The sequence below is a fragment of the Bradyrhizobium sp. CCBAU 11386 genome (assembly GCF_028128955.1).
Lineage (GTDB): Bacteria > Pseudomonadota > Alphaproteobacteria > Rhizobiales > Xanthobacteraceae > Bradyrhizobium.
On sequence record NZ_LBKA01000256.1, the window covers coordinates 167654 to 223670 of the forward strand.

Annotated in this window: 55 protein-coding genes and 1 pseudogene (2 of these 56 cut by a window edge); 25 read left to right on the forward strand and 31 right to left on the reverse strand. The window is 64.5% G+C overall.

Annotated features, from left to right (window positions below):
- The 12 genes from XI09_RS37830 to lptF all read right to left on the reverse strand — a co-directional run.
- On the reverse strand, positions 1-470 hold the start of the coding sequence (locus XI09_RS37830; protein ID WP_271571433.1) for a hypothetical protein. It extends 757 nt beyond the left edge of the window; 470 of the gene's 1227 nt are visible here — the first part of the coding sequence; it begins with the start codon at positions 468-470; the stop codon falls past the left edge of the window.
- A gap of 1106 nt (positions 471-1576) precedes the next feature.
- Positions 1577-1798 carry a hypothetical protein gene (locus XI09_RS37835; protein WP_271571434.1) on the reverse strand — a complete coding sequence of 74 codons (222 nt, stop codon included), beginning with the start codon at positions 1796-1798 and terminating at the stop codon, positions 1577-1579.
- Positions 1799-1853: 55 nt separating this feature from the next.
- Positions 1854-2030: a hypothetical protein gene (locus XI09_RS37840; RefSeq protein ID WP_271571435.1), complete on the reverse strand. Its 177-nt coding sequence runs from the start codon at positions 2028-2030 to the stop codon at positions 1854-1856.
- A gap of 43 nt (positions 2031-2073) precedes the next feature.
- Complete coding sequence (locus XI09_RS37845) at positions 2074-2265, reverse strand: hypothetical protein (protein WP_271571436.1); 192 nt, start codon at positions 2263-2265, stop codon at positions 2074-2076.
- A gap of 206 nt (positions 2266-2471) precedes the next feature.
- On the reverse strand, positions 2472-2702 hold the full coding sequence (locus XI09_RS37850; protein WP_271571437.1) for a hypothetical protein: 231 nt from the start codon (positions 2700-2702) through the stop codon (positions 2472-2474).
- A gap of 54 nt (positions 2703-2756) precedes the next feature.
- Positions 2757-3815, reverse strand: coding sequence for an alcohol dehydrogenase (locus XI09_RS37855; protein ID WP_271571438.1), 1059 nt, complete (start codon positions 3813-3815; stop codon positions 2757-2759).
- 25 nt (positions 3816-3840) lie between these two features.
- Positions 3841-4695, reverse strand: a complete 855-nt coding sequence (gene rsmA, locus XI09_RS37860) for a 16S rRNA (adenine(1518)-N(6)/adenine(1519)-N(6))-dimethyltransferase RsmA (RefSeq protein WP_271571439.1) — start codon at positions 4693-4695, stop codon at positions 3841-3843.
- Entirely contained in the window at positions 4695-5732 is a 1038-nt protein-coding gene (gene pdxA / locus XI09_RS37865) for a 4-hydroxythreonine-4-phosphate dehydrogenase PdxA (protein ID WP_271571440.1), read from the reverse strand. Before pdxA ends, rsmA begins: the two co-directional genes overlap by 1 nt.
- The gene (locus tag XI09_RS37870) at positions 5732-6658 is read right to left on the reverse strand and encodes a SurA N-terminal domain-containing protein (RefSeq protein WP_271571441.1); all 927 of its coding nucleotides are present in this window, start codon (positions 6656-6658) and stop codon (positions 5732-5734) included. Before XI09_RS37870 ends, pdxA begins: the two co-directional genes overlap by 1 nt.
- Positions 6659-6726: 68 nt before the next feature.
- Positions 6727-9213: an LPS-assembly protein LptD gene (locus XI09_RS37875; RefSeq protein ID WP_442869649.1), complete on the reverse strand. Its 2487-nt coding sequence runs from the start codon at positions 9211-9213 to the stop codon at positions 6727-6729.
- Positions 9213-10310: an LPS export ABC transporter permease LptG gene (lptG, locus tag XI09_RS37880; RefSeq protein ID WP_271571443.1), complete on the reverse strand. Its 1098-nt coding sequence runs from the start codon at positions 10308-10310 to the stop codon at positions 9213-9215. The genes XI09_RS37875 and lptG overlap by 1 nt, the downstream gene beginning before the upstream one ends.
- Positions 10307-11476 carry an LPS export ABC transporter permease LptF gene (gene lptF / locus XI09_RS37885; protein WP_271571444.1) on the reverse strand — a complete coding sequence of 390 codons (1170 nt, stop codon included), beginning with the start codon at positions 11474-11476 and terminating at the stop codon, positions 10307-10309. Before lptF ends, lptG begins: the two co-directional genes overlap by 4 nt.
- A gap of 340 nt (positions 11477-11816) precedes the next feature.
- Here lptF and XI09_RS37890 point away from each other — a divergent pair, with 340 nt between their 5' ends.
- From XI09_RS37890 to XI09_RS37900, 3 genes are all read left to right on the forward strand, one after another.
- Positions 11817-13322, forward strand: coding sequence for a leucyl aminopeptidase (locus XI09_RS37890; RefSeq protein ID WP_271571445.1), 1506 nt, complete (start codon positions 11817-11819; stop codon positions 13320-13322).
- The gene (locus XI09_RS37895) at positions 13319-13771 is read left to right on the forward strand and encodes a DNA polymerase III subunit chi (RefSeq protein ID WP_271571446.1); all 453 of its coding nucleotides are present in this window, start codon (positions 13319-13321) and stop codon (positions 13769-13771) included. Before XI09_RS37890 ends, XI09_RS37895 begins: the two co-directional genes overlap by 4 nt.
- Before the next feature lie 166 nt (positions 13772-13937).
- Positions 13938-14423: a hypothetical protein gene (locus XI09_RS37900; protein ID WP_271571492.1), complete on the forward strand. Its 486-nt coding sequence runs from the start codon at positions 13938-13940 to the stop codon at positions 14421-14423.
- Positions 14424-14552: 129 nt separating this feature from the next.
- On the opposite strand, the gene XI09_RS37905 is transcribed toward XI09_RS37900, so the two are convergent.
- Positions 14553-15341, reverse strand: coding sequence for a class I SAM-dependent methyltransferase (locus XI09_RS37905; protein WP_271571447.1), 789 nt, complete (start codon positions 15339-15341; stop codon positions 14553-14555).
- A gap of 351 nt (positions 15342-15692) precedes the next feature.
- On the opposite strand from XI09_RS37905, the gene XI09_RS37910 reads away from it, so the two are divergent.
- The 5 genes and pseudogenes from XI09_RS37910 to XI09_RS37930 all read left to right on the forward strand — a co-directional run bounded on the left by XI09_RS37910 (position 15693) and on the right by XI09_RS37930 (position 20276).
- Positions 15693-15995, forward strand: a complete 303-nt coding sequence (locus XI09_RS37910; protein WP_130372142.1) for a DUF485 domain-containing protein — start codon at positions 15693-15695, stop codon at positions 15993-15995.
- The gene (locus tag XI09_RS37915) at positions 15992-17683 is read left to right on the forward strand and encodes a cation acetate symporter (protein ID WP_271571448.1); all 1692 of its coding nucleotides are present in this window, start codon (positions 15992-15994) and stop codon (positions 17681-17683) included. The genes XI09_RS37910 and XI09_RS37915 overlap by 4 nt, the downstream gene beginning before the upstream one ends.
- A gap of 117 nt (positions 17684-17800) precedes the next feature.
- Positions 17801-18073: pseudogene (locus tag XI09_RS37920) on the forward strand (cyclic nucleotide-binding domain-containing protein); the annotation flags it as partial.
- 150 nt (positions 18074-18223) lie between these two features.
- Entirely contained in the window at positions 18224-19603 is a 1380-nt protein-coding gene (locus XI09_RS37925) for a putative nucleotidyltransferase substrate binding domain-containing protein (RefSeq protein WP_271571493.1), read from the forward strand.
- A gap of 1 nt (position 19604) precedes the next feature.
- A complete protein-coding gene (locus XI09_RS37930) occupies positions 19605-20276 on the forward strand; it encodes a 3'-5' exonuclease (protein WP_271571449.1) in 672 nt (223 codons plus the stop codon).
- A 72-nt stretch (positions 20277-20348) separates the two neighbouring features.
- Here the strand turns inward: XI09_RS37930 and XI09_RS37935 are convergent, their stop codons facing one another.
- Positions 20349-21269 (reverse strand): LysR family transcriptional regulator, encoded by a 921-nt coding sequence (locus XI09_RS37935; protein WP_271571450.1) that lies wholly within the window; start codon positions 21267-21269, stop codon positions 20349-20351.
- Positions 21270-21390: 121 nt separating this feature from the next.
- Here XI09_RS37935 and leuC point away from each other — a divergent pair, with 121 nt between their 5' ends.
- The 4 genes from leuC (at position 21391) to XI09_RS37955 (ending at position 25888) form a co-directional block, all read left to right on the forward strand.
- On the forward strand, positions 21391-22815 hold the full coding sequence (leuC, locus tag XI09_RS37940; RefSeq protein WP_271571451.1) for a 3-isopropylmalate dehydratase large subunit: 1425 nt from the start codon (positions 21391-21393) through the stop codon (positions 22813-22815).
- Complete coding sequence (gene leuD, locus XI09_RS37945) at positions 22812-23420, forward strand: 3-isopropylmalate dehydratase small subunit (protein WP_271571452.1); 609 nt, start codon at positions 22812-22814, stop codon at positions 23418-23420. Before leuC ends, leuD begins: the two co-directional genes overlap by 4 nt.
- Before the next feature lie 68 nt (positions 23421-23488).
- Positions 23489-24808: a 2-hydroxycarboxylate transporter family protein gene (locus tag XI09_RS37950; RefSeq protein ID WP_271571494.1), complete on the forward strand. Its 1320-nt coding sequence runs from the start codon at positions 23489-23491 to the stop codon at positions 24806-24808.
- Positions 24809-24853: 45 nt separating this feature from the next.
- Positions 24854-25888 carry an alpha/beta fold hydrolase gene (locus XI09_RS37955; RefSeq protein WP_333939172.1) on the forward strand — a complete coding sequence of 345 codons (1035 nt, stop codon included), beginning with the start codon at positions 24854-24856 and terminating at the stop codon, positions 25886-25888.
- Positions 25889-26041: 153 nt separating this feature from the next.
- Here the strand turns inward: XI09_RS37955 and XI09_RS37960 are convergent, their stop codons facing one another.
- The 3 genes from XI09_RS37960 to XI09_RS37970 all read right to left on the reverse strand — a co-directional run bounded on the left by XI09_RS37960 (position 26042) and on the right by XI09_RS37970 (position 28630).
- Positions 26042-27904, reverse strand: coding sequence for an ABC-F family ATP-binding cassette domain-containing protein (locus XI09_RS37960; RefSeq protein ID WP_271571453.1), 1863 nt, complete (start codon positions 27902-27904; stop codon positions 26042-26044).
- Between the two features lie 74 nt (positions 27905-27978).
- Positions 27979-28158 (reverse strand): hypothetical protein, encoded by a 180-nt coding sequence (locus XI09_RS37965; RefSeq protein WP_271571454.1) that lies wholly within the window; start codon positions 28156-28158, stop codon positions 27979-27981.
- A gap of 211 nt (positions 28159-28369) precedes the next feature.
- Positions 28370-28630, reverse strand: a complete 261-nt coding sequence (locus XI09_RS37970; RefSeq protein WP_271571455.1) for a sulfur globule protein precursor — start codon at positions 28628-28630, stop codon at positions 28370-28372.
- Between the two features lie 310 nt (positions 28631-28940).
- Here XI09_RS37970 and ndk point away from each other — a divergent pair, with 310 nt between their 5' ends.
- The 4 genes from ndk (at position 28941) to XI09_RS37990 (ending at position 34133) form a co-directional block, all read left to right on the forward strand.
- Positions 28941-29363 (forward strand): nucleoside-diphosphate kinase, encoded by a 423-nt coding sequence (gene ndk, locus XI09_RS37975; protein WP_011086893.1) that lies wholly within the window; start codon positions 28941-28943, stop codon positions 29361-29363.
- Between the two features lie 44 nt (positions 29364-29407).
- Positions 29408-30268: a TerC family protein gene (locus tag XI09_RS37980; RefSeq protein ID WP_271571456.1), complete on the forward strand. Its 861-nt coding sequence runs from the start codon at positions 29408-29410 to the stop codon at positions 30266-30268.
- Positions 30269-30736: 468 nt separating this feature from the next.
- The gene (locus tag XI09_RS37985) at positions 30737-32944 is read left to right on the forward strand and encodes a TonB-dependent receptor (RefSeq protein WP_442869650.1); all 2208 of its coding nucleotides are present in this window, start codon (positions 30737-30739) and stop codon (positions 32942-32944) included.
- 49 nt (positions 32945-32993) lie between these two features.
- Positions 32994-34133: a PepSY-associated TM helix domain-containing protein gene (locus tag XI09_RS37990; protein WP_271571457.1), complete on the forward strand. Its 1140-nt coding sequence runs from the start codon at positions 32994-32996 to the stop codon at positions 34131-34133.
- 48 nt (positions 34134-34181) lie between these two features.
- Here XI09_RS37990 and ppx read toward each other — a convergent pair whose 3' ends face one another.
- From ppx to XI09_RS38010, 4 genes are all read right to left on the reverse strand, one after another.
- Positions 34182-35684, reverse strand: a complete 1503-nt coding sequence (gene ppx, locus XI09_RS37995) for an exopolyphosphatase (protein ID WP_271571458.1) — start codon at positions 35682-35684, stop codon at positions 34182-34184.
- Positions 35685-35696: 12 nt separating this feature from the next.
- Positions 35697-37886, reverse strand: a complete 2190-nt coding sequence (locus XI09_RS38000) for an RNA degradosome polyphosphate kinase (RefSeq protein WP_271571459.1) — start codon at positions 37884-37886, stop codon at positions 35697-35699.
- 134 nt (positions 37887-38020) lie between these two features.
- Positions 38021-38698, reverse strand: a complete 678-nt coding sequence (locus tag XI09_RS38005; protein ID WP_271571460.1) for a DnaA ATPase domain-containing protein — start codon at positions 38696-38698, stop codon at positions 38021-38023.
- A 90-nt stretch (positions 38699-38788) separates the two neighbouring features.
- Positions 38789-39331: a CDP-alcohol phosphatidyltransferase family protein gene (locus XI09_RS38010; RefSeq protein WP_271571461.1), complete on the reverse strand. Its 543-nt coding sequence runs from the start codon at positions 39329-39331 to the stop codon at positions 38789-38791.
- A 154-nt stretch (positions 39332-39485) separates the two neighbouring features.
- Between XI09_RS38010 and purM the strand changes: the two genes are divergently transcribed.
- Positions 39486-40559, forward strand: coding sequence for a phosphoribosylformylglycinamidine cyclo-ligase (purM, locus tag XI09_RS38015; RefSeq protein ID WP_271571462.1), 1074 nt, complete (start codon positions 39486-39488; stop codon positions 40557-40559).
- Complete coding sequence (purN, locus tag XI09_RS38020; RefSeq protein ID WP_271571463.1) at positions 40559-41212, forward strand: phosphoribosylglycinamide formyltransferase; 654 nt, start codon at positions 40559-40561, stop codon at positions 41210-41212. The genes purM and purN overlap by 1 nt, the downstream gene beginning before the upstream one ends.
- A gap of 47 nt (positions 41213-41259) precedes the next feature.
- Here the strand turns inward: purN and XI09_RS38025 are convergent, their stop codons facing one another.
- The 3 genes from XI09_RS38025 to XI09_RS38035 all read right to left on the reverse strand — a co-directional run bounded on the left by XI09_RS38025 (position 41260) and on the right by XI09_RS38035 (position 42321).
- The gene (locus XI09_RS38025) at positions 41260-41676 is read right to left on the reverse strand and encodes a type II toxin-antitoxin system VapC family toxin (protein WP_271571464.1); all 417 of its coding nucleotides are present in this window, start codon (positions 41674-41676) and stop codon (positions 41260-41262) included.
- Complete coding sequence (locus XI09_RS38030) at positions 41673-41975, reverse strand: hypothetical protein (RefSeq protein WP_271571465.1); 303 nt, start codon at positions 41973-41975, stop codon at positions 41673-41675. The genes XI09_RS38025 and XI09_RS38030 overlap by 4 nt, the downstream gene beginning before the upstream one ends.
- A 139-nt stretch (positions 41976-42114) precedes the next feature.
- On the reverse strand, positions 42115-42321 hold the full coding sequence (locus XI09_RS38035; RefSeq protein WP_008129967.1) for a cold-shock protein: 207 nt from the start codon (positions 42319-42321) through the stop codon (positions 42115-42117).
- Positions 42322-42701: 380 nt separating this feature from the next.
- Here XI09_RS38035 and XI09_RS38040 point away from each other — a divergent pair, with 380 nt between their 5' ends.
- Positions 42702-43853, forward strand: coding sequence for an autotransporter outer membrane beta-barrel domain-containing protein (locus tag XI09_RS38040; RefSeq protein ID WP_271571466.1), 1152 nt, complete (start codon positions 42702-42704; stop codon positions 43851-43853).
- 9 nt (positions 43854-43862) lie between these two features.
- Here XI09_RS38040 and XI09_RS38045 read toward each other — a convergent pair whose 3' ends face one another.
- Entirely contained in the window at positions 43863-44903 is a 1041-nt protein-coding gene (locus tag XI09_RS38045) for a LysR family transcriptional regulator (protein WP_271571467.1), read from the reverse strand.
- A 74-nt stretch (positions 44904-44977) separates the two neighbouring features.
- On the opposite strand from XI09_RS38045, the gene XI09_RS38050 reads away from it, so the two are divergent.
- From XI09_RS38050 to XI09_RS38070, 5 genes are all read left to right on the forward strand, one after another.
- Positions 44978-45589, forward strand: coding sequence for a hypothetical protein (locus XI09_RS38050; RefSeq protein WP_271571468.1), 612 nt, complete (start codon positions 44978-44980; stop codon positions 45587-45589).
- Positions 45576-46196, forward strand: a complete 621-nt coding sequence (locus tag XI09_RS38055; protein WP_092182757.1) for a GNAT family N-acetyltransferase — start codon at positions 45576-45578, stop codon at positions 46194-46196. The genes XI09_RS38050 and XI09_RS38055 overlap by 14 nt, the downstream gene beginning before the upstream one ends.
- Positions 46197-46221: 25 nt before the next feature.
- Complete coding sequence (locus XI09_RS38060; protein ID WP_271571469.1) at positions 46222-46785, forward strand: isochorismatase family protein; 564 nt, start codon at positions 46222-46224, stop codon at positions 46783-46785.
- 34 nt (positions 46786-46819) lie between these two features.
- Complete coding sequence (locus XI09_RS38065; protein ID WP_271571470.1) at positions 46820-46993, forward strand: hypothetical protein; 174 nt, start codon at positions 46820-46822, stop codon at positions 46991-46993.
- A gap of 143 nt (positions 46994-47136) precedes the next feature.
- On the forward strand, positions 47137-48519 hold the full coding sequence (locus tag XI09_RS38070) for an aspartate aminotransferase family protein (protein WP_271571471.1): 1383 nt from the start codon (positions 47137-47139) through the stop codon (positions 48517-48519).
- A 196-nt stretch (positions 48520-48715) separates the two neighbouring features.
- On the opposite strand, the gene rnd is transcribed toward XI09_RS38070, so the two are convergent.
- The 5 genes from rnd to XI09_RS38095 form a co-directional block, all read right to left on the reverse strand.
- The gene (gene rnd / locus XI09_RS38075; RefSeq protein WP_271571472.1) at positions 48716-49864 is read right to left on the reverse strand and encodes a ribonuclease D; all 1149 of its coding nucleotides are present in this window, start codon (positions 49862-49864) and stop codon (positions 48716-48718) included.
- A gap of 410 nt (positions 49865-50274) precedes the next feature.
- Positions 50275-51609, reverse strand: coding sequence for an ABC transporter substrate-binding protein (locus XI09_RS38080; RefSeq protein WP_271571473.1), 1335 nt, complete (start codon positions 51607-51609; stop codon positions 50275-50277).
- 11 nt (positions 51610-51620) lie between these two features.
- A complete protein-coding gene (locus XI09_RS38085; RefSeq protein ID WP_271571474.1) occupies positions 51621-52490 on the reverse strand; it encodes a carbohydrate ABC transporter permease in 870 nt (289 codons plus the stop codon).
- Positions 52487-53437: a carbohydrate ABC transporter permease gene (locus XI09_RS38090; protein ID WP_271571475.1), complete on the reverse strand. Its 951-nt coding sequence runs from the start codon at positions 53435-53437 to the stop codon at positions 52487-52489. Before XI09_RS38090 ends, XI09_RS38085 begins: the two co-directional genes overlap by 4 nt.
- Position 53438: 1 nt before the next feature.
- Entirely contained in the window at positions 53439-54290 is an 852-nt protein-coding gene (locus tag XI09_RS38095; protein ID WP_271571476.1) for a phosphodiesterase, read from the reverse strand.
- A gap of 183 nt (positions 54291-54473) precedes the next feature.
- On the opposite strand from XI09_RS38095, the gene XI09_RS38100 reads away from it, so the two are divergent.
- Positions 54474-55025: an REP-associated tyrosine transposase gene (locus XI09_RS38100; protein WP_442869652.1), complete on the forward strand. Its 552-nt coding sequence runs from the start codon at positions 54474-54476 to the stop codon at positions 55023-55025.
- A gap of 122 nt (positions 55026-55147) precedes the next feature.
- On the opposite strand, the gene XI09_RS38105 is transcribed toward XI09_RS38100, so the two are convergent.
- Positions 55148-56017: the 3' portion of a protein adenylyltransferase SelO gene (locus tag XI09_RS38105; protein ID WP_271571478.1), read on the reverse strand. It continues 606 nt past the right edge of the window; the window shows 870 of its 1476 coding nt (coding positions 607-1476); its start codon lies beyond the right edge, outside the window — the gene reads right to left on this strand; it ends in the stop codon at positions 55148-55150.

Genomic DNA, 56017 nt, shown 5'->3' on the forward strand with positions numbered 1-56017 from the left:
TCGGGCCAGCGCGCGGCGACGGCGGGCTGTTGCGCGTTGTTGTCGGCGATGGCGCCCGGCGGCTGTTGCGTGACCGGCGGTGCATTCGTTGCGGCCGGCGCGGGCGCGGTCATGTTCGGCGAGCCCGGTGCGGCACCGATCTGCGGTGCAATGTATTCCGCGCGGGCGTTCTGCAGCGATGGCGGCGCGGCTGGATCTGCGTTCGGTGTGTCGGCCGTCGCCTGCGCGCTTTGCGTCGCCTTGCCGCCTTCGGCGCGCAGGTACCAGCACTGTCGCTTGGTCGCGCGATCGAGGCGATAGTGCCAGTGCTGTCCCTGCGGCGCGGTGCTCTTCGGCGAGGCGAGGCAGTCGGCGGCCGCATTGGCCGTGCTCGATGCGCTCGGCGCGTTCTGCGACACGGCGGCCAGTGGCGCGCCGGCAATGATGCTGCCGACAAGCGCGGATATGAACTTTGCGGTGCGGTTGCCCATCCTGGTCTCCCGGTTACGCGACGCAACTCTTAAGCTTCCCTTTCTCTTCAAAGAGTTGGGTGGCAATGAGCCGCAAATCCGGAAAGGATGAGGCTTAAATCGGGCCTGCGCGGCGGTCGTTCCGCCACGAAATCAGGCATTTTGCCGGCGCTATTGCCCGGTCGAGCTCCAGGTTCCCGAGCAGCCGTCGCAGCGGCGGAAGGTTTTAGAACCGCCGCACGCGGCGAGGAGGGGCGTCTGGAACGGGCCGTGACCATGGCTCCACAGTCTCGCGACAGGTTCTGCCCGAGCCTTGCTTCAACTCATCGCCCTTCTTGGCCAAAGGGCGCAGGGAAGGCCGGGCGCCGGCGGCACCCGAGATCCGTGCGCTACAAGGAATGCACACGGTTTGGACCACAGGTGATGCCGGTCGCCCGGCCTTCCCTGCGCGGATGGTTTTAACGGTGTCCTTCGTGCTCTCCCCGGGGAGCGATGCACTATTGCCCCCGTCGCCTCGCGGATCGCTGATGCGCGCGCCCGGTCGGGCCGCCACATCACCGCGAGCCTTGACGCACAGACCCCGGGCGTCAGGACCACACGACTTCTCCGTCCGCGGACGGTCCCGCCCGGTCATCAGGGGCTTGCGTGTGCTCACCCAAGACGACCGATGGGCCCGCTGTTGCTGCGCCGTGTCGTACCGCGTCGCGTGGATGCCTCACGGTTGCCCGCCCTGCCATCACGCTGACCGCGCCGACGCTGCCGCGTCCACCGCCACCCGGCCCGCAAATCGTGACGATCGGGAACGCCCCTTTGGCAGGGCCGGGATGAAGGGTGTATGCCATAAATCCGAAATTCGGAAAAACGAAATATTTTCGCGGGAAGGGATTGACGGGGGTGTTTTGCCCGACAGGTCACGGGGGCTGCCCTGACTTCCGCCTGTCATTCCGGGGCGCCCTGAAAGGGCGAACCCGGAATCCATCGCACGGCACGACACGTGGCCCGATGGATTCCGGGCCTGCGTGCTCGCGCACGCATCCCGGAATGACGGGGCGGGAGACGGCTTCCTAATGACGGAGCAGGAGACGGCTTCTTGGCGGGAGCCAAGCGAAGGAGCGAAACTGCGAGGCCTATTTCCAGACGCGCGCCAGCGTCAGCGCCAGCAGCCCCAATGCGGCGCTGATGAGGCCTACCATCACGTAGGACTGCGCGAATACGCCGGTCTGAATGAAGACCTGCGCCGCGATGGCGAAGCAGACGGCCGCGAGCAGCAGGCAGGCGCAACCGACGATGATCGAGAGGAAGCGTATCGCGGCTGCGACGGGCCTTGCGGGTGATGCGGGATCGGTCATGCAGGTACCAACGGTGCGATCGACGGCTTGTTCCTCCCACGGCTGCGTGCCAGCATCAGCCGCGTGCGCAGCAATCGACGAGCGCGCGCCAGATACGCCGGATTTCGACCGTCCTCTGAAGCTCCAGGACGTGGTTCTCGCTCGTTGAGGAGGATGCAGCCTCCAGGCGGGGTTCGCGCGGTGCGATCCAGCGTTCGGATATGGGATCGTACCACTTGCCGAGATTGACCACGTTCGTTTCTCCTCGTTTCAATCCCCCGCCGACGTCTGATCGCTTATCCCATCCGCCTGTTGCTTGTGTTCTGGGTCAGGTTGCCATGCGCCGCCTGCTCGCGAATATTCTGCTTCTCGTCGTCACGGTGGCCCTTGGTGGTGTCGACCGGGACCGACGGCGCGCTGCCGGCGCCCTTGTGGCTCTGGTTTTCTTCAGGAACAGGTTGCACTGTCTTTGCCAGCGGCTTTGTCATCACTGACTCCGTCGTTGCCTTCACGGGAGACAAACACGTCGCAGGCGCGACGTTCCAATGTCAGACCGAAATGATCGGCTGGCGATCGCGATGATGGTGTGGCGAAGCGGGACCTGGTTGCATTCGTCGAAGGGGTAGGCATTGGGCCGCGGTGGCGGTGGCGCATTTGCCGGAACGGGGGGGCCGAGGGTATCGCCCGCCGTCCGTCACCCGACGTGGGCTTCCTGCGACGGCCGGCGCTTCGCCGCGTGGGCACGGAAGACGTCGATCGCCCTGTTCGCGAGCATCAACTGCCGGCGTTCGCCGGTTTTGATCTGCGCTTCGATGGCGTCGAGAATGACGTTCGCAGTCTCGTCCGGAGGACCGAGCTCTCCGCTCTGCTCCAGGAAGCTCCAGGCGATGAAGAATGCGCTCTCGACCGTGCAGCGAATGGACATGCGCTACCAACGCAGCGCGGCCGCCGGCGTTCCGCGCGGGCGCTGATACGTGCTCTAGTTCTTCAGCACGATGCGGCCGACGACCTTGCCGGCGCGCAATTCGTCGATCCATTTCTGGACGTCGCCCATCGGCTCCTCGCGCATCGGCGTCGGCTTGATCTTGCCGGCGCGGGCCAGCGCCATCAGCTCCTGGGCCTCCGCAAGCGTGCCGACCATGAAGCCTTCGATGGTCATGCGCTTGTAGACCCACTGCACCATCGGCAGCGTGAACTGGCCGCCCATCAGGCCGGAGACCACGATCTTGCCGCCGCGCGCGGCGACCGCGACCGCAAACGCCATCGACTTCTCGTTGCCGGCGAAATCGACGATCTCGTCAAACCCGCCGTCGGTCTCCTTGAGGATGCGCTTGATCACGTCAGGCTCGGCCGGATCGTAGGCGACGGCGGCGCCGTTGTTCAGTGCGGTGTCGCGCGCGGCCGGCGAGAGGTCGGCGACCGTGATCGGCTGCTTGAACATCGCCTGCGCGAACGACAGGCCCATCATGCCGACGCCGCCGAGACCGATCAGCAGCAGGTTGCGCTGGCGCGGACGGTCGACCAGACGCTTGAGCGCGCCGTAGGCGGTGACGCCGGAGCACATCAGGGTCGCGGCCTGGTTGACGGGCAGGGGATCGTAGTCGAGCAGATATTTCGCGTCGGGTACCAGCACGTGGGTGGCGAAGCCGCCGTCGATGGAGACGCCGAGGAAGCGCTGCTTGACGCAGAGGTTCTCGTCGCCGTTCTTGCAGTCGCGGCACTGGCCGCAGCCGATCCACGGAAACACCGCCTTCTTGCTGCCGACGAGGGCGGCCGGAACGTCGGGGCCGACTTCATCGACGACGCCGGCGATCTCGTGGCCGAGCGTGAAGGGCAGCGTCATGCCGCGCGTGGTGTCGAGCTTCTTGCCGCCGCCGAGATCGGCATAGCCGTCCTGGATGTGCAGGTCGGAATGGCAGAGGCCGCAGCGCTCGATGCGCACGAGGACTTCGCGGCCTTGCGGCTTGGGCGTGTCGACGATGGTCTCGCACAGCGGCGCATCGAACTTGACCAGGGACTGCCGACGCATCAACGCCATTTTCTTTCCTCCGGAATTTCCATTCTTACGTTTCGGCTCGTATATCCGCCAATTCACGCGCCATGGCAACAAAGCCCGATATCGGAATGGTCTCGGCGCGCCGCGTCGCATCGACGCCGGCGGCCTGCGCAAGCCGCGCCGGATCGACGCCCAGCGATTTCAGGCTCTGCCGCAGCATCTTGCGGCGCTGGCCGAAGGCGGCGGCTGCGACCTGTTCGAGCAGCCTGCGATCGCAAGCGAGCGGCTCGGTGCGCGGCACCAGGCGCACGACGGAGGAGGTCACCTTCGGCGGCGGCACGAAGGCGGACGGCGCAATGTCGAACAGGATCTTGGTCTCGCAGCGCCAGTTGGCGAGCACGCCGAGGCGGCCATAGGCCTCCTCGTCCTCGCGCGCCACGATGCGCTCGCCGACCTCGCGCTGGAACATCAGGACCATCATGTCGTACCAGGGTGGCCACGGTTCGGCGGTGAGCCAGTCGATCAGAAGCTGGGTCGCGATGTTGTAGGGCAGATTGGCGACGATTTTTGCGCTTTCGCCATTGAGCAGTGGTCGCGGGTCGAAGGTCATGGCATCGCCGTGGACGATCTCGAGCCGGCCGGGATAGCGTTCGGAAATATCCTGCAAGGCGGGGATTGCGCGCTCGTCATGCTCGATGGCGATGACGCGCCTGGCGCCGAGCGCAAGCAGCGCACGCGTCAGCCCGCCCGGGCCCGGGCCGATCTCGACGATGGTGGAGTCATCCAGCGGCGCCGCCGCGCGCGCGATGCGCGCGGTGAGGTTGAGATCGAGCAGGAAATTCTGGCCGAGCGACTTGCGGGCCGACAGCGCGTGCCGGCGAATGACCTCGCGCAGCGGCGGGAGGTCGTCGATCGCGCTCATCAGGTTTTGGCAGCCGCCATGCGGCTGGCGAGCTGAAGCGCCGCGATCAGGCTCGCCGGATTGGCTTTGCCGGTGCCGGCGATGTCGAAGGCGGTGCCGTGATCGGGCGAGGTGCGGATGAAGGGCAGGCCGAGCGTGACGTTGACGGCGTCGTCGAAGGCGACCGTCTTGATCGGGATCAGCGCCTGGTCGTGATACATGCAGACCGCGCAGTCATAGCTGTTGCGCGCAGCCTCGTGGAACATGGTGTCGGCGGGCAGCGGGCCTCTTGCGTCGATGCCGTCATTGCGCAACGTCTTGAGCGCCGGCGCAATCACCGTCTGCTCCTCGTGGCCGAGCGAGCCGTCCTCGCCGGCGTGCGGGTTGAGGCCGGAGATCGCGATGCGCGGCCTCGTGATGCCGAAGCGGGATTTCAGTTCGGTCGCGACGATGCGCACGGTCGACACGATCAATTCGCTCGTCAGCTGGGACAGCGCGTCGCGCAAGGAGACGTGGATTGTCACGGGCACCACGGCGAGCCGCGGCGACCACAGCATCATCACCGGCTGCGGCACGCGGCCGTCCTCTGCGGCGAGCTCGGCGAGGAATTCGGTGTGGCCGGGATGGCGGAAGCCCGCGCGGTAGAGCACGCTCTTGGCGATCGGGTTGGTGACGACGGCGCCGGCGCGGCCGGCGCGGACATCGGCCACCGCCTGGCGGATCGAGGCGAGCGCGGCCGGCGCGCTGGAGGCGTCGGGCTGGCCGGGTTCGGCCGTTGCGCGCTCGCCGGTCGCAACCACGGGCAGGGCCTCGGTGAAGGCGGCCGCGGCCTCGTGCGCGCTCACGGAGGCGATCCGGATCTCGGCGCCGTGCGCCTTACCCAGTGTCTTGCCCAGTGTCTTGGCGCGCCGCGCGATCAGCGCCTCGTCGCCGAGCAGGTAGAAGGCGGGCAGGTTCAGCTCGCGGCGCCGGAGCCAGGCCGCAATCGTGATGTCGGGGCCGATGCCGGCAGGCTCTCCCAGCGTCAGCGCGAGGGGCTTTGCTGCGTGGTTGGCCATCAGCGGTTGCGATATTCGATCATCGCCGCCTTGCGGAGCTCGTCGAGATAGGCCTTCTGGGTCTTCTCGTACTTCTCGGTGTACATCTTCTCGCGGATCTCGCGCTTCTTCGGCGTGTCGATCATGGTCGGCTTGCGCGAGCACAGCACGACCATCTCGATGCCGGCCCTGGTCACCTCGGGCGCGGTGAGATGGCCGATCGGCGTGTCGTCGAGCACCTTGCGCAGTGCCTCGGGCAGTTCTGCGGTCGTCTTGGTGACGCTGTCGCGGATGGTGGCGTTCGGCGTCGAGCGGAACAGCGAATTGGCCTCCTCGCAGCTCGCAACGCGCGAGCGGTAGGTCTCGGCCTCCTTCTTCCGCGTCTCCAGGAAGGTCGGGGAGGAGCCGCGCGGCACGATCAGCACGATCGGCTGCATCTTGTATTCGGTGCCCTCGATCTGGAGCTTGTCGCCGGTCTGGGCCTGCACCGCCTGCGCGACGTCGCGCTCGCCGACCAGCAGCTTCTCCTTGAAGCGGCCGCGCACGAGGCTGGTCCAGACCATCTCGGACTTCATCCGGGCCTTCAGCGTTTCGGGGCGGACGCCTTTGACCTCGAGCGACTTGGTCAGCTGATCCGTCGAGATGCGCATGCGCTGCGCCATGCCCTCGTAGGACTGGTTGATGTCGGAGACGCCGGGATCGACGCCGTACTTCTTGCCTTCCTTCAGCTTCACCCTGTCGTCGATCAGCTCGTTGATGACCTCCTGCCGGCTCGGGGTCTTCTGCGTCGTCAGCTGGTCGAGCTTGGAGCGCTGGTCGATGTCGAAATCGGTGATCGGATCGCCGTTGACCATGACGACGATGTTCTGCGCGCGCGACGGCGCGGCGGCCAGAAACAGGGCGGCGAGGACGAGGAGGAGGCGGAACATAGGCAAAGCAGTCGTCATTTATATCGCTCGCATGTCAGCCGCGGTGAACCTGCGATTGGGAAAACGCGACCGGCACTTCAAACCGTTTACTGGAGGACGCCGGAGCCGCTGCTCGTCGACGAGGTCGCCAGCGTACGCAGGCCAATCTGGAACATGAACGCGTGGCTCAGGACGGGCGGCGTCGAGCCCGCGGAGTAGCTATACGAAGTTACATAGTTCGCCGCCAGCACGAAGCAATCGTCGACATAGCCGGCGCCGAGCACATACTGGTTGATCTTGTTGGCCTCGAGGTCCCAGCGTGCCGAGCCCGACACCACCCAGTTGGTCGCGACCTTGATCGAGCCCGTGGTCAGGATGCCCTCGCGGCGCGTCAGATAGCCGAGTTCCGGCTGCGGCGCGTAGTTGCCGTACATCATGCTGATCGACCAGCGATCGAAGTTGGCGCGGCCTTCGGCCTCGAAGCGCTGGACGTTCCAGGTCTGCTCGTCCATGCGGGAGCGGACGCTGAACGTGTAGGTGCGGTTGGGCGAGTAGGCGAGGCTCGCCACGTAGTCGGAGCGGGGCTTGTCGAGCCCGGAATCCAGGCCCGTGTTGATGGAGTCCTGGACCGCGTAGGAGTTCATGCCGAACAGCTGGTAGGACTGGCCGAACAGCGCCTTGACGGCGCCGCCCTTGTCGAACTGGGTGGTGGCCTGCACGCCGACATTGGCGCGGCCGCCGCCCTCGACGCGGTCGTAACCGGAGAACTTGTCGACGCTGAACAGATTCGAGGTGTCGAACACCACGCTCTGCGCGTCCTCGTTCGGAAGCTTGCCGGCATAGGTCTCGTTCGGGCGGATGATGATCTGCGCGATCGGCTCGACGGTGGTGGAGCCCCAGGGCTGAACGTTGATGAAGGGATAGCGGTATTCGAGGCCGACGGTCGGCATCAGGCGGAAGGCCTGGGTGTCGCCGACCGGCAGGTAGTTCGACACGCCCGGCTGGTTCGAGACCGAGGAGTTGATCGCATCGGCGCGCAGGCTGGCGAACGGCGTCCAGATCTGGCCGAGCGGGTCGGTGAAGGATTTGCGCCACTGCGCTTCCGCCGTCAGGCGGGTATAGGTGCCGGGGAAGCCGCGCAGCAGGCACTGCGACGGCGTGCGCGCGAGCGGATCGGCCGACGCCGTCGTGCACAGGCTGTTGGTGTTGGCGAGCGTCGTGATCGGATCGAACACGGCGGTATCACGCGACAGGTTCACGAAATTGGTCTTGTAGCTGAACTCGCCGCCGAAGACCGGATAGTTGAGCACGTTCGAGTAGTCGATCACGGGGTAGACGACCGGCACCTGGCTCTGGTTGCCCGAGTAGCTCAGCCAGTACATCGTGCGCGCGTCGAAGAAGCTGCGATTGCCGACGCCGGTCAGGTAGAGCTGCGACAGCGCGTCGGTCGGCAGGATCAGGAACGATCCGAGCGGATCACGGTACTGCGACAGGCGGTAGTCCGAGAAGAAGTAGTAGTCGGACATGACTACGCCGTCCCAGCCCCAGACCCATTTGTCGTTCAGCGCGAACTGCCCCTTGGTGTCGATCGCGCCGCGGAACTCGCGGTCGCCGGGCTGACCGGCGAGCGCGCCCGGGTCGAGCTGGTTGATGCCATAGGCGCGGATCTGGTAGGCGCCGTCCAGCAGGCGCTGGCGGAATTCAGCCTGGAACAACACGCCCTGCCGGGACGTGATGCGCGGGCTGAGGGTCATGTCCATGTCGGGCGCGATCGCCCAGTAGAACGGGACTTCGACGCCGTAGCCGAACGGCGTATTCGACGCGTAAGACGGCATCAGGAAGCCGGTCTTGCGCTTCACGGTCGGGTCGGGCGTCGAGAAATAGGGCATGTAGGCGAGCGGCACGCCGAAGAATTCGAGCTGCGCCGTCTCGAAATACAGCATCTTCTCCTGCTGGTCGTGGATGATGCGCGCACCCTTGACCTGCCACAGCGGCGGCTTCTTCGGATCGTCCTTGCACGGCGCGCAGGCCGTGTAGACGCCGTTCTCGAACACCGTGTAGTTGCCGCTGGAGCGGTCGGCGCGGCTCGCGGCCATGCGGGTCTGGTCGGCGGTGTCGACGCGCAGCGAATCGACGAAACCGTCGCGGTAGTCGTCCGAGAGATCCATGATCTCGGCATAGGTGATCTTGCCGTCGGCATCCGTCATGCGGATGTTGCCTTCGGCATGGAGCCGCTTGGTCTTCTGGTCGTAGATGACCTTGTCGGCCTCGACGCTGGTGCCGTTGTAGAACAGCTGGACGTTACCGACCGCGGAGACGCGCGAATTGTTGTAGTCGTAGTCGACCTCGGTCGCCTGAACCAGCATCTGGTTGTCGTTGGCAGCCTTCGGCGGCTTCGGACGCGGCGGCAGCGGGTTGTAGGTGAAACTCTGGGCGGAGGCCGGCACCACCGCGGCAAGGTCGATCAGCGCGCCGAGCGAGGCCGCAGCGACGACAGCGAGCAGCAGCCTGCGAACGGACAAGCCGCACCCGCTCGCGCGCAACACAGTGCGGCGCGTCAGACGAGACACGGGCCCTCGACGGACGGCAGTCACTAACCGTCCTCCTGATACAACAAGGCCAAGAAGCCGGTGAGGCCGCCCACCACCACGGGCAACCACGCCGCAGCGATCGGATGCATCAACTCAGCCTTGCTCAAGTCTTCAGTCACTTTCGACAGAACGTAGAGCAGAAAGCCTGCGCCCACGCCACTCAAAACCATCTTCTGCACGCCGCCCATCCGGAAGAAACGCAACGACACCGAGGCCGCGAGCATCACCATGGCGGCGAGCAAAAACGGCTGCGCCAACAGCTTGTGATACTGGAGTCGATAGCCGGCTGTCGCGAAGCCTGAGCTTTCGGAGGAGCGGATGTAGCTCGGTAGTTGCCAAAAGGACACAGTCTCGGGTGTGGAAAAGCTGTTGCGGACCTGGGCCTCGGTCAGCGTCGTCGGAATTGCCAGGACGGCCTGCTCGATCGGCGGCGCGTCGAGCGAGAAGCGGCGGACGTTCCTGAATATCCACTGTCCGGCTTCGAGCTCCGCCTCGCGCGCCTCGACGCGCTCCTTGAAGTGCTGCTCTGTGTCAAACCGGAACAACGTGAGCCCCGTGAGCCGGACACCCTGCTGCTCGCTGCGCGCTGCATTGATGATCGTCTGGCCGTCGTTGGTCACCTGGTTGAGCCAGAAGCCGGAGGCGTCCTGGATGCCGCCGCCGGGCGCCGAGCCGAACAGCTCGGCCTCCATCCGCTTGGAGAGCTCGCGCAGATTGGCCGACATCGGATTGTAGGCGACGGTGGCGATCACCCCGATCAGGAGCGCGCTGCCGAGCGCCGGCGAGATGAACTGCCAGGCCGAGATGCCGGCGGCGCGCGCGACCACGAGCTCCAGCCGGCGGGAGAGGGCGAGATAGCAGGTCATGGCGCCGATCAGCATGCAGAACGGCGTCAGCTTCTCCAGCAGCTGGGGCACGCGGAACAGCGAGGTCTCGGCCACCATGATCGCCGAGGCGGATGCAAGGCCCGACGTCTTGCGCACCATCTCGATGTAGTCGACCAGCACCAGGAGCAGGAAAATGCTCGCGAACACGCCAAGCGCCGCGACCACGAAGCGGCCGGCGAAATAGCGCCCGAGTGTATTGGTGAGCATGCTCATGCGGTGGCCGGCCGCCTGAACAGCCGTGCAATGCGCGCGTTCGACCTGTTGATGGCCTCCATGAGGCGGGGCGGCGGCTCCACCACGATGCCGCCGACGATCAGCCACAGCCCGACGCCGATGGCGCCCATGACCATGGCGTATTGGACCAGCACCGCGCCCGGCGACTTCACCGCCATGACCGAGCAGGCGAAGCCGGCCATGCGCAGGCCGAACACCGCGACGATGGACGAGCCGATCGAGAAATTGCGGCTCTGGCGGGTGGTGCGCGGCGCACCGAGGAAGGCGAAGGTCAGCACGGCAAAGGCGAACGGATAGATCGGCGCCAACAGGCTGTCATGCAAGGCCGAGCGGAACTGACCGGGAATCTGCTTGTAGACGGGATCGTCCTCGGACGGCGAGAACAGCTCCCAGAGATAGCGCTCGCGGATGCCGAGAGTGACGTCGCGGCCCTGGCCCGAGAACTTCGACATGTCGAAGCCGTAACGGCCGAACGCCACCAGCGCGGGATCGCGTTTGCCCGCCTCGAAGCGCTGGAGATTGCCCGTCTCCAGCACCAGGAACGAGCCGGTGTCGTTCTTCACGACCTCGCCATGCTCGGCGACGATCGAGACTCGCTCGTTGGGATCGCGGCGGTCGTCGATGAAGATGCCGGCGAGAATGCCGCCGGGCTGGCGTTCGCGAATCCGGATCGTCAGGTTCTTGTCGAGCTGGGCGAAGCGGCCGGGCTGGAGGATGTTGGTGAGCACGTCGGCGGTGATCTCGGCGTCCCACTGCTTGATCCGCCGCATGCCGTCGGGCGCGAGATAGGCCGCGATGAAGGCGACCAGCAGCGCCACCACGCAGGTGGCGTAGAAGAACGGATAGAACAGCCGGAACGGCGAGAAGCCGGCGGCATTCATCACGATGATCTCGGAATCGGTCGCGAGCTTGTTCAGCGTGTGCGAGATCGCGATCATCAGCGCGATCGGCGAGATGATCAGGACCAGCGCGGGCACGACGAGGCTGGTGATGCCGAGGAAGGTGAGGATGGTCTGGCCCTGGCTCGTCATCAGGTCGATGCCGCGCAACGCCTGCGTAATCCAGATCACGCCGGTGAGGCTGACCAGGACCAGCGCAAACGACGCCAGCGTCGTGCGGAAGATATACCTATCGATTGACCCCATGCGCTACCGCACGAATCCCACCAAGTCCCCAATGTCGGCCGGAGCTCTGGCCGCCCAACCAATCCCCGAAAGGGGATCCCCAAGGTCGGACAAACAGCTCTTACGCCAGCTTACTCTCTCACTACCATCCCTTTGATCCGTCAACAAAATGGCTGCCCCATGGCACCCTCAATATATGGTTAATATTTCCCTCGTTGTGGCCTGGCGGCCACGGGCGGTGCTTGGCATCTGCCCCGCCGGTGGCCCATAGTGGCAAAAGTCCAGTGAATCGCCGTTCAGCGCCGGCCCGTGGCCGGAACCGCCGAGCGGCGAAAAGCCCCATGTTTTGGAGGAGTTACCCATGTCCGATGCCATCAAGGTCGGCTTCGTCCAGTTGTCTGCCGCCGCCCGTGGCATCCTGGTCGTGTTCTGCGACGACGGTTTGAAGCTGGGCCCTGCGACCGCCAAGGCGCTGGGCGGCGCTACCGAACTCGTGAAGCGGGCGGCCTCGGCCGCCGCTTTCAAAGGCAAAAGCGGCGCCGCGCTGGACATCCTGGCTCCGGAGGGGGTGAAGGCCACCCGCCTGATCGTGATCGGGGTCGGGGCCGGCAAGGCGACGGGCCTGAAGGCGAACGACTTCTTCAAATTCGGCGGCGTGGCGGCGGGCAAGCTCTCCGCCGGTGCTGCCGCCATGACCATCATGGCGGAACTGCCTGACGGCGCCATGACGAGCGAGCAGGCGGTTGCGATCGCCTCGGGCCTGCGGCTGCGCGCCTACAAGTTCGACCGCTACAAGACCAAGAAGAAGGACGGCGAGGAGGGCGGCTCACGCGCCGACATCTCGCTTGCGGTGGGCGATGTCGCCGCCGCCAAGAAGGCGTTTGCCTCGGCCGGTCACGTCGTCGACGGCGTGATCATCGCGCGCGACCTCGTCAACGAGCCGCCGAACGTGCTTTTCCCCGAGGAATTCGCGCGCCGCGCGAGCCTGCTCCGCAAGCTCGGCGTCAAGGTCGAGGTGCTCGACGTCAAGGCGATGGACAAGCTCGGCATGGGCGCGCTGCTCGGCGTCGGCCAGGGCTCGACGCGGCCGAGCCGCACCGTGATCATGCGCTGGGACGGCGGCAAGAAGGGTGAGGCCCCGGTCGCCTTCGTCGGCAAGGGCGTCTGCTTCGACACCGGCGGCATCTCGATCAAGCCGGCCGGCAGTATGGAGGACATGAAGGGCGACATGGGCGGGGCTGCCTGCGTCGTCGGCCTGATGCACGCGCTTGCGGCGCGCAAGGCCAAGGCCAACGTGGTCGGGGCCATCGGCCTCGTCGAGAACATGCCCGACGGCAATGCGCAGCGGCCGGGCGACATCGTCACCTCGATGTCGGGCCAGACCATCGAGATCATCAACACCGACGCCGAAGGCCGCCTCGTGCTGGCCGACGTGCTCTGGTACGTGGCCAAGAAGACGAAACCGAAATTCATGGTGGACCTGGCGACGCTCACCGGCGCGATCGTGGTCGCGCTCGGCACCGAACATGCCGGCATGTTCTCCAACAATGACGAGCTGGCCGACCGGCTGCTGACGGCCGGCATCGAGAGCGGCGAGAAGGTCTGGCGCCTGCCGCTCGGCCCCGAATATGACAAGCTGATCGATTCCCAGTTCGCCGACATGAAGAACACCGGCGGCCGCCATGGCGGCTCGATCACCGCGGCGCAGTTCCTCCAGCGCTTCGTCGACGGCACGCCCTGGGCGCATCTCGACATCGCCGGCACCGCCATGGGCGCGCCGAAGACCGACATCAACCAGAGCTGGGGAAGCGGCTATGGCGTCCGCCTGCTGGATCGTCTGGTGGCAGATCATTACGAGCGCAAATGACGGAAGTGCTGTTCTACCATCTGCAAAACATGACGGTGGAGAACGTGTTGCCGCCGCTTCTCGAGAAATCGATCGAGCGCGGCTGGCGCGTCGTGGTGCAGTCGACCTCGGAGGAACGCGCCGATGCGCTGGATGCGCATCTGTGGACCTATCGCGACGATTCCTTCCTGCCGCATGCGACATGGCGCGTGAACGATGCCGCCGACCAGCCGATCGTGCTGGCGATCGAGGAGGGCAATCCCAACGGCGCCCATGTCCGCTTCCTGATCGACAACGCCGCGCTGCCGCAGGACGCCCAGGGCTATGAACGCATGGTGCTGCTGTTCAACGGCGACGATCCGGACGCGCTGGCGTTCGCCCGCAGCGCCTGGACGGATTGCAAGGCGCGGGGATTTGATGTCACCTATTGGCAGGCCGACGAACGGGGCCGGTGGCAGCGGCGGAATTAGCGGTCGTCGGCAATTAATGATAATTTGTACTTTTAGGGTAAGGCTGGTCTTGGTCACCTTCGTGCCGCAAAGTGATGTTGGGACAATCGTTTAGGGCTGGTCCTTCACGCGGGGAATTTAGTTTATCGTGCGACATCAAAAGCTTCCCGGCTCGCTCATAGTTGCGTTGGCTGCCGTAGCACCGCTGGTCGCGGGCTGCTCTGGCGCGAGCGATCTGCTGTCCAAGGATGCCCAGTGGTTCAACACGCCCAGCCGCCTGTTCATCAAGAGCATCTCGATTGAATCGCCGCCGCTGACCCCCGACAAGCCCGTGACGGCGGAAGATCTGGTTAGCGCCGACGGGGCCTGTCCCGGCATGGCGCCGCCTCCTGGACCTGCTGATGCCAATGCGTCGACGACGGCGCCCACGGGCGGCACGGTCGCGCTCGGCCACACCGAATGCGACGTGGTGCGCGGCATCGGCGCGCCCTCGAATGTCAACCTCTCCAATGATGCCATCGGCCGGCGCGTCGCCGTGGTGACCTGGACCACCGGTCCGCGCGCCGGCATCTACACGTTCACGTCCGGCCGCCTGTCCTCGATCGAGGGCACGCCGGAGGCGCCTGTCATGCCGAAGGCGACCAAGCCGAAGGCGAAGAAGAAGTCGGCGTAAGGCGAGCTTGCGGGACGGCTGTGGCCGTCCCTTCATTGCATCTTCGGAGCGACAGGATCTGACCGCTCGGTCTCGGAAATGCGGTGATCGCCGAAATGCGGTGATCGCCGTTCGCGACCGTCCGGATCATCAAGCGGCTTTGCGTCCCTTGATCGCGGTGGCCGAGGCATGAACCTTGATCTCACCGCTCGCGCTCGCCGGCAGTCTTGCCCGCAGCCGGCGCATGAGCTCCGCGCTCTCCGTCTCCGACAGCTTTGCCAACACGCCGGCCGGGCTGCTGACGACCATCGACAGCCAGTAGTCATCGAAATTCGCAAACGTTCGTTCAACAACCAGTTCGCGAGTTTCGACCTCGCGGAGGCCGAGCTCCGCCCAAAGCGGCTTCAGCGCCTCGAACCGCGATACATCCGCACTCGGCGGGCGCTGTGCGGGTTTGCCGAGAGCGTCCATTTCCTCCCACAGGGGCTGCGTAGGCGAGCCGCCCCGGACGATGTCCCAGGTGTAGGACGCGACCATGCCGCCGGGCCTGGTGACGCGGACCATCTCCGCGGCACCTTTGTACGCGTCGGGGACGAAGAACAGCGCCAGCGCCATCACCGCAACGTCGAAACGATTGGCGTCGTAGGGAAGGGCCATGGCATCGCCAATCGAAAGCTCGACCTGCTTTGCTGACAGTTTCGCGCGCGCCGTCGCGATCTGCGCGTCGGAGGGATCGATCGCGCAAACGGACGACGGGGCGGACGCCGCAAGGATGAGCTCGGTAAACGCGCCATTGCCGCAACCGACATCGACCCAGGCCAATCCGGAGCCTGGCGCCAGCCAGTCCAGGAAGAGTGCGCCGGCCGATCGGCTCCAGGGGGCCATGAAGCGCTCGTAAGCCACGCCGTCGGTGAACTTGATCGGTTCGGGTGTAGGCATTTGAGGATCCCTTGATCATTCCTTGTTTGCAGATCGCTTGGGCTAGAAATCGTTTGGGCTGAAAATGCCGATCGTTGTCGACCGTAGAGCCGGATCATCCGCGATGCGCTGACGCAAAATCGTATCCAACCTAACCTCAAACGTGCGCAAGCGACATGCGCCATTTCGTCGGCAGGCGCGGATATTTCCGATTGACGCGCCGCCTGCAGACACATTCGCACGAGGATCGACCGCGCTTGATCTGGATCATGGAGCCCGGCCGGCCGTCAGTGCAGGCTAGGACAGCTCCCCGAGAGAAGGGGCATCCGTCATGGCAAGAAATTTCAGAGGATCATCCAGGGGATCATTGACGTGAGCAACCTCGCCAAGATTGAACGCGATCCGAACTACCAGGAGCTCGTGCGCCGACGTTCGTCACTCGGCTGGCTGCTGTCGGCGGTCATGCTTGTCATTTATTTCGGCTTCATCCTGCTGGTCGCCTACGCTCCCAAATTTCTGGGAATACCGCTGGGCAGCGGCGTGACGACGATCGGCATCCCCATCGGACTGTCCGTCATCGTGCTCGCCTTCGTGCTGACGGGTATCTATGTCCGCCGGGCGAATTCCAGCTACGACGTACTTATCCGCAAAATTGTCGAGGAGAATCGCTCGTGAAGAAATTCGCCTCGCTATCGGTGATTCTGCTCGCAAGCTTGCCCACCATCGCGCTCGCCGCCGGTGCCGTCGAAGGCGGCTCCAAGCAGGCGACCAACTGGTCGGCGATCGGCATGTTCGTCGGGTTTGTTGGCCTGACGCTCTGCATCACCTATTGGGCCGCCAAACGGACCGCGTCGGCTGCAGATTTCTACTCGGCCGGCGGCGGAATCACGGGATTCCAGAACGGACTTGCGATCGCAGGCGACTACATGTCGGCGGCGTCCTTCCTCGGCATATCCGGCCTCGTCTATACCTCGGGCTACGACGGCTTGATCTACTCCGTCGGCTGGCTGGTGGGATGGCCGATCGTCACCTTTCTGATCGCCGAACAATTGCGCAACCTCGGAAAGTTCACCTTTGCCGACGTGACCTCGTTTCGGCTCGGACAGACCGAAATCCGTATCCTGGCGGCGTGCGGCTCGCTGGTGACGGTTGCGTTCTATCTCATCGCGCAGATGGTCGGCGCCGGTAAGCTGATCCAGCTGTTGTTCGGTCTCGACTACTGGATCGCGGTCGTCCTGGTTGGCGGCCTGATGATGATCTACGTGACGTTCGGCGGGATGAAGGCGACGACCTGGGTGCAGATCATCAAGGCGGTGCTGTTGCTCTCAGGCGCAACGTTCATGGCCGCCGCGGTCCTCTACAAGTTCGGGTTCAGCCCGGAAGCGCTGTTCACCAAGGCGACCGAGGTGCATCCCAAGAAACTCGCGATCATGGAGCCCGGCAGCCTGATTTCCAATCCGCTCTCCGCCATCTCGCTCGGTCTGGCGCTGATGTTCGGAACGGCGGGCCTGCCTCACATCCTGATGCGCTTCTTCACCGTGAAGGACGCTCAGGCGGCCCGCAAGTCCGTGTTCTACGCCACGGGTTTCATCGGCTATTTCTATATCCTGACCTTCATCATCGGCTTTGGCGCGATCACGCTGGTTTCGACCGACGCGATGTTTCTGGATGGGAGCATTCTCGAGAAGACCAAGAGCGGAATCGCGGCGATCAAGGGCGGCTCCAACATGGCAGCGATTCATCTCGCGAACGCCGTCGGCGGCAATCTGTTCCTTGGCTTCATTTCGGCCGTTGCCTTTGCCACGATCCTGGCCGTCGTGTCAGGCTTGGCTCTGGCCGGGGCATCGTCCATCAGCCACGATCTCTACGGCATGGTGATCAAGGGCGGGAACGCAAACGAGCAGGACGAGATCCGGGTCTCGAAGATTGCGACACTGGTGCTCGGCGTGCTTGCGATCTTCCTGGGCATCGTGTTCGAGAACCAGAACGTCGCCTTCATGGTAGGCCTTGCTTTCGCCATCGCGGCGTCCTGCAACTTCCCCGTGCTGGTGATGTCGATCTTCTGGAGAGGCCTGACGACACGGGGAGCCGTGTTCGGCGGCTTCCTTGGCCTGGTCAGCGCGGTTGTGGGCGTGGTCCTCTCGCCGGCAGTCTGGGAGGCGACGCTTGGCTTCGCCAAGGGGTCGGCTCCCATCAAGTTGGACAATCCGGCGCTGTTCTCGATGGCGCTCGCCTTTGCGGGGATCTGGCTGGTCTCGACCCTGGACCGCAGCAAGCGTGCCGCGGCCGATCGCGATGGCTTTGACGCGCAATATGTCCGATCTCAGACCGGTATCGGTGCTGCTTCGGCCACGGCTCACTAGGCGAGGATCTGCGAGACGTCGCTTCGGTACCGACCGGTTCACATGGACCGGCCGGTGCTGCGCCTTCGATGGTCAGCCGTCGGATCCTCGGATGGTCCGCATCTTCGAAAGGCCGCAATGCCCAAGGCGTTCGATATCACCAACCCGCCGTTCGATCGTCTGACGCCGAGCGAGGCCGAGACGTTGCGGACCGCGCTGGACATCGGGTACTTCAGTCCGGGCGAAGCGATCATCAGGCGGGACGCCCCGGCGGAGGCGCTCTATGTCGTGATCAAGGGCATCGTCGAGGAGCGGAACGAGGCCGACCTGCTGGCATTGCTCGGTCCCAAGGACACGTTCGACAGCCGCGCGCTCGTTCACGACCATAGCGGGCACCAGTTTCTCGCTCGCGACGAGACGCTTTGCTACGTGATCCCCAGGAAGGTCGCGCTCGATCTGATCAAGGCGAACCCGCGCTTTGCGGCTTTTTTCTACCGTGAGATATCCCAGAAGCTGGACGAACTCGCCAACGACGAGGAGACGGGACGCTACGGCTCGTTGATGCACGCCAAGGTCGGCGAACTGTTCCTGCATCCGCCGGTGTTTCTGGCTGCCAGTGATACGATCGAGGCCGCCGGGCATCTGATGCGCGAGATCAACAGCAATGCGCTGTTTGTCCGGGACGGCGAGCGGATCGGCATCGTGACCGGCATGAATCTGTCCAAGGCGGTGGTGCTGCGGCGCCAGTCCATCCAGACGCCGGTCGGCGAGCTCGCGAATTTCGATATCGTGTCGCTGCGCCGTGATGATTTCGTCTCCTCGGCTCTCCTGCTCATGACCAAGCACAACAAGCGGCGGCTTGCCGTGCGCGACGGCGAAGAGCTCGTCGGAATTTTGGAGGAGATCGATCTGCTGGGGTTCTTGGCGGGAAGCGCTCAAGTCACTGCCGGCCGCATCGATCGAGCCTCGAGTCAGCAGGACCTCGCTACCGCGGCGCGGGAGATCGAGACGCAAACGCGCGTGCTGCGACGGCAAGGGGTCAAGGTGGAGGTCATTGCGGAGATTGTCTCCGACCTCAACCGACGCCTGCTGTCGCGATTGTTCGAAATGGTCGCGCCGGCCGAGCTGCGCACCAGCAGCTGCTTGATCGTGATGGGAAGCGAAGGGCGGGGCGAGCAGACCATCCGTACCGACCAGGACAACGGCCTTATCCTCGCAGGTCCGATGCAGGGCGAAATCCTGGAGGCGTTCCGTCAGGAATTCTTCGTCGCTCTACAGAGCTTCGACTTTCCGCCCTGTCCGGGCGATATCATGGTGCGCAATCCGCTGTGGTCCCGGCCGCTTTCGGACTATCTCGCAGATTTGCGCCGCTGGATCGTGCTTCCCGATCAGGCCGGGCACATGAATGTGGCCATCGTCTACGATGCGCAGGCGATCGCGGGCAATGAGCAACTCCTGAACGACGCCAAGACGGCGCTGATCGACATGACCCGGGGCGAGCAGGCGTTCATGGCCCACTTCGCGCGCGCCGTTGACGCGTTTGAAACGCCGATCGGCCTCTTCAACAACCTGATCACGTCCGAGGGCACCGGCGATGCGCTGGATCTCAAGAAGGGCGGCATCTTTCCCATCGTGCACGGCGTTCGCAGTCTGGCGCTCGAACAGGGCCTGCGCGAGACCGCCACCGACAAGCGGATTTCTCGGCTCTGTGATCTCGGCGTGCTGCAACTGGACTTTGGACGCGACCTGAAACAAGCCTTCCGATTCCTGCTGATGCTTCGGCTCGACGGGCAGCTGGCCGCATCCGCGGGCGCATCGGGTACTCTGGTGAGACCGGCGCACTTGTCCAGCATGGAACGTCATCTATTGCGTGACGCGCTCCAGGTGGTGAAGAAGTTTCGGGAAATTGTCGGTCATCATTTCAAGCTCGGCATGTTCTAGAATGCTGCCGCGTGCGATCAAGCGACTGTTGCACCAGGCGACCCTGAGCGATCAATCGTATCGATTCATGTTCGATCGCGCTCCGGACGACGAGTTTGTCGTCATCGATTGCGAGACCACCGGTCTGAATGTGCGAACGGACGACGTTGTCGCCATTGCCGCAATCAAGATCCGCGGCAACCGGATTTTGACCAGCGCGCGTTTCGAAGCCATCGTCCATCCCGATAGCGAACTGGAGGCGGAGGCGATCAAGATTCACCGCTTGCGCCGGTCCGACGTCGAGGCGTCGCCGATCGTCTGGAAGGTGCTGCCAGGCTTTCTGCATTTCATCGGGCCGCGTCCGCTGATCGGCTATTATGTCGACTTCGACATCGCCATGCTCGACAAGTACATCCTGCCGCTGGTGGGAATCGAACTGCCCAACGAACGCATCGAAGTGTCGCGGCTTTACTACGAACGCAAATACGGCAACGCGCCTCCAAACACCCCGGTCGATCTGTCGTTCGCCGCGATCCTCCACGACCTCTGCATTCCGTCTCTTGGGCAGCACGATGCTTTCAACGACGCATTGATGACTGCGATGATGTTCCTGCAGTTGCGCGACCTGACCAGGCGCGGCGTGCGCATCCCGCGCCAGCGGACCAGCGCGGTGTTCAATCCGATCGGGGCATGACCGGGGCCTATGGTGCTGCAGGTTGTTGTTTGCGCATAATCTCTCCGGAAAACCGCTTCGCACTTTTCCGGATCATGCTTTGGCGCTGTTCTTCTCGATATGCCGCCAGAACGCCTCTGCGGCGTGCGCGAGGCGGAGCTTCGGTCGGAACACGTGGATTTCGATCGGAACGTACCATTCCGGCCCGCCGGCCGGGACGATCTGGCCGGAGGCGAGTTGATCGCTGATCAGGCTTTCCGGCAGCCACGCCATGCCGCGGCCGGCCTGGACCATCGTCACCAGCAGCTTGGCCAGATGAGAGGTGAAGGTTGTGCGAAGACGCGCGTCCAACGGCGACGTCGCGCGCACCGCGTCGAGAATCCGCCCCATGCCCGATTCAGGACGGAAGCTCAGGAACGGCACCGCTGCGGCTTGCGTGCCTGGGAGCTTGAATCGCGGCTTGCGGCTCCGGCTTGACGTCGGCACCGATGCCGGAATGAGCCTGTCATCTCCGACATGGAGCGAGCGGAAATGCGAGGGCGCCAAAGCCGTGGCCGCAGCGGGGTGGTAGTGGCAGAGCAGGAAGTGCGCATCGCCTGCGAGCAGTATCCGTTCACAGGCTTCCATGTGGTTGGCGACGAGCTGCACGTTCGGAACGAATGACAGCTCGGTCTCGATTCCGCGCAGCCAATCGGGAAAGAAGGTCAGCGACAGCGCGTTGGTCGAAGCGAACTTCAGCACGTCGGAGGCGCCGCGAGCCCGTTCCTGGGCGTCGAGCCGGCCGGCTGCGAGCCGCCGCAGAACGTCCTCGGCCGTCTCTCGAAAGCCTTCGCCTGCCGCCGTGAGATTGACGCTGTGCGTCGTGCGATCCAGCAGCGGCGCGCCGGTCCACACTTCCAGCGCCTGGATCCTGCGGCTCAGCGCAGGCTGCGAGCAATTCCGCTGCTCCGCAGCGCGCGAGAAGCTGCGCGTGGTCGCCACAGCGATAAAATCGTGCAGCCAGTTGATCTCCATCGCAGGTCTCCTGAATGTGCCACGTTTATGCATAACTTGCATAACGATATCAGAACACGACATTGGATTTCCAGTATCGCCGGCGTCACGGTGCAGCAAGACTTCTGTAGGAGAAAGCGCGATGGCTGCGCGCACGCTGTATGACAAGCTGATCGACGCGCACGTCGTCCGCAACCTCGACGATGCCGGCCTCGTGCTGCTCTATGTCGACCGCACCGTGCTTAACGAATATACCAGCCCGCAGGCCTTCGCCGGGCTGCGCGCTGCCGGGCGCAAGGTCTGGAACCCACGCGCCGCGCTGATGGTGGTCGATCACGTCAATCCGACCAGCGCGCACCGCACCCGGTCGATGCCAGACAGCGGCGCAGCGCGGCAGGTCGACTATTTCGCCGAAAATGCCAGGGATTTCGGCATCGAATATTTCGACATCCTCGATCCCCGCCAAGGCATCGAACATGTGGTTGCGCCCGAGCAGGGGCTGGTCATGCCGGGCATGGTCATCGCGGCCGGTGACAGCCACAGCACGGCTTACGGCGCCTTCGGTGCGGTCGGCTACGGCATCGGAACCTCCGATATCGAGCACTACCTCGCGACCTCGACCGTTCGCTACCGCCGCCTCAAGACCATGCGCGTGCAACTCACCGGCCGCCTGTCGCTCGGCGTCACCGCCAAGGACGTCGTCATGGAGGTGATCCGACGCATCGGCGCCGATGGCGCCACCGGCTACGCCGTGGAGTTCAGCGGCCCGGTGGTCTCGGATATGAGCGTCGAGGGCCGGATCGTCATGTCGATCATGATCGTCGAGGCTGGTGCGCGCGGCGTGGTCATCGCGCCGGACCAGAAGGTGCTGGACTATCTCAACGGACGTCCTCGCGCGCCGAAGGGTGAGATGTGGGCGCCGGCTGCCGCGCACTGGCTGACGCTGGCCTCCGATCCCGATGCGCGTTTCGACCGCGAGGTCGCGCTGGACGTGTCGGAAGTCGCTCCGCTGGTGACCTGGGGGATCAGCCCGGACCAGGCGATCGCCGTGACCGACCGCGTTCCCGATCCCACCGGGCAAGCCGCGCCCGATCGCCGGGCGGCAGCCCTGCGCGCGCTCGACTATATGGGCTTGAAGTCCGGCATTCCCATTCAGTCCGTCTCAATCGACTTCGCCTTTATCGGCTCCTGCACGAATGCGCGGATCGAGGATCTGCGCGATGCAGCCGAGATCTTTCGCGGCCGCCGGGTTGCCGAGGGCGTCCGTGCGATCGTCGTGCCGGGCTCGACCCAGGTCAGGATTCAGGCGGAGGCGGAAGGTCTTGCCGAGGTGTTCACCGACGCCGGCGTCGAATGGCGGCAATCCGGTTGCTCGATGTGCCTTGCGATGAACGATGACGTGCTGAGACCCGGTGAACGCTGCGCGTCATCGACCAACCGCAACTTCGAAGGCCGCCAGGGACCGGGCGCGCGCACGCACCTAATGAGCCCGGCAATGGTGGCCGCGGCAGCCGTCACCGGACGCATCACGGATGTGCGTTCCCTGTTGCGAAGAGCGCGCCGATGATTCCGTTTAGCCAAGTTGCGGGCGTGGCTGCGCCCATGATGGCGCCGAATGTCGACACCGACGTCATCATGCCGAAAATGTTCCTCAAGGGCGTGGACCGCAGCGGGCTGGGCGAGGGGGCTTTCAACCTTCTGCGCTTCAGCGGCGGCAAGCCCAATCCGGACTTCATCCTGAACCAGGACGGCTACCGCGACGCATGCTTTCTGGTGGTCGGCCCGAACTTCGGCTGCGGGTCGAGCCGTGAGCACGCCGTTTGGGGACTGCAGCAGCTCGGCATTCGCGCGCTGATTGGCACCAGCTTCGCCGGCATCTTCAACGACAATTGCGCCAACAACGGTCTGCTGACGATTTCACTCGATCCCGGCGTGGTGGCGGAGCTCGCTCAGGTCGTAGCCGATAGCTCGCGCAATGACGTCAAGATCGACCTCGCCGCGCAGACGATCCGCTTCGATTGCGGTGGCCGCTCGATCGGGTTCGACATCGAGGCAGATAGAAAAGAGGCCTTTCTGACTGGGCGCGATTTCATCGCATCCACGCTCGTCTTCGCCGACGACATACGCGCCTTCGAGGCGCGGCATCGGGCGGAGAACCCCTGGATCGTCTGAACTGCACGAACGTGGCGCGGCTCGAATCCGCTCGCCACGAGAAACCATAAACAGCGGAGGGACCCTTGGTGGACACGACATATCGCGCGGCTGAGGCGCCGCAGACCGCGGCCGCGACGAAGCTCGCCCGTCTCAAGATTGGCCCGTTGCCGATCGGAATTTACGGCGCCGCGGCGCTAGTCTGCGGCGCGGCGGTTTATTCCGGAAGGTTGCCGAACGACGTGATCGGCGGCCTTTCGGTCCTGATGCTGCTCGGCTTCCTGCTGGGCAAGCTCGGCCAGAACATCCCCGTTGTGAATCAGATCGGAGGTACGGCGATCCTCTGCCTGTTCGTGCCGTCGGCCCTGGTGAGCTACGGCCTGATGCCGGATGCGGCTCTGAAGGCGATCACGACCACGTTCCGAACCGCCAACTTTCAGTATTTCTTCATCGCCTGCCTCGTCGCAGGCTCGATCCTCGGCATGCCCTACCGGGTCCTGGTTCAGGGCTTCATTCGCATGTTCGTTCCGCTCCTGATCGGCACGATCGCGGCCGTCATGGCAGGCATCGCCGTCGGGCTTCTGTTCGGCCATAGCCCGAAGGACACGTTCTTCTTCGTCATCATTCCCATCGTCGGCGGCGGTCTTGCGGAAGGTGTCCTGCCGCTGTCCATCGCCTATTCTGAGATGTTGCATCGGCCGCAAGCCGAGCTCGTTGCGCAGATGGTGCCGGCGGCGCTGCTCGGCAACGTGGTTGCGATCGTCAGTGCAGGCCTGCTGGCCCGCCTTGGCGAGAGGCGGACCGACCTCAATGGCAAAGGGATGCTGGTCAAGACCGGAGACGACGACATTCTCGGCGAATCGCGGCCGGACCAGCCGATCGATCTCGGACTGCTCGGTGCCGGCATGGTGCTGTCGTGCGGCTTGTTCGTGCTCGGCGTGATTCTGGCGCCGCTCACCGGGATCCCGGGGCCGATCATGATGATCATCGCCGCGGTCGCATTGAAGCTGACGAGGCTGCTACCAGCCGAGATGGAACTCGGCGCGTATCAGATCAACAAGTTCATGTCGACCAACCTTACTTTCGCGATCCTGGTGGCAATGGGGACATTGCTGGTCTCATGGCAGCAACTCGTCGCCTCCTTCAATCCAGGCTACATCATGATCTGCACGACCACGGTGCTGGCGATGATCCTGTCGGGATTCTTCGTCGGCAAGTGGCTGAACATGTATCCGGTCGAGGCGGCGATCGTGACCGCCTGTCACTCGGGCCTCGGGGGCACCGGTGACGTCGCCATTCTTGGCGCCGCGGATCGCATGGGCCTGATGGCGTTTGCCCAGATCGCCACCCGCGTCGGCGGCGCGATCATGATCGTGATTGCAACGCTCTTGATGAGGTCGCTGACTTGATACGCGCCCTCCGCGCAGCAACGAATGTTCCAGGGGAGAATTGCAATGCTCGAATTCGAACGGGTTGAAACGTGTTCCGATCAATCCGCGACCAGGTTGACGCGCCGCGATCTGATGTCGATCGCGCTAACAACCGGAGCCCTTGGTTCGGCCATGTTGCCGCCGGGTGCCTTCGCCCAGGAGAATGCCGTGACAAGCAGCGCGCTGCAAAACTTGCTGCCAGGGTTTCAGCAAAAGCGCCTCAAGACCAGCGGGGCCGAAATCAACGCGCTCGTGAAGGGCGAGGGGCCGCCGCTGCTGTTGCTGCACGGACACCCGCAGACATTGGCGTGCTGGCACAAGATCGCCCCTAAGCTCGCGGAGCGCTTCACAGTGGTGCTGACCGATCTGCGCGGCTACGGCGACTCGAGCAAGCCCGACGGCGGCAAGGACAGTATCGCGTATTCCAAGCGGGAGATGGCGCAGGATCAGGTCGAGGTGATGCGCGCGCTCGGTTTTGAGCGCTTCCAGGCTGCCGGCCACGATCGCGGCGGGCGCGTTCTGCATCGTCTGTTGCTGGATTATCCGGACGCCGTCTCCAGGGCGGTCCTGCTCGACATTGCGCCGACCGCGACGATGTACGCCAAGGTGAACAAGGAGTTCGCCACGCGATATATGTGGTGGTTCTTTCTGATTCAGCCGGCGCCGCTTCCGGAAACCTTGATCGGCAACAATCTCGAATTCTACCTTCAGACCCATATCAAGAAGCAGAACAAGACGCCGGGCGCCATCGACCCGGTTGCGTTCGAGGAGTACCGCCGGTGCTACACCCGCGAGACGTTGCACGCCGTGTGCGAAGATTATCGCGCCGCCGCCGGGATCGACCTGATCCATGATGAAGCGGATTCCGACAAGAAGATAGCTTGCCCGCTCCTCGTGCTGTGGGGCGAAAAGGGAGTCGTTGGGTCGAGCTACGACGTACTCGACACTTGGCGCGCCAAGGCGAAGGACGTGCGAGGCGGGAGCCTGCCCTGCGGCCATTATCTGCCGGAAGAAGCACCGGAGCTGCTCCTCGAGCGGCTCAATGCGTTCTGGGCGTGATAAGCGGTAGCGGGCCGAAGCCTGCCGGCAATTGCGCCGGCATGGCCGCGTCAGGCTCGCCGACCGTCTCGCAAAAGACCCCTCCGTTCAATCGCTAAGGGAAGGGTGTGAAAATACCTGTACTGTGCATGGGTTGTTTTCGAGGTTTTGAATCTACCCCGCCGCCTCGTCGAACTGCGCGCTCGCCTCGAGCCATTGCTCTTCCGCGCGCGCCAGCGCGTCCGCGGCATTCGCGCGCGCCTTCGACAGCTGCGCGGCCTGCTTGGGGTCGCGGGTGAAGATGTCGGGGAGCGACAGCGCGGTATCGATCTTGGCGATGATGTCGCTGACGCGGGCGATCTCGGATTCGGCTTCCGCAATGCGCTTCTTCAGCGAGCCGCGATTGTCCGACTTCGGGCGCGGGGGCTTCTCGCTTGCGGCACTGCGCTCGCGCGGGGCGGGCTCGCTGCTGCGCGCCGACAGCACCAGGCGGCGGTATTCGTCGAGGTCGCCGTCGTAATTGGTGACGGTGCGGTCGGCGACGATCCAGAGCCGGTCGGCGCAGGCCTCGATCAGATAGCGATCGTGCGAGACCATGATGACGGCGCCGGGGAATTCGTTGATGGCTTCCGCAAGTGCGGCGCGGCTGTCGATGTCGAGATGGTTGGTCGGCTCGTCCAGGATGATCATGTTGGGGCCGAAGAAGGTCGCAAGTCCCAAGAGCAGCCGCGCCTTCTCGCCGCCCGACAGTTTTTCCACCTTGGTGTCGGCCGCCTTGCCGGAAAAGCCGATCGCACCGGCGCGTGCACGCACTTTCGCTTCCGGCGCATCGCCCATCAGCTTGCGGACGTGGTCGTAGGCGGAGGCGTCCTCGTTCAATTCGTCGAGCTGATGCTGCGCGAAATAGGCGATCGACAGCTTGTCGGCGCGCGTGACCTTGCCCGAGAACGGCGCGAGGCGGCCGGCGAGCAGCTTCACCAGCGTCGACTTGCCGTTGCCGTTGGCGCCGAGAAGCGCGATGCGGTCGTCATTGTCGATGCGCAAGGTGACGCGGCCGAGCACCGGCATCGCCGGATCGTAGCCGACCGAGGCGTTGTCGACGGCGATGATCGGCGGCGACAGGATTTTTTCCGGCGCGGGGAAGCTGATCTCGCGCACGTCCTCGGTGACCAGCGCGGTGATCGGCTTCAGCCGCTCCAGCATCTTCACGCGTGACTGCGCCTGGCGCGCTTTCGAGGCCTTGGCCTTGAAGCGGTCGACGAAGGCTTGCAGGCGCGCGCGTTCGGCCTCCTGGCGCTTGACCTGCTTCGCATCGAGCAGCTCGCGCGCGGCGCGCTGCTCCTCGAAGGAGGAGTAGGTGCCTTTGTAGAGCGTGAGCTTGCCGCGCTCCAGATGCAGGATCTGGTCGACCGAGCTTTCCAGGAGGTCGCGGTCGTGGCTGATCACGATCACCGTGCGCGGATAATGCGCGAGGTGATCTTCGAGCCACAGCGTGCCTTCGAGATCGAGATAATTGGTGGGCTCGTCGAGCAGCAACAGGTCGGGGGCCGCGAACAGCGTCGCGGCGAGCGCGACGCGCATGCGCCAGCCGCCGGAAAATTCGGCGCAGGGACGGAGCTGATCGGCGGCGGAAAAGCCGAGGCCGGAGAGGATCGCGGCGGCACGGCTCGGCGCCGAATGCGCGTCGATGTCGACCAGCCGGGTCTGGATCTCGGCGATCCGGTGCGGGTCGGTGGCGCTCTCGGCTTCGTGAAGCAGCGCGTCGCGTTCGAGATCGGCCTTGAGCACGACCGAGATCAGGCTCTCGGGGCCGTTCGGGGCTTCCTGCGCGAGGCTGCCGACGCGCCAGCGTGGGGGCAGGGTCACCGCGCCGTGCTCGGCCGCGAGCTCGCCGCGGATCACCTTGAACAGCGTCGATTTGCCGGTGCCGTTGCGCCCGACCATGCCGACGCGCGATCCGGGCGTGATCTGCACGGAACTCTGGTCAATCAGAAGGCGTCCGGCGAGGCGGATGGAGAGGTCGGTGATGGACAGCATGCGGCCTTGTCACCGCAGCCGGGATCAAACGCAACCCGTTTTTGCGCAGCCCGTTCTATGTCTATGCCCGCCTGTCAGTGCGCGCCACCTTCGCGGTCGCGCTTCTTCAGCTCGTCGAGGAGCTGTTCGAGATGCGTGGGCAGCCGGGGGTCGGGGCGGAGTCTCTGCTGAAGCCGTTCCCCCACGGCATCGCGAATCGAGCGGCTGGTACGCCGGTCGATCTGTTCGCTGTCATTGGCGAAAGGGCCCGTCATCACGAGGTTCCATGTTGCAGAGTAACGACACGGTACCAAGTCGTTGGCCTCCAAATGGTTTCGCCGGTCGTGGGGAATGCCGGACATTCTGGTAAGAATTGTATGAATCTGTCGCCCCTGCTCAAAGGCAAGGCCCCGGCGGGGGGATCGCCGGGGCCTCTCTTGGAAGGTGCCGTAGGGGGGCGGCACCTGACTTAAGGTGCTGTCGGGCTCAGTAGCAGCGGTTGATCAGCCGCCAGCGGGGTCCCCAGGGGGTCGGGACCAGCCGGCGCACATAGCAGCCGCCATAACCGTAGGAGGGGCCGCCGACATAGAAGCGCGGTCCACCCCAGCCGTGGTGGTGGTGCCAGCCACCTCCGCCGCCGTGCCAGCCCCAGCCGCCGCCATGCCAGTGAGCAGAGGCCGAGGTCGGTGCCAGCGCGGCACCCAGCGCGACCGCGGCGACTGCGGCAAGCGAAAGTTTCCTCAACATGGTGATCTCCTCAAAACTGCCGGCGCGAGGTATCGCGTCGATGGAAAGGCCGCCGAAACGGTCTGCCCGATGATCAGGCTTTGGTTTCGATAGGCCCGACCTTACGCCGGCGAAGCTGAACCAAGGCCTGAATGGGGGCTTCAGATTGGGTTCATCTGGATGAAATCTCGGTAATCCATGTCTGGATCCGCCGGGGCTGCCTGCGGCGAAGCGCCCGGGAGGCGGCTTGGGCGGTCGCTTGCCGTCCGGCAAAGGCGCCGATATAAGCCCCGCAACTCCCAACCACTGCTTTCTTCTCAAGGACAAGATCATGGCCATCGAACGCACTTTCTCGATCATCAAGCCCGATGCGACCGCGCGTAACCTGACCGGTGCGGTTAACGCCGTGATCGAAAAGGCGGGCCTGCGCATCGTCGCGCAGAAGCGCATCCGCATGACCAAGGAACAGGCCGAGACCTTCTATGCCGTTCACAAGGCGCGCCCGTTCTTCGGCGAGCTCGTCGAGTTCATGACCTCGGGCCCGGTGGTCGTCCAGGTGCTCGAAGGCGAGAACGCCGTCGCCAAGTACCGCGACGCGATGGGCGCGACCGATCCGTCCAAGGCGGCCGAAGGCACCATCCGCAAGCTCTACGCAAAGTCGATCGGCGAGAACTCCGCACACGGTTCGGATGCGCCGGAGACCGCCGCGATCGAGATCGCACAGTTCTTCTCGGGCAACGAGATCGTCGGCTGATCATTCAGCCGATACGTTAAAGCGACGGCGCGAAAGGATTCATTGTGAACTGGCTCTGGCAGATCTTCGATCCCGCTACGATCGGGGCATTCTTCACCCAGTTCCGCAACGAGATGGCTGAACCGACCTTCTGGATCGCGGTCGGCAAGATCATCTGGATCAACATCCTGCTCTCCGGCGACAACGCGCTGGTGATCGCGCTCGCCTGCCGCGGCCTGAAGCCGCGGCACCGGCTGTGGGGCATGATTCTGGGCGCCGGCGCCGCGGTGCTGCTGCGGATCATCTTCACCGGCATCGTCGCGAGCCTGATGGCGCTGCCGTACCTCAAGCTCGTCGGCGGTCTCGCGCTGATCGTGATCGCAGCCAAGCTCTTGGTGCCGGAGAACGAGGACGAGGACGGCGTCGAGTCCGCCTCGCATCTGTGGCAGGCGGTGCAGATCGTCGTCGTCGCCGACATCGTCATGAGCCTGGACAACGTCATTGCGGTCGCCGCCGCCGCCAATGGCAGCGTGCCCTTGCTGGTGCTGGGTCTTGCCATCAGCGTGCCGCTGATCGTCGCCGGTGCTGCGCTGATCATGGCGCTGCTGGCAAAGCTGCCTGTCCTGGTCTGGGCCGGCGCCGCGCTGCTCGGCTGGATCGCGGGCGAGGTGATCGCGACCGATCCCGGCGTCGCACCGAAGCTCCACTCGCTGTTCGACAGCCCGTTCGGGGCGTCGCTGGATTCGATGCTCGCCGCGTTGCGCATCCCGCCGCAATTTACCCATGGCGGTGGAGGCGGCGAATATTTCTGCGCGGCGCTCGGCGTCGTCGTCGTGCTGGTCGTCGGCGCCATCTGGCGCCGGCGCAGCCTGAGCGCGGCCGCGCTCGAATCCTCCGAGCGGCACGCCAAGGCCTCGGCGGAGTGACGTCGACGTTCTGATCGGTCGTGCTTTTCTCTCCAGCGATGAGAGGCGGGCACGCCACCGGGATACTCGCCGCGTTGGCAATGGTACGCGAGCGATCCTCGGCCTCGGGCTCAGCCTGAGAGCCGAAGTCTCCCATCATCGAGATCGTACAAGCGACGCGCATTGTGCTTCACCGCAGACCTTGCGTTGCGCGGCGAGTCCTCCTTCGCAACCACCACGCGATTTAGACCTTGTCTTATTATAAACTACTGAGATTCAAGGGTACTTTCGTTGACTCGACGAAGGTCCCCAGGCCACGTCGCTCCGACGTTCATGTTCATGAAATCGGAAGCTGGTGCGATGTCGTCGAAAGTGATTTGCCGTCCTGTTGCTGTTCTTGCCGCTCGCATCAAAACACTTCTGACGTGCGCCAGTCCGAGAGCCTTCGCGGTCTCCGTGGTCTCCATTGCCTTGGTCGGTGACGGCCTCATGCACGGCACCAGTGCGCAAAGCGCTGCGCCGGAGACGGAGCGGGGCAGCACGTTGCCGGCGGTGACCGTCACCGCAGACGCGCCGAAGCCGCGCGCACGCCCACGCTCCAATCCAGGCCGCAGGGCGAGCCGTAGCGCGCCCGCGAATGAGCGGGCCAAGTTGCAGGCGGAAGCGGCCCCCACGGCTGCGAGGCCCGGCGCACTGCCGCCGAGCTACGCAGGCGGGCAGGTCGCCCGGGGAGGCCAGGTCGGCTTGCTCGGCAACAAGGATTTCATGGATACGCCGTTCAACATCACGAGTTACACGGCGAAGAAGATCGAAGATCAACAGGCCGTCACGGTCGCCGACGTGGTCAGCAACGACCCTTCGGTCCGTTTCACGGGCCAGACCGGCGGCATTCTCGACTCTTTCTTCATCCGCGGTTTTCCGATCGGCGAGGGCAATGTCGGAGAAATCGCCTTCAACGGCGTCTATGGCATTGCACCGAACTATCGTGTGTTTACCGATTACGTCGAACGCATCGAAATCATCAAAGGCCCGACGGCGCTGCTTTACGGCATGGCCCCGAACAGCAGCGTCGGCGGCACCATCAACATCGTGCCAAAGCGTGCTGGGGATATCGATCTCACACGGGTCACGACCGACTACGCAACGAGTTCGCAGTTCGGTACCCACCTCGACGTGAGCCGACGGTTCGGCGAGAACCGCGAATTCGGCATTCGCGTCAATGGCAGCTATCACAACGGCGATACACCGCTGGACAGCCAGACCCGGGAGGCGCATGTCGGCGCCGCAGCGTTCGACTATCGCGGCGAGAAGTTCAGAGCTTCGCTCGACTTCATCGATCAGGAGGAAAAGTTCGACGCGCCCACAAGGCCTTTTCTGGTCGCAACCGGCGTAGCCGTCCCGACCGCGCCGGTCGGGCGGCGCAACGTCACGCAGGCCTGGGAATGGGCCAAGGTTCACGACAACTCGCTGCTGGCGCGCGCCGAATACGATGTGACTGAGTCCGTGACGGTGTTCGCCGACGGCGGTGGCGGCAGGACCCAGGTCGATCGCCTGTTCGGGACGCCGACGATCCTAAACGCGGCGGGCAACACCACGTCGACGCCGGGGCATTTCAAATTCGACATCGACAGGAACGTGGCCGACGCCGGTGTGCGCGCCCGGCTCGAAACCGCCGCGATCAGTCACGCCGTGACCATCCAGGGGAGCTACTACACAGATCAGATCGCGCGAGGCTCCGTGTCCGGCACGCCGGTGTTGTCCAACATCTATGCGCCGATCGCCCGGCCCGAGCAGCTCGTTCCGGCTCCCGCGACCGTTCCGAAGCTGTCGGATACCGAGCTGACCGGCCTTGCACTGGCCGACACCATGTCCGTTTTCCAGGAGCGCCTTCAGCTGACCGTGGGCGTCAGGCAACAGGGCGTCAAGTCGAACAACTACAACACCACCACGGGAGCTGTTACCTCCGCCTACGACCAGACGGCGTTCACGCCGATGGTCGGTGTGGTCGTCAAGCCCTGGAGCAACGTTTCGCTCTACGCCAATTACATCGAAGGACTCAGCAAAGGCGACATCGCACCGACGACGGCGAGCAATCAAGGAGAGGTCCTGGCGCCGTATTTCAGCAAGCAGAAGGAAGTGGGCGTCAAGGTCGACCTTGGAATGCTGGCCACCACGATCAGTCTGTTCGAGATCACCAAGCCGTCGGGACAGCTGGGTGCCGACAAGGTCTTCCGGGCCGACGCCGAACAGCGCAATCGCGGCGTCGAGTTCACCGTGTTTGGAGAAGTGCAGCCGGGCATTCGCGTCCTCGGCGGCGTGACGTTGATCGACGCGGAGCTGACAAAGACGAGCACGCTGGCCAATCTCGGCAAGACGCCGATCGGCGTGCCTCAGGTGCAGGCCAATCTGTCCGCCGAATGGGACACGCCGTTCGCACCCGGACTGACGCTGGTCGCAAACACCATCTATACCGGGCATCAATATCTGGACGGGGCGAACACGCAGGTCGTTCCGGCCTGGACCCGGCTCGACCTTGGTGCCCGCTACACCACGCGCATCAACAACCGGCCCGTCACGCTCCGGGCCCTGGTTCAGAACGTGTTCGATACCAACTACTGGGCTGGCGTGGCGAGCTTCTCCGCACTGGCACAAGGCACGCCACGAACCCTGCTATTGTCGATGTCGACCGATTTCTGAGCCGGGCCGGCTGCGGAGCTAGATCAGGCGCAGACGACGGGTGCTCTGAATGGACAAAGCGATCAGGGCGCCGCGACAACACGGCACCGTGCCCGCCCGATCCAGAATGATGCCCGGACGCGCGCGGCACGCGCTGCTGTGGGCGCACCGATGGTTCGGATTGATCGGCGGCATCGTCGTGGTGTTGATAGGTCTGACCGGAAGCTTCATCGTCTTCTACCGGGAGATCGATGTCGCCCTGAATCCGGCGCTCTATGCTCCCGCTGGTCCGGAGCAAAGGGTCACATTATCGGAAGTGATGCGCGCCGCCGCTGCAGCGGACCCAGCGCCGATTGCCACGATCCTGGCGCCGGAGCGGACCTGGCCCGTCTGGATCGTGATCCATACGCACGAAACCGCAGCAGGCAGCTACCCGAATCGTTGGACGACCATGGTCGATCCTTCGAACGGAAAAGTGCTCGGGCGGCGCGACTACGTCAACGCGTTCGCGCTCAAGGTCTATCGTCTCCACTACACGCTGTTGCTCTATGAGTTCTGGGGCAGGGAGCTGGTCGGCGTGGCCGGCTTCGTGCTGCTCGGATTGGCCATATCGGGCCTCTTCCTGTGGTGGCCGAGGCCTAGCCTTTTCTGGCGATCGGTCTCGGTGCGCAAGAACGTCTCGCTGCTTCGATTTGTTCTGGACGTTCATAGTGCGGCAGGCTTTTGGGCGCTGTTCGTGCTCCTGGGGATCTCAATCACCGGCGTCGGCATCGTTTTTCCCGACGTGGTGCGTCCCATCGTTGGTCTTCTGTCGCAACCGACGCCTGATCGCTCGCCGCGGGTCGAAATGCCGCCCCCGGCAGGGACGCCGCTGCTCCCAGCCGATGCGATCGCGCAAATGGCGCAGGCGGCCAAGCCTGGCGTGGCGATCGCCATGTTCAATCCGCCGACCGCAACGCGCAGCACCTGGCGCGTGCAGTTTCGTCCTGATGGTGCTGATCCCGCCGTACGGGCACGAGGGGCGATCTGGCTCGATCCATGGAGCGGCGCGGTGGTGCACGACCGCACGCCGGGCACCCTATCGATGGGGGACCGCTATATAGCCGAACAGCTCTGGCTCCACAACGGCGCGACGTTCGGACTCGCGGGGCGCCTGCTTGTGTTCGCAGCCGGCGCTTCGCACCGCTCGCCCTGTTCGTCAGCGGCTTGATGATGTGGCTCAAGAGACGTCCTGGGAAGGTGAGGGCCGGCGAACGGGTCACCGCCGCACGATCGAGCCGGCCCGGTTGACTAGGCGCGCAAGCTGCTTGAAGCGACTGCCGACCCGGTCGGCGACGATGTCGCCGAGACGGTGCTCGAACACCAGCATCAATTTGCGGCCCTGGCTGCGGAAATGGGTGGCGGGCAGCACGCCCGGCCGTGCCGCCGAGATCAGATGCGCGACGCGGAATGCCGCGCCGAGCAGGCGGGCGCGGTCGAGCTGGGCCGGCGTCAGCAACTCCTGCGTGGTGGCCGGCGGCTGGTTTTCCTCGCTGAGGCCCGCATAGCGATAGAACACGGACAGGCCGACAAAGGCGCGCTCGGTGTGGGTGATCGCGCCGAAATTGCCGTTGACGACGAGGCTGAGCGTCTGCTCGCCGCGGTGATCGGGATGCACGCGCCAGCCGATGTCGGAGAGCAGGCAGGCGGTGTGGCGCAAGCGGCGGTCTTCTTCCGTCTCGCGCAGCTTCACCACGCGCACCAGGCGATCGGTCCAGGCGATCAGCTCGCGGGCGTGCTTGGCCGAGCGCGACAGCAGCTGATTGAGCTCTTCGGCCGCGCAGATCAGCCCGTCCTTGTTGCGCTCGGTCTCCGGCAGCTTCTCGTGCAGCAGGCCCTCGCGCACGCCGAAGGTCGAGAACACGATGGTCTTGGGCTTCGCCACGCGGATGATGTGCTCGAGCACCAGCGCCGCATAGGTGAGGAGCGGGCGCCGCGCATCGGCGACGATCTCGATGTCGGCGAGCATGTTGGCGGCCGCGAGACGGCGGAGGCGACGCGAAAAGTCGAGCGCCTCGGCCGCGGAGATGGAATAGCCGTGCATCACCTGGAGCGGATAGCCGCTCTGGATGATGTGGATGCGCGCGAGCGCGCGCCAGGTGCCGCCGACGGCGTAGAATGTGCGGCCGCTACCTGCCTTGAGCTGCGGGATCTCGTCGAGCTCCTCGCGCACGATACGGTCGGCGCGCTTGAGCGATTTGTGCGCGAGGTCCTGGAGCGCGAGCCCGCCGAGCGGCAGGGTCACGCCGCTGCGCACGCTGTTCCTGCGCACGTCGATCAGCTCGAGCGAGCCGCCGCCGAGATCGCCGACGATGCCGTCGGGGTGGTGGATGCCGGAGATCACGCCGAGCGCCGACAGCCGCGCCTCGCGCGGGCCCGATAGGATCTCGATCTTGACGGCGCAGATGCGCTCGGCCTTGGCGATGAAGTCGGGGCCGTTGGAGGCGTCGCGGCAGGCGGCGGTCGCGATCGCGAACACGCGTCCGACCTGCATCACGCGGCACAGCGCGCGGAACCGCTTCAGCGAGGTCAACGCCTTGTCGACGGCGTCGGGCGCGAGCAGGCCCGTGCTCTGCACCTCACGCCCGAGGCCGCACAGCGTCTTCTCGTTGAAGATCGGAATGAGGCTCCGCGTCAGTCCCTCGTAGACGACGAGACGGACCGAGTTGGACCCGATGTCGATGACCGCGACGCTCGAGCCGCGCTTACGCGGACGAGTCACGTCGTCGCCCGATCAGGATTGATGGCGTTCGTTCCGGCGCGTGAGACGGCGCGGCGAGGATTCCTTGAGCGACTTTCCACGGCCAGACAGACTCGGATTTGTCATGAAGTAGTTGTGCACGTTGAAAGGCTCCTCGCCCTTCGCGGCCTTCATACGCGTTGAGGACCCATCCGGCAACAATTGCCAGCTTTGCTCATTGTCCTTGAGATTCGCGACCATGATCTGTTCGAGAACCTGCTGATGCACCGTGGGATTTTGCAGCGGACACAGCACCTCGACGCGGCGGTCGAGGTTGCGCGGCATCATGTCGGCCGAGGAGATATACACAGCCGCTTTCGCGCTCGGCAGCCCCTGTCCCATGCCGAAGCAGTAGATTCGGCCGTGTTCCAGGAAGCGCCCGATGATCGACTTGACGCGGATGTTCTCCGACAGGCCGGGAATGCCGGGCCTGAGGCAACAGATGCCGCGCACCACGAGCTCGACCTGGACGCCGGCCTGCGAGGCCTCGTAGAGCGCGTCGATGATGTCGGGGTCGACCAGCGCGTTCATCTTCATCCAGACCGCGCCGGGGCGGCCATGCCGCGCATGCGCGGTCTCGCCCTGGATGTGCTCGATGATGCGCTTGCGCAAGGTCAGCGGCGACACCGCCATCTTTTCCAGATCGCTCGGCGCGGCATAGCCGGTGATGAAGTTGAAGACGCGCGCGGCGTCGCGGCCGATGGTCGGCTCCGAGGTGAAGTAGGAGAGGTCGGTGTAGATGCGCGCGGTCACGGGGTGATAATTGCCGGTGCCGGTGTGGACGTAGGTCGTGAGGCTGCCGCCCTCGCGGCGCACCACCATCGAGAGTTTTGCGTGCGTCTTCAGTTCGAGGAAGCCGTAGACCACCTGCACGCCGGCGCGTTCGAGGTCGCGCGCCCAGCGGATGTTGGCCTCCTCGTCGAAGCGCGCCTTCAGCTCGATCAGCGCGGTGACGGATTTGCCGGCCTCGGCGGCTTCGGCGAGCGCGCGCACGATCGGCGAGTTGTTGGAGGTGCGGTAGAGCGTCTGCTTGATCGCGACGACATCGGGGTCGCGCGTCGCCTGCTGGAGGAACTGCACCACCACGTCGAAGGATTCGTAGGGGTGATGGACGATGAGGTCCTTCTGCCGGATCGCGGCAAAGATGTCGCCGCCGTGCTCGCGCACGCGCTCGGGATGGCGTGGCACGTAAGGGGTGAATTCGAGGTCGGGCCGGTCGAGGCGGGTGAGCTGCGACAGCTCGTTCATGGCGAGCACGCCGTCGACCAGGAATACTTCGTCGTCGGCGGCGGAGAGGGCATGCTGCACGAAGCTGCGCAGCTGCTCCGGCATCTTGGCGTCGATCTCGAGCCGGATCACCGATCCGCGGCGGCGGCGCTTCAGCGCGGTCTCGAACAGGCGGACGAGGTCCTCGGCCTCTTCCTCGATTTCGAGCTCGGAGTCGCGGATGATCCGGAAGGCGCCCTGGCCGTGCAGATTGTAGCCGGGGAACAGGCGGTTGATGAACAGGGCGGTCGCCTGTTCCAGCGAGATCAGCCGCACGGTGCCCTCCGCCGGCAGGCGAATGAAGCGGTCGATCTTGCCGGGCATGCGGATCAGCGCGTTCATCTGCTTGCCGTCGGCGGCGCGCGTGAGCTGGAGCGCGATGGTGAAGCCGAGGCTCGGGATGAACGGGAAGGGGTGGGCCGGGTCGATCGCGAGCGGCGTCAGCAGCGGGAACACGTTGTTGAGGAAGTAGTCCTCGATCCAGGTCCGCTCCGCCTTGGTGACCTCCTTGCCGTCCACCAGCACGATGCCGACATCGGCCAGCGCGGCGCGCAGGTCGCGCCAGATCGCCTGCTGGTCCGAGGCAAGCGGGGAGACGGTGCGGTTGATCAGCGCGAGCTGCTCGGACGGCGTCAGGCCGTCGGGGCTGCGCTCGGCAATGCCCTCGCGCACCTGGGCCTTGATGCCGGCGACGCGGACCATGAAGAATTCGTCGAGGTTATTTGCGGAAATCGACAGGAATCGCACCCGCTCCAGCACGGGATGGCTGGGATTGACCGATTCCTCCAGGACGCGGCGGTTGAAATGCAGCCAGGAGAGCTCGCGGTTGATGAATCGCTCGGGGCTCGAGGCGATCGCCGGCAGGCTCTCGGCTTCCGCGTCTTTTTCTTTTGTTTCAACAACTTGAGCGGAGTCCATGAGAAGTCGGTCCATCCAGTTTGCCCCAATTTGCGACTTACGCGCAAAACCGGCGGGAGCATGTGTTAGGGCGATGACGTTTCGATGACATTGATGTTCCGCCGTTCCGCGCCGTCAAGCGGCGTTGGGCGGGGTCACGCATCCCGCAACAGTTCGGCGGCCAGCGCCCGGGTCACGGGGCGGCCGAGCCGCAGGGCCTCGCTGTCGAGCAGTCCCACGGCATGCCGGGCGGCGGCCGAGGATCGCTCCAGGCGCGTGGCGAGGTAGCTCACCACGCTCTCGTCCACGGTGAGCTGGCGGTCGGCGCAGAATTTGACGATCAGGCCACGGAAGAGCTGGTCGTCGGGGGGCAGCAGCGTGACCACCGGGACGGCGCGCAGCCGCGAGCGCAGGTCGCGGAGCTCGATGTCCAGCGAAGCCGGCACATCGCGCCCCGTGAACAGGACATAGGCGCCGTCCTCACGGGCGAGGTTCATCAGGTGGAAGAGGGCACGCTCGTCAAAGTCCTTGGCCTTGAGATCCTCGACCACCAGCGCGCCGGTGGCGAGCGCACCGGGAACGCCTGCGGCGGTCAACGCATTGGCCGTGGTCGAGCGGGCGCCGGCCTCCTCGGCCCAGATCGCGGCGAGATGGCTCTTGCCGCTGCCTTCGGGGCCGGCCAGCCACATGATCCGGTTCGGCCATTCCGGCCAGCCGTCGATCAAGCCAAGGCCAGCCGCGTTGGCGGGGCCTTCGAGGAAATTGTCCCGGCTGAGGCTCTCCGCGTGCGGAAGCGAGAACGCCAATTGTCGGGGGTGAACGCGGCCTGCCACGCTTGCTTTGCTCCATGCCGGATGGCCGGCCTCGGTTGAAAGATTCGACCTATCGGGCGTGAGTTGGCCTTTTGCGGGGCCGGTTCGCGCTCATTTGGCCTCGATCGTGCTCATGTGCCGCACCCACTCGACGAGATAGAGCGACACGGAGGAAAGCGTGAAGATCGTGACGAGACCCATCAGGATAATATCATAGGGCGCCGGCTTGAAACCGAAGGCAAGCGCGGCCAGCACCAGCGCTGCGAATGCCACCTGGACGACCGTGTTGAGCTTCGACACTTTCGACGGCTTCATCTCGACGGGCCGGTCGAACAGCCAGGACACGATCACGGCGGCGACGATCATGATGTCGCGGGATACCACCAGGATCACGATCCAGCGCGGAATCGCGCCCCAGATGCCGAGCGACATATAGATCGAGACCAGCAGCGCCTTGTCCGCGAGCGGATCGAGCAAGGCGCCGAGCTCGCTTGTCATGTTGAAGCGCTTGGCGAGGAAGCCGTCCACGGCATCGCTGATCCCGGCAATCAGGAAGACGGCGAACGCCACCTCCATTTGGCTCGACACGATGGCCCAGACGATGATCGGGACCAGCATGATGCGGCCCAAGGTAATAATGTTCGGAATACTCACGCGGCGCTTCCCGGCACCCGGCCTGACCTCGAATCCGGCCTCTTTGAAGGCCGAACCCGTTGATATCTACATAGTATGGCGCCGAGCGCCATGCGAGCCATTGCGCGTCCCCGGAATTCGACGTAACCAGCCGCAAACCCACTGGAAATCGGGCATGACCGACCGCAAAAACGGCCTCACTTACGCCGATTCAGGCGTCGATATCGACGCGGGCAACCGCCTGGTCGATCTGATCAAGCCGATGGTGCGCGCCACAGCGCGGCCCGGCGCCGACGCCGAGATCGGCGGCTTTGGCGGCCTGTTCGACCTCAAGGCGGCCGGTTTCAGGGATCCCGTCCTGGTCGCCGCCACCGACGGCGTCGGAACCAAGGTCAAGATCGCGATCGAGACCGGCCTGCATGGCGGGATCGGCATCGACCTCGTCGCCATGAGCGTCAACGACCTCGTGGTGCAGGGCGCCGAGCCACTGTTCTTTCTCGACTATTTCGCCTGCGGCAAGCTCGACCCGGAGGCCACGGCTGCGATCGTCGCGGGTGTCGCCGAAGGCTGCCGGGAATCCGGCTGCGCCCTGATCGGCGGCGAGACCGCCGAGATGCCAGGCCTCTACAAGGACGGCGACTATGACCTCGGCGGCTTTGCCGTCGGCGCCGCCGAGCGCGGTACGCTGTTGCCGCGCAAGGACATCGCCGCCGGAGACGCCGTGATCGGTCTCGCCTCGTCGGGCGTGCACTCCAACGGCTTCTCGCTGGTGCGCAAGATCGTCGAGCAGTCCGGCTTCGGCTTCGAGGCGCCGGCGCCGTTCGCGCCCGTCATGACGCTCGGCGGCGCGCTGCTGACGCCGACGCGGCTCTACGTCAAATCCTGCCTGCGCGCGATCCGCGAGACCGGCGCGGTGAAGGGGCTCGCCCACATCACCGGCGGCGGCTTCACCGACAACATTCCGCGCGTGCTGCCGAAGAATCTTGGCGTCGGCATCGATCTGGCGCGTCTGCCGGTGCTGCCGGTGTTCAAATGGCTGGCCGCGCAGGCCGGCATCGCCGAGCTCGAAATGCTGCGCACCTTTAACTGCGGCATCGGCATGATCGCGATCGTCGAGCCGGACAAGGTCGACAAGGTGATCGAGGTCTTCACCGACGCCGGCGAGACTGTGGCGCAGCTCGGCACCCTGATCCCGGCCGAGGGCGAGCACCGTGTCGTCTATAACGGCCACCTCGACCTGGCGCTGTGATGAAGCGCCGCGTCGCCATCCTGATCTCCGGCCGCGGCTCCAACATGTCGGCCCTGATCAGGGCTGCCGCCCCGCCAGATTTTCCGGCGGAGATTTCGCTCGTCATCTCGAACAAGGCAGATGCGCTCGGGCTCGAACGGGCCAGGGCGGGCGGCGTAAAGACCCTCGTGATCGAGAGCAAGCCGTTCGGCAAGGATCGCGCCGGCTTCGAGGCGGTGCTGCAGGCCGCGCTCGATCAGCACGGCATCGAGCTGATCTGTCTCGGCGGCTTCATGCGCCTGTTTACGGCCGAATTCACCAAGTCCTGGTACGGGCGGATGCTCAACATCCATCCCTCGCTGCTGCCGTCGTTTCCCGGCCTCGACCCGCACGGCCAAGCCCTGCGCGCCGGCGTCAAACTGTCTGGCGCGACGGTGCACTTCGTCATCCCCGAGACCGACGCCGGCCCGATCGTGATGCAGGGCGCGGTTCCCGTCAGCGACCACGATACCGCGGACACGCTGTCGGAGCGCATCCTCGAAGTCGAGCACCGCATCTATCCGGAAGCGCTACGGCTGCTGGCGACCGGCAAGGTCCAGATCGAGGGCGATGTCTGCAAGACGGCGGGCAGCGGGCCGTCGGAGAATTTCCTGATTGCGCCGGTGGTGAAGTAGGGCAACTGCCCAGCTATTCGATTTAGTTTGCCGACTCGCCGTTGCGCTCACGGCGCTGCAAACGGATCGAGCAGCGTGACGCCGGCCGATTCAATATCGGCAATGTTGCGCGTCACCAGTGTCAGGCCGTGAACCTTGGCAGTGGCGGCAAGAAGGCTGTCAATGAGCGGCAGCGGATTGGGAATTCCAAGGAGGGCCCAGGTCTCGGCGACGGTCTCATCGATTGGAAGAACCCGATCGGCGAGTCGGATCCTCATCTGCGAAAACCATCGGTCGAGAGATGTCGCCTGGAGCGGATCGTTTCGCCTTTTCAGTTCGATGCCTCGGCGAATTTCGGCCAGAACCAAGACACTCGTTCCGATATCCTCCGCTGGGGTCTGATTGACCCACCGAATGACGTTTGGGTCGGCGCGCTCGCGCTTGCGTATTTCGGAAATGACGTTGGTGTCGACCAGAAACCTCACAAGTCGACCTCCCGCCAGCCGTCACGCCGGGGCTGATCGAATACACCGTCGAACGCTTCATCGGGAAGTTCGGAGCCAAAGACGTCGAAGGCGGTCCTGACGTCAGCATTGAGGAGAGCACTTGCGAGCGTCGATCGAAGCGCAGCAGCTCTTTCCGGTTTGTCGCGCAGGGTTTCGGCTAGGGCGCGGATGAGACTTGCGTCCTTCTTCGCAGCTTGGACTTCAACCCGTACCAGACCACGCGCTGCGGCGCGGCGCCGATGGGTCCGGGTTGCCTTTCGCTGGGATTTTGTTGCCACAGGCCACCTCGCGTTCAATTTCCGGTAATATAACCGGAAATCTGCGCGGCGTCCAATCAGAACGGACAGGGGGCTAATAACAAAATCCCCCGGCAGAGCCGGGGGCAACGTCGTGATGTCTCGCGTGTGAGACGAGAGATCAGGAGACCTTGAGGTTCTCCGCGGATGATTTTCCGCGGTTCTCCACGAGGTCGTATTCAACCACCTGGTTTTCGTTGAGGGTGGAGAGTCCTGCACGCTCGACGGCGGAGATATGGACGAACACGTCCTTGTCGCTGCCGTTCGGCTTGATGAACCCATAGCCCTTGGTGGGGTTGAACCATTTGACGGTGCCCTTTTGCGGCATCGCTAGTCTCCTCCGCTAGATAAAAAAAAGACGCGGCCGCTTTTCGCGTGCCACGCCACAAACGGGCTTCCGGAAGTCTGTTCGAGTCTTGAGTCTCAATGTCGCGAAACGCACAGTCGAGCGGCCAATTCCGATTGTGTCCGATATTGCAACACGAAAATGGCCCGTTAGCAAGCCGCGCGCAAATTTCAAGACCCCACCCGGAAGTGCCCGTCTGCAATTTCCGACCTGTGGCCGCGGAACCACAATCGGGAGCAATCACCCCTGTCTGGAGGCGCCAGCCGGTTGACCCTCAGTAACAGTTCGGCGCAAATCGCAGCATGCGTGCGCCGCTCGTGTTGCATTTTTGCGCGCCGCCATTTGCTTCGGGATTTGTCGTCATGTGCTGCACATCGCAGCCCCCAGGGACACGGCAGACGATCGGGCTGAACCGCGTCCGCCGGGGCGCGGCAGCGATCGCGATGGCGCTTGCGCTCGTCGTGGCGATGTCGGCGGCGACGCCCGGCTACGCGCAGACCCCGACGCCAACGCCGACCCCAACGCCCACGCCGACGCCAATTCCGATGCCGACCTCGACCAATTACGACCAGTCGGTCGGTAACAGCACGCTCGATCTCGGGTCGGGGTTTCTGGAGCGGCTCGGCAACCAGGCGTCGGGTGGTTTCAACCGGGCGTTCCGGACCAATCCGGGCGGCGGCGGCGCGTCCGCAAGCACGGAAGATCCCCGTTACCGCACCTGGTTCGAGGGCTACGGTATTTCGGTCCGCACCGATGCGCAGGGGGATTTCGTCGGCGACAAGCGCAAGACGTTTGGCGGCGTCGCCGGCTTCGGCGCGCGGCTCGCGCCTGGCGTCAATCTCGGCTTCTCCGTCGATCAGAGCCACACCGATATCGACGTGCCGCTCGCGCTCCAGTCGGCGACGCTCGATTTGACCCAGGTCGGCTTCAACGGCTCCATCGACAAAGGCCCGTGGACCTGGGCGTTCGCGGTGGTGCACGGTTTCGGCAAGGTCCGTTCCAGCCGGGATACCGGCTTTGGCCTTGCCACCGCCGGCTATCGTGCCGCGGTCGACGGCGCACTGACGGAGATCAGCTACTACTGGACCAAGGATCAGATGCGCGTCGTGCCCAAGGGTGCGCTCGAATATGTCCGCGCCACCAGTGCGGCGTTCCAGGAGGCCGGCGGCCTCGATCCGCTCAACGTCGGCTCGACGGCGCTCTCGCGCGCGCGTGTCATGATCGGGGCCGAGGTCGGCCGCTACTTCATCTTCGGCCAGAAGATTCTGGATCTCTCGGCCTACGGCAAGTTCGTCGACAATTTTTATCAGAACCTCGGCTCGGTCCAGGTCAGCCTGGGGACCGAGAGCATCGTCGTGCCCGGCATCGGCGAGAGCCGCTACGGCATGGATGCCGGCGCCTCCGGCTCGCTCAGCCTGACCAACACCGCGCGGCTCTACATCAATTACGACGGCAAGTTCCGCAACGAGCTCACCTCGCACCAGGGCACGGTCGGCTTCGAATATCGGTGGTGAGCGCCGCGCTCACGTCGGCGTCGCTGCGATGTAACCGGTGAGCCCAAAGCCTTCGCGCGCGGCCGTCATCATCGGCACCAGCGCGTTCGGATGGATGAACTCGTCGCGGAAGCAGGGATAAGTCCTGGGATCGAAGATCTTCTTCAGCCAGTCGATCACGATCTTGTGGCGCTCGGAGTCGCGAAACTCCTTGTGATAGGTGAGCCATAGGTCGGCGTGGTGGCTCACGCCGAGATCGACGGCAATGAACGGTGCGCCGAGCGCGATCGACACCGTCGGCAGGAAGCCGATGCCGGCGCCGCGCTCAACCGCGTAGAGTACGCCGACCGAGGAGTTGGTCTTGATTCCGACGATGCCCTCGAGCGATTTAAGCCCGAGCACGCGGGCGTAGGCCCCGTCGTCGACCTGCGGAGCACTCTGCTTGATGATGCGGTGGTTCTTCAATTCGGCGAGCGTCGCCGGCAGGCCGTAGAGGCTTTCGTACTCCTTGGAGACGAAGGGGTAGATGTGCAGACGGCCGAGCTTTGCGACGATCAGATCGGGGTTGGTCGGCGGCTCGAGCTGGATCGCGATATCGGACTCGAGCCGCGCGACGTCGGCCTGCTCCATCGCGCAGCGCAGATCGACGGTGATCTTGCGATAGGTTTTCTGGAAATCGATCAGCCGCGGCAGGATCCAGAAATTGCCGGGGCCTTCCGTCACGGCGACGCGCACGGTGCCCGACGTATCGTTCGACGAGCGCGATGCGCGCCGGAAGACGTTGAAGGCGTGACGCTCCATATGCGCGACGTCGGCAATCATCGCTGTGCCTTCGTCGCTGAGCGTGAGCCCGCTCTGGTCGCGCAGGAACAGCTTGCAGCCGATGCTCTCTTCGAGTCGGTCGATCCGGCGCATCAGCGTCGTCGAGGTGAGGCCGAGTTCTTCGGCGGCGTTGCGAAAACTTTTATATTTTGCGCACGCTAGAAATAGTTTCAAATCGTCCCAGGACGCGTCCAGGGCTTCTTCACGGTGCTGCATCATCGCAGCACCCCGGTGCAATAACTGCTGCATACTCTTGATCCCCAGCCGCTAAGCTCGACATAGCGGGGCACGAAAGCCGCAAACGATAGAGGGGCGATCTGGCTATGGAAAGGGGCTCGTTTGCCGCAAGGCATGATTTCGACGCGCTGCCGCTCAGTCCGGATGTCGATGTCCGTTGCGCGCAATTTTCCGAAATTGCGACGCTTTCCGAGATGGCGCGCCGGCTGGTGCCCGGTGTGCAGATCGGAACGGCGGAACTGGCGAAATACTTCACTTTCGATCCTCAGAGCATCCTGACCTTCAGCCGGAACGGCAAGCTGCTCGGTGGCATGGCCTTCCTGTTTCTGAGCGACCGCGGGCACGATGCGTTGTTGCTCGACGAGATCTGCCTCACCGCGCCGGAGACGCACTATCTTGCCTCCGCGAAGGAGGAGGTTGCTGCCATCTACATCTGGGCGATTGCGGCGACGGGCCGCGGCATCGCTGGTCTCGGCAAGGCCGCGGCCCACCTGCGACAGCTAAGATTTCGCGGCGCGGATTGCTATGCGCAGCCGTCAACCGTGGCCGGACGCGACATCATGAGGGCGACCGGCTTCGAGCCGGTTCCGAGCTTCCAACCCGACCTGTGGTGCTACGAGCGCCCATGGCACCGGCGGCCGATGCGCATGCCGGGCGCGATCATCAAAGCAAGGAGTTTTGCAGATGCACGGTACTAGGATTCCCCTCGCGAAGCCCGACTCCCGCGCCGTCACCATCCGCCTTGCGCGCGATCCCAACGATCTCATGCTTGTCACCGCGATCCGCTCGGCGGTCTATCTCGCCGAGCAGGATTGTCCGTTCGAAGAGGAGTTCGACGGCAACGACATGGTGGCCGCGCATTTCATCGGCTATGTCGGCAACGAGCCTGCGGGCTGCCTGCGGGTGCGCTTCTTCGGCGATTTCGCCAAGGTGGAGCGGCTCGCGGTGCGACACCAATATCGGCGCTCGCGCGTCTCGTTCAAGCTGGTGCAGGCGAGCGTCGACTATGTGAAGCGCAAGGGGTTTCGCAAGATCTACGGCCAGGCGCAGGACCGGCTGGTCGATTTCTGGGCCCATTTCGGTGCCAAACCGCTCGGCCACAATCGCAAGATCACCTTCTCGGATTTTTCCTACACGGAAATGCTGCTGGAGATCGAGCCGGGGCCGGACGCCATCACGCTGGACAGCGATCCTTACGTGATCATCCGTCCCGAGGGCGATTGGGACCGGCCGGGCGTGCTCGACGCCTCCGCCGGGCGGGCGGTGACCTCGCCGCTGCGGGACCTCGCGCTCGCCGATCGCTGAAACTGGTGCAGCTCTGCGCAAGATAATGCTGGCTTCCATCAACGATAATCCGCCCATCCTGGTCTGCGCGGATCTCCAGGTCGAATATCTGACCCCCGGGCGTCGCCACGTCATCCTCGACGGCGAGGCCGCCACCGCGCGCTGCCTGGAGCTCCTGACGCTTTGGCGCGACAATCTCTGGCCGGTGATGCATCTGAAGCGCATCGCCCAGGCGGCCTGGTTCAATCCGGCATCCAGGCTGACCGATTGGATCGCGGCGACCAAGCCGCGGCCCGGCGAGATGACGTTCGAGCACCCGCTGCCCTCGGCCTACAGCTCGGCGCGGTTTGTGGACTACATGGCCAATATCCGCAACGTGCGCTGCGTGCTGATCGGCTTTTCCCTGGACGAGACCATCCTCGCCACCGCCGTCGACGGGTTTCACCGCAGCCATCATTATCAGGTGGTGGCGGACGCCGTGGCCTGCCGCCAGCCGGGCGCGGGCGATGCCGCCGCCTACAAGCATGCGGTAGTGAATGTCGTCGCTAACTTTGCTACAATCCAACCCAGCGCCGAACTGATCAGAACCAGCGGCGCCGTCGCGGTGTAGGCGGTCGCGATCGGCGGATGGATGGGGTGGGACATTGTCAAGGGGAGACGAACTCAAGGAGCTGGCAAGCGACCTGTCGCGGGCCGTCGAGGCGGCGCGGCGCGTCGGCTTGCCCACGACGGTCTATCTGCTGTCGATGGCGCTGGTGGAGGTGCGGGAAGCTGCTGCTGCCGCCGCCGACGATGGTGATGACGACAGCGCAGCCTGAGCGCTGTTCCGTCTGCGGCTTTGTGCAACGCTGCTGAGCGCTTGCTGCCGACGAATTGGCGTTGCAAGTTCTGCGTTGTCGCAATAGCCAAGTGATGACGCTGGCCGTGCCGGCGATGTGACGACCTTGAGGATCTTTCGCAAATGTCCATGCTGCCGAATTCGCAAGAGGCCCGGGATGTGGCCTACCAGCTCCATCCCTACACCAACGCGCGCACCCATCAGCAGGCCGGTCCCCTGGTGATCGAGCGCGGCGAGGGCCCTTACGTCTTTGACGCATCGGGCAAGCGCTATTTCGAGGCGATGGCGGGCCTGTGGAGCGTCGGGCTCGGCTTCAACGAGAAGCGCCTGGTCGAGGCGGCGCACAAGCAGATGCAGGCGCTGCCGTTCTACCACACGTTCTCCGCCAAATCGCACGGGCCCTCGATCGACCTCGCCGAGAAGCTGGTGGCGCTCGCGCCGGTGCCGATGAGCAAGGTGTTCTTCACCAATTCCGGCTCTGAGGCGAACGACACCGTCCTGAAGCTGATCGCCTATCGCTCCAATGCGCTCGGCCAGCCGCAGCGCAAGAAGGTGATCAGCCGCCTGCGCGCCTATCACGGCGTCACCATCGCGTCGGCCAGCCTCACGGGCCTGCCGAACAATCACCGCTCGTTCGACCTGCCGCTGCCGAACATCCTGCACACGGGCTCGCCGCACTTCTACAAGGACGGCGCGCCCGGCGAGAGCGAGGAGGCATTCGCCACGCGCCGGGCCGAGGAGCTCGACGCGCTGATCCAGAAGGAGGGGCCGGATACGATCGCAGCCTTCTTCGGCGAGCCAGTGATGGGGGCGGGCGGCGTCATCGTGCCGCCCGCGACCTATTGGGACAAGATCCAGGCGGTCTTGAGGAAGTACGACATCCTGCTGGTCGCCGACGAGGTGATCTGCGGCTTCGGCCGCACCGGCAAGATGTTCGGCTGCGAGACCTATGGCATCAAGCCGGACGCGATCGTTGTCTCCAAGCAGATCACGTCGAGCTATTTCCCGCTGTCGGCGATCATCCTGAACGACCGCATGTTCGAGCCGATCGCGGACGAGAGCAACAAGATCGGCGTGCTCGGCCACGGTTTCACCGCGGGCGGCCACCCCGTCGGCTCGGCCATTGCACTGGAAAACCTGAAGATCATCGAGGAGCGCGGCCTGGTCGCGCATGCCGCCGAGCTCGGCGCCTACATGCAGGGCAAGCTGCGTGAGCTTGCCAGCCATCCGCTGGTCGGCGAGGTCCGCGGCGTCGGCATGATCGCCGCGCTCGAGCTCGTGCTCGACAAGCAGCGCAAGACGGCAGCGGCGACACCCGGCGCCGTCGGCGGCATTGCCAGCCGCATGCTCCAGGAGCGCGGTGTGATCTCCCGCAACATGCTCGATGCCATCGCCATCTGCCCGCCGCTGATCGTCACCAAGAGCCAGATCGACGAGCTGGTGGCGGCGATATCGGGCGTGCTGAACGACATGAAGGCGGAAGTGGCGAAGCTGACGCCGGCGTAGGATCGAGCGTGTCAGTGTGGCCGGAGGAGCCGACCACATCCACCGGTGTCGTCCTGGCGAAAGCCAGGACCCATACCGCGTGATTCATCGATGGGGCTGGTAGGAGTACCGGGCGGCGAGTCTTCGCCAAATTGCTCCCTGGGGTAATGGGTCCTGGCTGTCGCCAGGACGACCGCGGGGAGGAATCGAGGCGCGCCTAAGCCCGCTGGACCCCGATCACGCGGCCTTTCTCGATCGCGAGCGCCAGCTCGCCGCGCTTGAGCTTCAGTGCGGCATCGCCGAACAGCTCGCGGCGCCAGCCGCGTAGCGCCGGCACATCGGCCTCGTCACTGGCTGCGATCTCCTCGAGATCGTCGACGGTCGCGATCACCTTGCTTGCGACCGCATGGCGCTCCGCGGTCATCCGCAGCAGGACCTTCAAGAGCTCGACGATGGCTGCACCGTTGGAATTGTTGCGGGGCTTCTCCAGCTTCGGCAGCGTGGAGTGATCCCGCGCCAAGCCGCGCTCGACCGCGGCGACGATGTCAGCGCCCCATTTGGACTTCTCAAAGCCCTTCGGCACCGAGCGCAGATGGGCGAGCTTCTCCAGCGTGTTCGGCGCATGCGTTGCGATATCGCTGATGGCCTCGTCGCGCAGCACGCGGCCGCGCGGCACATCGCGGCTCTGCGCCTCCTGCTCGCGCCAGGCCGCGACCTCCATCAGCACCGCGAGATCCTTCGGCTTGCGCACCCGCGTCTTCAGCCGCTCCCAGGCGCGCTCGGGGTGGAAGTCGTAGGTCTTGGGCGAGGTCAGGACCTCCATCTCGATCGAGACCCATTCGCTGCGGCGGCGTTTCTTCAGGTCGGCGTCGAGGGCCGCGAAGACGTCGCGCAGATGGGTGACGTCGGACACTGCGTAGTGCATCTGCTCCTTGGTCAGCGGGCGGCGCGACCAGTCGGTGAAGCGGTGGGTCTTGTCCGGGCGATGGCCGGTGACCTTCTCGACCAGCTGGTCGTAGGCGATGCTGTCGCCATAACCGAGCACCATGGCCGCCACCTGGGTATCGAACACCGGGTGGGGAATGATGTTGGCCTGATGCCAGATGATCTCGATGTCCTGGCGGGCGGCGTGGAACACCTTCAGCACGCCCTCGTTGCCCATCAGCTCGAAGAACGGCTTGAGGTCGATGCCCACGGCGAGGGCGTCAATGACCACGGCTTCCTCGGCGCTGGCCATCTGCACCACGCACAGCAGCGGGTAGTAGGTGGTTTCGCGCAGGAACTCGGTATCGACAGTAATGACGGGGTGCTTGGCCAGCCGGCTGCAGGCAGCCGCGAGGTCAGCGGTGGTGGTAATCAAATCCATGAACGGCCCATGACACTTGATATCAGCCGTTCTGCCGAAAGCGCTGTGATGTCAAGGGGCTCTAAGCGAATTCGACCCTTGCATTTGGGCCGGAATCGCTCTTTTCCGGCCAAATCCTATTCGTAACGGACCCGCTGCGAGGATTTCCGGGCGCATGGCAGCGCCACCACCAGCACGCACATGGCGACCAAGGCCAGTCCCAGGAACTCGAAAACCAACAGATCCACGGCAAAATCCCCCCAAGGACCGTTAGACTTGTCGGGAGTGCGTTGAGGGTCTGTTAATTGTCGTGGTTACCGGCGGCGGGCCGAGCCGGATGGTGGACGGGGGGTTAATGCCGGACCGCCTGAAACGATTTCGGCGCCCCGCATGACGGAGCGCCGAAGCTTGTTTGCGAGTGCGACCGCGCCTCAGGGCAGCTTCAGTGAGGTCTCGGCGTTGTACGGCTTGAGCGTCTCGTCGGCGGCCTTCTGGGCGGCGATGAGGGCCTCCTTCGGCTGCTTCTTGCCGTTCAGCACCAGCATCACCTCGTCCTCGAGCGTCTTGCGCACCGGCACGGTCTTGTAGGTCGCAAACCAGGGTTTGGCGACGTCGAGCTGCTCGACGGCGGTCTTGGCGTCCGGGTTCTTGCTAAGGAACTCGACCATGTCAGGCGTCTTGTAGGCGGCCATGTTAGGCGCGAAATAACCGGTGGCGCGGCTCCACCAGGCGCTCTTCTCGGGCGAGGTCATCCACTTGATCAGCGTCCAGGCGGCCTTCTGCTTGTCGGCCTCGAGGCCAGCCGGAACGATCAGCGAGGCGCCGCCGATCGGCACGGCGTTGCGGACGTTGCGCGGGATGAAGGCGACCTTGTAGGCGAACTTGGCGTTGTCGCGCACATAGGTCAGCGAGCCCGTGGACAGCATGATCATCGCGGCATTGCCTGATATGAAGGAGGTGCTGACGGCCGGACCGGGCGTCGCGCCGGGCGGATGCACCTTGTGCTTGCTGACGAGGTCGTTCCACCAGGTCAGCGCGCCGAGCATCGAGGGCGTGTCGTAATAGACCTCGCCGCCGAACTCCTCGTTGTAGTAGCGCCCGCCATTGGTCATGGTGAGCGTTTCCATCATCCAGCCGCAATAGTCGTAGGCGCAGGGGATCGCGATGCCCCAGCGGGTCACCTTGTCGCCCTCGCGCTTGGTCAGCTTCTTGGCCCAGTCAGTCAGCTCCGCCCAGGTCTGCGGCGGCTTGTTCGGATCGAGGCCCGCTTCCTTGGCCTGGTCGGCGTTGATGTAGAGCAGCGGCGTCGAATTGTGGAAGGGCACGCCATAGACCGAGCGGTTGATCACCGCGTTGCCCTGGAGCGCCGGGAAGAACTGGCCCAGGAATTGTTCCTTGGTGGTGCCGTCGGCGGCAATCAGGGAGTCGAGATTGGTGAGCTCGTTCTCGATCTGCATGTCCAGGAGGAAGTTCGCCGACATGATCACGGCGGAGGGCGGCTTGCCCGCCTTGATCGCGGCGCGCGTCTTGATCAGCGTGTCGTCATAGGAGCCGGTGTAGACCGCAGTCGCCTTGATGGCGGGATGGGTCTCGTTGAACTCCTTGATCAGGGTGCCCATGTCGCGGGCGAGCTTGCCGTCGACGGGGACGGGGAAGAACAGGTCGATCTCGGTCGGACCTTCGCCGGCGAGTGCGGGAAAGGCGAGGGCGCCTGCCATAGTGCCTGCCATGGCGAGGCCGAGCATGAGCCTGCGGGAAAACAGCATCGGAAAATCTCCTATTTGATGCCTGAGGTGACGAAAGAGCTGATGAATCGCTTCTGGAAGATCAGGAAGGTGACGAGCAGCGGAGCGATCACCATCAGCGTGCCGGCGGCGATGGTGCCCCAGGCCTGGGTGCCTTCGGCGGTCGCGGTGAAGACGGACAGACCGACCGTGAGCGGCCGCTTGTCCGGCGAATTGATCACCATCAGCGGCCACAGGAAGTCGTTCCAATGGCTGGTCACCGAGATGATGGCGAAGGCGGAGAAGCTCGGCATCGACAGCGGCACGTAGATGTGGCGGATGCGCTGGAACAGGCTGGCGCCGTCAATGAGCGCGGCGTCTTCGAGCTCGGTCGGAATCGCCTCGAACGCCTGGCGCATCAGGAAGGTGCCGAAGGCGGAGGCGAAGAACGGCATCATTACGCCGGTCAGCGTGTCGTAGAGGCCAAGCTGTGCGACCAGGCTCAAATTCGGCACGATCAGCAGCACCGGCACCAGCATGAGCTGCATCAGGAACAGATAGAAGATCAGCGTCTTGCCGGCGAATTCGAGCCGCGCAAAGGCAAAGCCCGCCAGTGTGATGGTGACGAACTGCACCAGCAGGATGCCGGTGCAGATGATGGTGGTGTTGAGAGCGTAGCGCGGGAAATCGCCGATCTCCCAGGCATCCCTGATGTTGTCGAGCGTCGGCTTTAGGCTCGGCATCAACTCGGCCATGGCGTTGATCCCGTCCGAGGCAGGGCGCAGCGTCGCAACGCCCATCCAGAGGAAGGGGACAAGCCAGATGATCGCGAGCAGCACGGTCAGCGCAAAGCCGAGCTTCGGCGTGATCTCGCCACGGGTGGCGAGCGGGGCGTCCTTGAACAGCCGGTCGATCAGTTTCATGGTCCGCCCTCCCGGTTCGCCATCGTCCGGAACGAGAGCGCGGTGAGGGCCATCAGCGCCGCGAGCGTCAGCAACGTGGCGGCCGATGCCTTGCCGATGTCGTAGTGCTCGACGGCCTGCTGGTAGATGTAGAACAGCACGAGATTGGTCGCGTTGGACGGCCCGCCCTTGGTCATAACGAAGACATGGTCGACCTGCGTGACCGCGTTGAGGGTCGCGATCACGGTGACGAACAGGAAGGTGGGCTTAAGCTCCGGCAGGATGATGTGGCGCAGGCGCTGCCATGGTCCCGCGCCGTCGAGATGCGCCGCCTCCATCACGTCCTCCGGCACCGCCTGGAGGCCAGCGAGGAAGAACAGCATGTAGTAGCCGGCGTTCTTCCAGATGGTGATGACCATGATCGCGTAGAGCGCGATGTCGGAATCGCCGAGCCAGTTCGGCAGCACCGGCAGCAGGCGGCCAATGTAATAGTCGAGCAGGCCGACATTCGGCAGGAAGATGAACAGGAACAGCGCGGACGCTGCGACCATCGGGATCAGCACCGGCAGGAACAGCGCGGCGCGCAGCACGCTGTTCACGGCGTTGGTGCGCGACAGCGCCAGCGCAAACAAGAGCGCCAGGCCGATGCTCGGGATCGCCGTGCCGACGGCGTAGATGAGATTGTTGACGACCGCACCGGTGAAGGCAGGGTCGGCGAGCACCGCGTTGATGTTCTCAAAGCCGACGAAGCGGACCGGCGCCTTGGGCGTCGCGCGCTGATACAGCGCGTCGATGATGACGCGCCCCATCGCGCCGTAGGTGAACAGCGCGAGGAAGATCAGGGAGGGCAGCAGCAGCAGATAGGCCGGCAGCGAGGCCTTGAAGCGGGCGGAGAACCGCTTCAGGAGAAGCAGACGCGGCGGCGCAGTTGCCGCGACCGGGAGAGCCGCGGGTTCAGCGAGGCTCATTTCACCGCGCCGGGAAGTTGAGCGCATAGTCGCGGTCGTCCATCCCCGCCGGTGCGGCGAAGGGGAAGCGCAGACTTTCATCGAGGAAGTCGTGGCTGTGCACGACCAGGTTCTCCCCGTCGATCAGCACCACGCCATAGGCCGGCGGCTCGTGGCTGGCGAGATGCTCGGTCGCGGCTGCGTCGAGCTCGAACCAGACCTGGTGGTTGGTGCCGCGTAGCGTCGAGAACGGAATCTTGCCGTAGCTGCCGAAGATCGGCCGATGCACATGGCCGAAGAAGAGGTGGCGGATGCGCGAGCGATAGGGCGCGATGACTTCAGCGAATTCGGCGCTCTGCTTCAGTGCGATCTCGTCCATCGCGTGGACGCCGACCGGGAAGGGCGGATGATGCATGAAGACGACGAACGGCATGTCGGCCGGCGCTGCCGCAAGCGTGCTTGCGAGCCAGCCGAGGCGCTTGGCGCACATCTCGCCAGCATGGCTGGTCTCGTCCAGCGTGTCCAGGAACACGAACAGGCCGTGCTCGGTGGTGCGCGTACCCTGCACGAAGCCGTTCTGATCGCGCGGCGCGGCCTTCAGGCCATCGAGGCAGGCCACGCGCTTGTCGTGGTTACCGACCATGGCAATGTAGGGCATCTTCAGCGCGGCCATCGCGTCAGCGAAATTGCCGTAGGATTCCGGCTCGCCCCAATGGGTGAGATCGCCGGTCACCACCGCGAACGCAGCGTCGGACTGATGCTTGTTGATGTCGGCAATCGCTGCGTCCAGCCGGGCGCGCGGGTCGAGGCCATAGAGCTTCAGCCCGGGGTTCGCGAGATGCGTGTCGGTGAGGTGAATAAATTTGAAGGGCATGCGCGCTTGTCAGGACTGTTGGAGGATGGACGCCTCCGGCAAGACGACCCTGACAGGCGGTTAGAGCGCATGTGTTTCAGTTTGATGACAGCGGTTCCGGCGGGCAGAACGGGTCCACAAGGAGGCAGCCGTAGGGTGGATTAGCCGAAGGCGTAATCCACCACTGTGAGCCAACTTCAAGTTGTGCTATTCGCTCGTGATGTCGGGAACTACCGACGCGCATTAGCCTCTGGGGGCTGTTGGTTCTTTACGGTGAATCTGCTCGACCGGCGGAAAGCTCTGCTGACTGACCGGATCCAGATCCCACGAGATGCAGTCGCTGCTACGCGGGAGACCTATCCTTTCGCGATCAACGCGTTTGTGGTTCTGCCGGACCATTTGCACGCGATTTGGGAGCTGCCGTCCGGTGATACTGATTTCTCCGTCCGCTGGCGATTGATCAAGACGCGTTTCGCCAAAGCATTGCCAGCGAACGAGCGACTAAGCGCGGTTCGCGCAGCACGGAACGAACGCGGCATTTGGCAGCGGCGGTTCTGGGAACATCTCATTCGCGATGAGGCCGACTACGCGCGCCATGTTGAGTATTGCTATTGCAATCCCGTCAAGCATGGGCACGTCTCGATGGTGCGCGACTGGCCGTACTCCTCCTTTCACCGCGATGTCCGCGCGGGACTATTTCCCGAGGATTGGGGCGGTGACGCCAAGTTGGCAGGCGAGTTTGGAGAGCGTGCGTGATGGCCGGGTCACTTTTGTAGGGTGGATTAGCGAAGCGTAATCCACCTCTTTACTTTCCTCTGGTCAGAAGAAGTGGTGGATTACGCCTTCGGCTAATCCATCCTACGCACCGAGCTCGTCCCTCACGTCCCGCAGAACGTCTGCAACACCCGCTGGTCCGGCAGAGGCGGATCGGCGTAGGCGGCATAGTCCGGCTGGTCCTCGTACGGCTTCGCCAGCACCTTCACCAATTCGTCGAACGGCGCGTAGTCGTCGTTGTTCACCGCGGCCTGGATCACCGCCTCGACGCGATGGTTGCGCGGGATGAAGATTGGGTTGACGGCGTTCATGGCGGTCTGCCGCTCGGCGGCGGATTGCGGCTCGGCCGCGAGACGCTCCCGCCAGCGCCTGGCCCACTCATCGAAGGCTGCGGGGTCCATGAACTCTGCGCGCACGTCGTCCGCGGCCGGATCGCCTGCCGCGTCACCCAGCCTGCGGAAGGTCAGGGTGAAGTCGGCCTGGTTCTTTGCCATGGCGTCGAGCAGGTCCTGGATCAGGGCCTCGTCGCCGTCGCGCTCCGTGAACAGGCCGACCTTCTTGCGCAGGCCCGCCTGATAGGCCTTGCTGAATGTCTCGGGGAATGCGCCGAGAATCTCCTGCGCCTGCTCGACCGCCTTGTCCTGCTCCTCGCCGAACAGCGGCAGCAGGCACTCGGCGAGCCGGGTCAGATTCCACAGCGCGATGCGCGGCTGGTTGGCGTAGGCGTAGCGGCCCATCTCGTCGATCGAGGAAAACACCTGCGCGGGATTGTAGGCATCCATGAAGGCGCAGGGGCCGTAGTCGATGGTCTCGCCCGAGATCGAAGAATTGTCGGTGTTCATCACGCCATGGATGAAGCCGACCAGCAGCCAGCGCGCGACGAGCTCGGCCTGGCGCGCGACGACGCCGGCAAGCAGCGCGTGATAGGGCCGCTCGGTGCCGAGCAGGTCTGGGTAGTGGCGGGCGATGACGTG

What these genes read in the sequence shown, in the direction of transcription:
- XI09_RS37835 (WP_271571434.1), bottom strand. Translation starts at nt 1,798, where the DNA reads ATGACCGATCCCGCATCACCCGCAAGGCCCGTCGCAGCCGCGATACGC.
- XI09_RS37845 (WP_271571436.1), bottom strand. Translation starts at nt 2,265, where the DNA reads ATGACAAAGCCGCTGGCAAAGACAGTGCAACCTGTTCCTGAAGAAAAC.
- XI09_RS37850 (WP_271571437.1), bottom strand. Translation starts at nt 2,702, where the DNA reads ATGTCCATTCGCTGCACGGTCGAGAGCGCATTCTTCATCGCCTGGAGC.
- XI09_RS37855 (WP_271571438.1), bottom strand. Translation starts at nt 3,815, where the DNA reads ATGGCGTTGATGCGTCGGCAGTCCCTGGTCAAGTTCGATGCGCCGCTG.
- rsmA (WP_271571439.1), bottom strand. Translation starts at nt 4,695, where the DNA reads ATGAGCGCGATCGACGACCTCCCGCCGCTGCGCGAGGTCATTCGCCGG.
- pdxA (WP_271571440.1), bottom strand. Translation starts at nt 5,732, where the DNA reads ATGGCCAACCACGCAGCAAAGCCCCTCGCGCTGACGCTGGGAGAGCCT.
- XI09_RS37870 (WP_271571441.1), bottom strand. Translation starts at nt 6,658, where the DNA reads ATGACGACTGCTTTGCCTATGTTCCGCCTCCTCCTCGTCCTCGCCGCC.
- lptG (WP_271571443.1), bottom strand. Translation starts at nt 10,310, where the DNA reads ATGAGCATGCTCACCAATACACTCGGGCGCTATTTCGCCGGCCGCTTC.
- lptF (WP_271571444.1), bottom strand. Translation starts at nt 11,476, where the DNA reads ATGGGGTCAATCGATAGGTATATCTTCCGCACGACGCTGGCGTCGTTT.
- XI09_RS37890 (WP_271571445.1), top strand. Translation starts at nt 11,817, where the DNA reads ATGTCCGATGCCATCAAGGTCGGCTTCGTCCAGTTGTCTGCCGCCGCC.
- XI09_RS37895 (WP_271571446.1), top strand. Translation starts at nt 13,319, where the DNA reads ATGACGGAAGTGCTGTTCTACCATCTGCAAAACATGACGGTGGAGAAC.
- XI09_RS37905 (WP_271571447.1), bottom strand. Translation starts at nt 15,341, where the DNA reads ATGCCTACACCCGAACCGATCAAGTTCACCGACGGCGTGGCTTACGAG.
- XI09_RS37925 (WP_271571493.1), top strand. Translation starts at nt 18,224, where the DNA reads ATGCACGCCAAGGTCGGCGAACTGTTCCTGCATCCGCCGGTGTTTCTG.
- XI09_RS37930 (WP_271571449.1), top strand. Translation starts at nt 19,605, where the DNA reads ATGCTGCCGCGTGCGATCAAGCGACTGTTGCACCAGGCGACCCTGAGC.
- XI09_RS37935 (WP_271571450.1), bottom strand. Translation starts at nt 21,269, where the DNA reads ATGGAGATCAACTGGCTGCACGATTTTATCGCTGTGGCGACCACGCGC.
- leuC (WP_271571451.1), top strand. Translation starts at nt 21,391, where the DNA reads ATGGCTGCGCGCACGCTGTATGACAAGCTGATCGACGCGCACGTCGTC.
- leuD (WP_271571452.1), top strand. Translation starts at nt 22,812, where the DNA reads ATGATTCCGTTTAGCCAAGTTGCGGGCGTGGCTGCGCCCATGATGGCG.
- XI09_RS37955 (WP_333939172.1), top strand. Translation starts at nt 24,854, where the DNA reads ATGCTCGAATTCGAACGGGTTGAAACGTGTTCCGATCAATCCGCGACC.
- XI09_RS37960 (WP_271571453.1), bottom strand. Translation starts at nt 27,904, where the DNA reads ATGCTGTCCATCACCGACCTCTCCATCCGCCTCGCCGGACGCCTTCTG.
- XI09_RS37965 (WP_271571454.1), bottom strand. Translation starts at nt 28,158, where the DNA reads ATGACGGGCCCTTTCGCCAATGACAGCGAACAGATCGACCGGCGTACC.
- XI09_RS37970 (WP_271571455.1), bottom strand. Translation starts at nt 28,630, where the DNA reads ATGTTGAGGAAACTTTCGCTTGCCGCAGTCGCCGCGGTCGCGCTGGGT.
- ndk (WP_011086893.1), top strand. Translation starts at nt 28,941, where the DNA reads ATGGCCATCGAACGCACTTTCTCGATCATCAAGCCCGATGCGACCGCG.
- XI09_RS37985 (WP_442869650.1), top strand. Translation starts at nt 30,737, where the DNA reads ATGCACGGCACCAGTGCGCAAAGCGCTGCGCCGGAGACGGAGCGGGGC.
- XI09_RS37990 (WP_271571457.1), top strand. Translation starts at nt 32,994, where the DNA reads ATGGACAAAGCGATCAGGGCGCCGCGACAACACGGCACCGTGCCCGCC.
- XI09_RS38000 (WP_271571459.1), bottom strand. Translation starts at nt 37,886, where the DNA reads ATGGACTCCGCTCAAGTTGTTGAAACAAAAGAAAAAGACGCGGAAGCC.
- purM (WP_271571462.1), top strand. Translation starts at nt 39,486, where the DNA reads ATGACCGACCGCAAAAACGGCCTCACTTACGCCGATTCAGGCGTCGAT.
- purN (WP_271571463.1), top strand. Translation starts at nt 40,559, where the DNA reads ATGAAGCGCCGCGTCGCCATCCTGATCTCCGGCCGCGGCTCCAACATG.
- XI09_RS38035 (WP_008129967.1), bottom strand. Translation starts at nt 42,321, where the DNA reads ATGCCGCAAAAGGGCACCGTCAAATGGTTCAACCCCACCAAGGGCTAT.
- XI09_RS38040 (WP_271571466.1), top strand. Translation starts at nt 42,702, where the DNA reads ATGTGCTGCACATCGCAGCCCCCAGGGACACGGCAGACGATCGGGCTG.
- XI09_RS38045 (WP_271571467.1), bottom strand. Translation starts at nt 44,903, where the DNA reads ATGCAGCAGTTATTGCACCGGGGTGCTGCGATGATGCAGCACCGTGAA.
- XI09_RS38050 (WP_271571468.1), top strand. Translation starts at nt 44,978, where the DNA reads ATGGAAAGGGGCTCGTTTGCCGCAAGGCATGATTTCGACGCGCTGCCG.
- XI09_RS38055 (WP_092182757.1), top strand. Translation starts at nt 45,576, where the DNA reads ATGCACGGTACTAGGATTCCCCTCGCGAAGCCCGACTCCCGCGCCGTC.
- XI09_RS38060 (WP_271571469.1), top strand. Translation starts at nt 46,222, where the DNA reads ATGCTGGCTTCCATCAACGATAATCCGCCCATCCTGGTCTGCGCGGAT.
- XI09_RS38070 (WP_271571471.1), top strand. Translation starts at nt 47,137, where the DNA reads ATGTCCATGCTGCCGAATTCGCAAGAGGCCCGGGATGTGGCCTACCAG.
- rnd (WP_271571472.1), bottom strand. Translation starts at nt 49,864, where the DNA reads ATGGATTTGATTACCACCACCGCTGACCTCGCGGCTGCCTGCAGCCGG.
- XI09_RS38080 (WP_271571473.1), bottom strand. Translation starts at nt 51,609, where the DNA reads ATGCTGTTTTCCCGCAGGCTCATGCTCGGCCTCGCCATGGCAGGCACT.
- XI09_RS38085 (WP_271571474.1), bottom strand. Translation starts at nt 52,490, where the DNA reads ATGAAACTGATCGACCGGCTGTTCAAGGACGCCCCGCTCGCCACCCGT.
- XI09_RS38090 (WP_271571475.1), bottom strand. Translation starts at nt 53,437, where the DNA reads ATGAGCCTCGCTGAACCCGCGGCTCTCCCGGTCGCGGCAACTGCGCCG.
- XI09_RS38095 (WP_271571476.1), bottom strand. Translation starts at nt 54,290, where the DNA reads ATGCCCTTCAAATTTATTCACCTCACCGACACGCATCTCGCGAACCCC.